The sequence below is a fragment of the Alteromonas sp. KUL17 genome (assembly GCF_006538305.1).
Classification (GTDB): Bacteria; Pseudomonadota; Gammaproteobacteria; order Enterobacterales; family Alteromonadaceae; genus Alteromonas; species Alteromonas macleodii.
Window position 1 is genome coordinate 1 of record NZ_BJKJ01000012.1, and the last position, 57,671, is coordinate 57,671.

Below are 57,671 nucleotides of genomic sequence, written 5' to 3' on the forward strand. Positions count from 1 at the left end.
GCCTATGAGCAGAATAAAAGCGTGAAAGAGCAGCGTCTAACAATACTGGTATTGCTGACGACGTTAGCGTCACTCGTAGCTATATTACTGGGTATGGTGCTCGTCTCATCGAATAAGCATCGGCGCTTCCAAGCTAATACCGAAACCAGAAGCGTGTTGTCATTCCATTACCTTGGACTCAGGGCTGTCGCTTGTCGAATACGATTTACTATGCGACAGTGGAAAGCTGCGCTCAAATGGTACAGCTCCATAGTTGACGCAGCCTGGGCCGGAGGCATATGAAATTAAATTCGTGGGGATCCCTCAGACTCTGACCCCATTGTTTTATTTGAGGTTGCGGAGGCCTTGGGTGAGGAGTCGGTCTAGTGCGTTGGCGAAGTTTTGTTTGTCACGTTGGGAGAAGGCTTTTGGACCGCCTGTGTGTTCGCCGCTTGAGCGCATGGTTTCCATGAAATCCCGCATGCCCAGTATCTGCTTAATAGACGACTTATCGTATTCTTCACCACGATTATTTAATGCTAGCGCATTTTTTGCCAGTACATCAGCGGCCAATGGAATGTCATTGGTAATCACCAAGTCACCCGCTTCACACTTCTCTACTATATAATCGTCAGCGGCATCGAAGCCTGACGGCACTTGCGTTAAGGTTATGTGCTTGTCTGGTGGAACAGACATGGAATGGTTAGCCACCAAAGACAAAGGCAGCTTGGTACGTCTGGCTGCCTTAAAAAGAATGTCTTTGATCACTGCAGGGCACGCGTCGGCGTCAACCCATATATGCATGGTCGTATCTCGTAACTGTATCTATTTACGCTAGCATACCACCATCTACCACCACTGTCGTGCCGGTCGTGTAGGTTGAAGCGTCTGATACTAAGTACAATACCGTGCCCGCCATTTCATCTGGGTCAGCGACACGGCCTAGTGGAATAACTTTAAGCGCGTGCTTCAAGATTTGCTCGTTAGTTGTTAACGCTGACGCAAATTTAGTATCGGTTAAACCTGGCAATAATGCGTTTACGCGAATGTTCAAGCTACCGCACTCTTTCGCAAATGACTTAGTCATGCTGATGACCGCAGCTTTCGTAATAGAGTAAATACCCTGCATGTCGCCCGGTGTTACGCCATTTACCGATGCCGTGTTGAGAATGACGCCACCACTCTGCTCTTTCATCATTTTGCCAGCTTCAATCGACATGAAGAAGTAGCCACGAATATTGACGTCTACAGTTTTATTGTAGGCGCCAAGGTCTGTATCTAAGATATGCCCAAAGTAAGGATTGGCTGCCGCGTTGTTTACTAAAATATCCAGTTTTCCAAAATCGCGTTTAATGACATTAAATGCTTCTGTAATTTGCTCCATTTCACCCACATGACACGCTAGCGCTGTCGCCTTACCACCTGCGTCACGAATTGAAGAAGCCACGGCTTCACAGCCGTCAATTTTGCGGCTTGATACAATTACATGCGCGCCATACTGGGCAAGCAAACGGGCAATAGACTCACCGATACCGCGACTTGCACCTGTAACCAGTGCCACTTTTCCTGTTAAATCAAAAAGGTTCTTCATTGTCATATCCTTAATTCTTGCTGATAAAGTGCTGTGTGCTTAATTTCTCTTATTAACGCTTGTTGCGGTGCCTGCTCTAGGCCAACATACCACCGTCGAGTACTACTGACTGACCCGTCATGAATGACGACTCATCACTACACAACCAAGCAATGGCATTAGCAATCTCTTCTGGTTTACCCAAACGCTTCATTGGATTGGCGCCAATAAGCCCTTTTTGGCCTCTTTCATCCAATTTTGATAAAACGCCTTGCACCATAGGAGTATCTACAAAGCTTGGACAAACAGCGTTAATGCGAATGTTCGCCCTTGCGTATTCCACTGCCGCCGATTTAGTAAGCCCCACTACCCCATGTTTTGAAGCGCTGTAAGCACTAATCATAGGCGCAGACCGCAATCCAGCTACAGAGGCAATATTGATGATGTGACCATCGCCTGTCGTCGTCATATGCTTAAGGGCGTTTTTCATGCAATACCACACGCCAGCTAAGTTGACCTGAATATTCTTCATAAACATGGCGTCATCGACTTCAGTTAGCGGAGCTGGAAAATGGTCGATACCCGCGTTATTAATAATTACGTCAATCTTGTCATTATGAGAAAGCGCCGTGTCGAACATCGCTTTGACCTGAGCCGGTTCGGTAACATCCACCGCCACCGCATAGGCTTTGCCACCTGAGGCAACAATTTCTTCAGCCAATGTTTTGGCATTACCTTCGTTTAAGTCGGCAATGCCTACTGTTGCACCACGCGCACTCAATACGCGAGCCGATGCAGCGCCGATCCCCGAGCCTCCACCAGTAATAAGAATATGTTTACCTTCAACATTTGCAGCTACATTCATTAGCTGTACTCCAATTTCGTGAACAAGCGCAACGCTGTTAAATAAAAGTCACTGCGCATGCTCTTTGTTTTGAATGATTAAAAATAACTCGCTTTTACGTTGTTACACGTCGCCTCGCGTGAAGAAAGCACCTCAATATCGCGACTGACTAGCGGTAACTCCCAATTTAAGAAGTATTCAGCTGCTGATAACTTACCTTCATAAAAGTCAACGTCTTGCTCGCCAGCCCCATTCGCGAGTGCTTGTTCGGCAACATTTGCCTGGCGCAGCCAAATCCAGCTCACCACACAACTTGAAAAGATATTTAAAAAGCAGCTCGCGTTAGTTAGTAAAACAGGCTGTTTATCAGAGCGCAGGTCGGCCGCAGCTTGTTGTATTAAACCGCCAAGCTGGTCTAAGTATGGTTTTAATTTTGCAGCTAGCGCCTGTGCTCTGGGCGTTTCTGCGCGCTTCATATCGCTTGTTACACGAGAAAGCAGCACCTGAAGGCCTTTGCCGTCGTGCTGCCATAACTTTCTTCCCAGCAGGTCTAACGCCTGAATACCATTCGTGCCCTCATGAATTGGGTTTAAGCGGTTATCGCGCCAGCACTGCTCAACAGGATATTCACGGGTATAGCCCGCACCACCTAGAATTTGAATTGCCAAATCGTTGGCTTTAGGGCCAAACTCTGAAGGCCATGCTTTGAACACGGGTGTTAAAAGATCTAAAAGCTGAGAAAGTTCGGTACGTTTTTCGCTGTCAGTTTCCGTTTCCATCTCATCGATGAGCATGCTGCCGTACAAGCAGAGGGACATACCGCCTTCACAGTAGGCCTTTTGCGCTAGCAACATACGTCGCACGTCACCGTGATTGATAATAGGTGTAGGCTCGTCTTCTGGCGCAAGATTAGGCGCAGCGCGACCTTGGGTACGATCTTTTGCGTATTCTAGTGAGTAACGGTACCCGCGATACCCTATCATGGCAGCACCATAGCCCACGCCAATGCGTGCTTCGTTCATCATCATGAACATGTAGCGCAAACCCTGGTGCGGCTCGCCAATCAGGTAGCCGTGGCAGTCACCATTTTCGCCAAAAGTTAGTGCGGTTGAAGTTGTACCTCGGTAGCCCATTTTATGGATAAGACCAGCAAGGGTTACATCGTTGCGCACATCTGGATTGCCTTCAGCGTCGAGACGGTATTTAGGTACAGCAAATAAGGAAATGCCTTTTACACCAGCTGGACCACCTGGAATTTTCGCCAACACCAAATGTACGATGTTGTCAGAAAGCTCATGCTCACCACCTGAGATATAAATCTTGCTGCCTTTGATTCGGTACGTACCATCATCTTGCGGCCTTGCTGATGTACGAATATCAGCAAGTGACGAACCGGCATGGGGCTCGGTAAGTGCCATGGTTCCAGTGAAGTCACCCGCTAGCATTTTTGATAGAAACGCACCTTTGATATCTTCGGAGGCAAAGTGTTTAATGACATTGGCGGCCGCCGCAGTTAAGAAAGGGTAAGCGGTTGACGATGGGTTTGCCGCTAAAAAATAGCCCGCGCAGGCATTCATCACGGTAACAGGAAGCTGCATACCGCCATCTTCAAAATCGAAGTGACCCGCGATAAAGCCCGATTCTCTATAAGTATCGAAGGCCACTTTTACGTCGTCAATCATAGAGACTTTAGTGCCATCGAATGTAGGCTCGTTTTTATCAGCAACGGCATTATGAGGAAGAAATAACTCTTCTGCCATCTTCTCGGCCATATCAATAACAGCGTTGAAGGTTTCTACATTGTGCTCTTCGAAGCGAGCTTTTTCACATAAGGCTGCGGTGTTTAATACTTCGTACAGCTGAAATTGCATTTCACGGCGGGGAATAAGTTGATCGGCCATGGTGTCCTGTCCTCTACGAAAACTTGTTAACACATTGTGTCATATTCGTTATCGTGCCATCATTGTCATTAATGACACAATAATGGTCAATCACGCCAACAATCACTGAGTTTTATCTTATTTTATAACTCGAATTATTTTTATGAATGACACGAAGTTCACCGTTACCGTACTCGGCTTTAACCAAGCCTTGGCATCTGCCATTACAGGAGCCCTCGATGTATTTGCTTTCGCAGGTATTAGTTGGCAGCGAATACACAACTTACCAACCAACCCTCAGTTTAAAGTACAGTTGGCCAGTCACCATGGGCAGCCTATTCTTTGCTCTAATCAAGTTGTTCTGCAGCCCAATATCGCCATCGAAGAAGTCTCACATACTGATGTCTTGTTAATTCCCACCATTGGTGGTGATATTGATGAAGTGCTAGAAAGCACAGCGCCTCTGCTTGTACATTTAAGGCGTCTTCAGAAAATGGGGGCCGACATTGCGGCCAATTGCACCGGCACTTTCCTTTTGGCCCAATCCGAATTATTGGACAATAAAATTGCCACTACACATTGGGGTTATGCAGATAAATTTAAGACCATGTACCCTACCGTAAACTTACAACCCGAGAAGATGGTTACTGAAGACGATACGGTGTTTTGTGCAGGCGGCGGCATGGCGTGGATTGATTTATCTATCTTGTTGATAGAACGCTACTGTGGTCATCAGATTGCGAGCGATACGGCAAAATCCCACGTTTTGGATGTGTCCAGAACAAGCCAAACTATTTACGCCAGCAGTCGTCAGCGACGATTTCACTCAGACAAGGACATTAAAGCGGTGCAGTCTTTTTTGGAAAAGAACGTACAAAATAAATGTACGCTAAGCGAACTAGCGCTACGGCATAATATGACCGAACGCACACTTATACGCCGATTTAAAAACGCGTGTGATATTACGCCAGGTCAGTATTTACAGTCGCTGCGCATTGAGCACGCGAGAAAGCTCTTAGAAACCTTTAGTATGCCGTTAGAGAGCGTGATTAGCGCTGTAGGCTATGAAGACCTTAGCTCGTTCACTCGACTATTTAAAAAAACGACCGGTTTATCACCTTCTCAATACCGAGCGAAATTTAAGCGAGGCTAATTTGATTTAGATGGTTAGTAGACTACTTGCACCAAAAAATATCTCTCTATTAAGTTTGATGTTCCATGCCTGTGCACACAGGCTTTTTAGTTACATTCAATCTAACTAATATTGTGCATTTTCGATGAAAAACGCCTTGGTTTGCACAAATTTGAAGTTTTTATGTAAAAGTTTGTGTAAAATGCAGCGCCAAGCATAGATTGTTATTTTTTGTGCTAAAAACACTACAAAAGTATAAATTTAAAATCATCTTGGTGGAAACATGAGAACACACAAAATCGCCACACTAGCGTTAGCCGTTAGTGCTGCGTTCAGCTCTTCAGTTCTTGCACAAGAGGCCGCGACGACAGAAAAAAAAGAAGCCTCACTTGAACAAATTACTGTTACTGCGCAAAAGCGTACTCAGTCAATTCAGGAAGTTCCAATCTCAATCTCTACGCTAAGCGGCGAACAGTTTGAAAGCCTTTTCTCAGGCGGTGGTGACATTCTTGAGCTTGCTACACGTGTACCTGGTTTGTATGCGGAATCTTCTAATGGTCGTGTTGCTCCGCGTTTCTACATTCGCGGTCTCGGAAACACCGACTTCGACTTAGCAGCATCTCAGCCTGTTGCAATCATGATGGATGGCGTTGTTAAAGAAAACGTAATCCTAAAAAGCTTCCCTCTTTTTGACGTATCACAAGTTGAAGTACTTCGTGGTCCACAAGGCACACTTTTCGGTCGTAACACCACAGCGGGTATTGTGAAGTTTGATTCGAACAAACCCACTCAAGACTTCGAAGCTTTCACTGAAGTAAGCGTAGGCAACTTAGGTACATTTAACGCAGAAGCAGCAATCAGCGGTGGGCTTACCGACGAATTATCCGGTCGTTTCTCTTTACTTTCTCAAAACAGAGATAACTGGATCGATAATGGTTTCACTGGCGAATCTGACGCTCTAGGCGAATACGAAGAACTGGCTTGGAGAGGTCAACTATTGTGGGAGCCAACCAGCTTCGACATGACTGCATTGCTTTCTGTTCACGGCCGAGATCTTGACGGCACATCTACTATTTTTAGAGGCAATGCACTTACTACTGGCTCTAACGAGTTCAATCAAAACTACGATCGCGATAAAGTGTATTACGATGGTGGTGCTGGCAATCGTCAAAAATATACGAACGAAGGCCTTTCATTAACGCTAGATTTCTTCTTAAGCGGCGGAATGACGCTAACGTCAATTACGTCGTACGAGCAAGCTGACGGAAGCAGTCGTGGTGACATCGATGGTGGTGCTATTGTTCCTCAAGGAACCGCGGTGCCTGACGGTATCACCTCTGTTGACTACCTTGCAGATACAGACTTTGATGGTGTTGGTGATACGCCAGTAACATCGTTCCCTGGTTTTATTCCATTCGGCTCTGATACCACTGACTTCCTTGATGACCTTCAGCAGGTTACGCAAGAGATTCGACTCGCAAGCAGTGATAAAGGCGACTTTACTTGGCAAACAGGTATTTTCTTGTTTGAATCTGAGTTCGACGTAACTACAGACCCAGGTTTCACCATCGCTACAGTGACTCACGAGAGCTCACTGTGGGCGGTATTCGGCCAAGCTGAATACAAGTTTAACGACGAGACTACACTTGTAGCTGGTATCCGTTATACTGACGACGAGAAGAAGCTTTTTGACACTAACGGCACTGCGTCTGTACCGTTTGACCCAATCACGGTTGACGACCAACGCATTAGCGGTGATTTAAGCCTTAACCACAAACTGAACAGTGAAGTAAGCGTTTATGCTCGCTACGCGCACGGTTTCCGTGGCCCTTCAATTCAAGGCCGAGATGCAGCATTTGGCTCAGCACCATCTGTAGCTGAATCAGAGGTTATGGACTCTTTTGAAATTGGCTTTAAAGCCGATTTACTTGACGACACCCTACGCTTCAACGGTGCAGTTTACTATTACAGCATCGATGACATGCAATTTACTGCAATTGGTGGTGCTGACAATCTAACTCAGCTTATCAATGCTGATAGAGGCACTGGCAAAGGTTTTGAGTTTGACGTTAAGTGGCTTGCAACAGATAACATTTTGTTAACTGCTGGCTATAGCTTCAACGATACTGAAATAGATGATCCTAACTTGTTAGTAGCGCCTTGTGGTTCTGGTCAATGCACTGTGACTGATGAGCTTGTTGATGGTTTTGCTGCTGTTGATGGAAACCCATTCCCTCAAGCGCCAGAGCAAACTTTTGTATTTACAGCAAGGTATTCAATCCCAATGGGCGATTCAGGTGAGTTCTTCGCATTTACTGATTGGGCTTGGCAAGGTGAAACAAACATCTTCCTATACGACGCTGTTGAGTTCCAAACAGACGGTCAGTTTGAAGGTGGCCTTCGTTTAGGTTATGAAAACTTTGATCACGAATACACTGTGGCTTTGTTTGGTCGAAACATCACTGATGAGGAAAACCTTCGAGGAGCAATCGATTTTAACAACTTGACTGCGATCGATAACCAACCTCGCGTATTCGGTATCGAATTTAGAAAGAGCTTTTACTAAATTTTTATTGAGTTACTAATAAAACGTATTACATAACACAAAGCGGTAGCTGTATTTCAGCTACCGCTTTTTTTATCTGTTACGCCGCCATATGAATATCAGATGTAGGCATTTGCACAAGCTGCTGTAATTTCCTACACACCGTCACCCATCGCGCTACTTTCTGGTAGTAGACCTGCTCAATTAACTGCCCTTTTTCATTAAACAAAAAGCTCGCTAATTTCCCCTTATTACCCGGCATATAAAAGTGATGCACGGTAAATTGATGAGACAAAGGGGCATGTACCACCTTTTGATACATACAGAAAGGCAACCCATTTGCGCGCTCGTCGCCCCCAGTCAAGCGGCTACGGCGTTGAAACGTGTCTGATCCGAATTCTGCCATAATGCCGTGTTTTGAAATAAGCTGATCAACCGCTTTAATGCCTGTTTGCATAACTATCTCCTAAACGTTGCGCTTTTTAGCGAACCAAGATTAGACTCAAAATAAACCATACTGATATTTATACAGTATATGTTCATTTGTTTAAAATGCAAACAAAAAAGCCGCTTTTTAAAGCGGCTTCTATTTGATAGCAGTATATATGCGCTAGTTGAGAGCGGATTCCAAAAAGGCCCACTGGTCGGCATACCCTTCTATTTGCATCCATGTTGGCGTACCCGCACCGTGACCAGCTCGAGTTTCAACACGAAGCAGAACTGGGTTATCACAGCTTTGGTCAGCCTGTAGTTGGGCTGCAAATTTATAGCTGTGCCACGGCACAACACGGTCATCGTGATCACCGGTAGTAACTAATGTAGCTGGGTAGCACGTGCCCGGCTTAGTGTTGTGAAGTGGCGAATAAGCATAAAGCGCTTCAAATTCGTCTTTGTTTTCACTTAACCCATAATCAGAGGACCATGCTCGCGCATTTGCACTAGGTGTGTGATAGCGAAGCATATCTAACACGCCGACTGCAGGTAAGGCAGCAGAGAAGAGATCCGGGCGCTGTGTTAAGGTCGCACCAACAAGCAAACCGCCATTCGAGCCACCTTGGATACCCATTTTCTCAGGCGTGGTGTAGCCACTTTCAACCAAATACTCGCCCGCGGCGATAAAGTCATCAAATACGTTTTGCTTATCTAACTTAGTCCCAGCCTTGTGCCACTGTTGCCCATACTCACCACCACCACGTAAGTTAGCTATGGCCAGTACATTGCCCTGCTCTACCCATACCATGCGCGATACTGAATAGCGGGGCAGCAGTGAAATATTAAAACCACCATACCCGTACAGTAACGTTTTATTATTTCCATCTAGCTTCAAGCCTTTTTTATGCACGATAAACATGGGAACTTTTGTTCCATCTTTACTGGTGTAAAAAATTTGCTTTGTTTCGTAGTCATCATAATTAACACCTGTATCGATGGATTTAAATAATGATGACTCGCCGCTTTTTACGTCGTACGCAAATACTTGGCCAGGATTTGTGAATCCCGTAAGTTTATAGAACGTTGTATCGGCATTTTTGCTTCCGTAAAACCCGCTAACACTTCCAATATCATTAAACGCAATTTCATCTATTTTCTTGCCGTTTAAATCAAATACACTTACCTGCCCTTTTACATCTTTTAGATACTGAGCAAAAAGTTTTTCACCCAAAAGTGAAACGCTCGACAAGGTATCAGATGTACTTTCAATTACGGTTTTCGTTGCTTTAACGCCACCATCGAAATCAACCTTAATAACCTTACCTGTAGGGGCATTTGCTGTAGATGTGAAAAATAACTCGTCGTCATGCTCGCCAATTAGGTCGTAACGGCCATCCCATTTGTCGAAAACCGAAACGAGCTCACTGTCATCATTTACCAGCGATTTAGCATAAACACCATTCGCCTGATATCCCTCGAACACAGAAATGAGCAGTGTTTTGCCATCTTGAACAACCGAAGGATAAGGGTTCCATGTAGGTTTATTGTCAAACGCAAAAACCTTTTTGTCTTCACTTTGCACTGTACCTATTGCGTGAAAATAGATAGATACGGTTTGGCTATCATCATACTTACCAGCTTCATTTTGGGGGTAACGTGAATAGAAAAAGCCGCTTTCATCTGGCAACCACGCGATATTTGAAAACTTAATGCCTTTAATAGTGTCAGTTAAATCCGACTTCTTACTGGTGTCACGAACGTGAATAGTTTTCCAGTCAGTACCACCGTCAGAAAGCATGTAGGCCAAGAACGAGGCTTTGGGGCTTAGTTCAGTTGACGCCATAGACACTGTGCCATCTTCACTCAAAGTATTTGGGTCAATCAGTACTTCAGGCTCACCGTTAACGCCGTCAGCCATATAAAGCACATATTGGTTTTGCAAGCCGTCGTTATAAGAATAAAACAGCTTGCCGTTTACCATATATGGCGTTGAGTATTTTTCGTAGTCCCACAGCGCTGTTAGACGTTCTTTGTATCTTTCTCTAGAGGGCAATTCAGCCAGGTAAGGACGAGCAAGGGTGTTTTGAGACTCAACCCAAGCACTTACCTCTTCGCTCTTTTCTTCTTCTAGCCAGCGGTATGGGTCGCTCACTACAGTGCCATGATAGTTGTCTTGCTGAGTCACAGTTTTGGTTTCTGGATAGTCGGACACTTTTGGCATGCCGCCGCTTTGTGATTCACCTTGCACTGAACTAGTAGATTCGGTATACGAGCTTGTACACGCCAAGGTTAAACCTGCTGATGCCGCTACTATGGCAGCGTATATTAGATTTTTCTTCATTTTTATTCCTTAAACGAAAAATGCCGGTTTCAACCGGCATTTTCTATTTAGCTTTCTGTCGTAACTTGCGTATGTTTTCGACCTTTAAACACGCTTTTAAGGTCATTTAAAATAAGGTACAGCGCTGGGACAAGCAGCAAGGTGATCACCGTGGCGAACAAAATACCGAAGGCCAATGAAATAGCCATTGGGATCACAACTTGAGCCTGTAAACTGCGCTCAAAAACAATTGGCATAAGCCCCATAAACGTTGTTAGTGAGGTGAGGATAATTGCTCTGAAACGCTGAGTACCTGCGCTAATAGCAGCATCCATTAGCGACATGCCTTCTTTGCGCGCACGGTTAACGAAATCCACCATGATCAAGCTGTCGTTAACTACCACCCCAGACAACGCAATTATGCCGCAGATAGAAAGTACGCTTACCGCCATACCTAATACCAAATGCCCCACAATGGCGCCTACGATACCAAAAGGTATAACCGACATAATGATGAACGGCTGGCTGTACGATTTAAGCGGAATAGCAAGCAAGGTATAAATGGCAAAGAGTGCAAATAGAAGCCCCTGCATTAGGCTGATCATAGCGTCAGCCTGCTCTTTCGAGTTACCTTGAAGCTGGAAGTCCACCTTGGGATACCGCGCTAGTAGATCCGGCATCAGATTTTCAATCACATCATTGGTTACTTCTGACGGGTCAAGCAACGCTTTATCCACTGCACCAGTTACGGTTACCGAGCGTTTACCATCGACACGAATAATTGAATCAAAGCCCTGACCAACTGTAAATGTCGCCACCTGCTCAAATGGAATTTCTTGCCCATTTGGCGCGCGGATACGCATGTTTTCAAGGTGCTCTATAGAGCTACGTTCCGTTTTCGGATAACGCACCATCACTTTGATTTCTTCATCGTCACGCTGGATACGCTGAACTTCCGCACCATAGAAACCAAAGCGAACCTGCTGACCTAAATCACGCAAAGAAATACCTAGCGCATCAGCCTGAGGTTTCAGCGCGAGTTGAATTTCTTCGCTTCCGCCTGAGAAGGTGTCGTTAATGTCGGTAACACCTTCGTATTTATCCAACGCTTCTTTAAGTTCATCACTTATCGAACGAAGGGCCTTAATATCGCTTGAGCTAAATTCAAAGCTCAGGTCTGAACCACCACCAGGGCCACCCGGAGAGCTAATATTAAACGACTTAACACCTGGGATTTCTGGTAACTCTTGACGCCACATGTCTTGAATTTCAAAGTCTGTCAGCGTTCGCGTTTCACCTTTGGTGAGCTCTGCGAAAATCTCGCCCCCAAGATTGCCGTTATCAAAGGCAATGGCGTGCTTTATAACGTTTTCACCCGACTCTTCAGCTACTTTGTCGTCCATGCGGTGCATGGCCTCGCGAAGCGTAGTCAGTACATTATCACGCTGTTCAAGCGATGAGCCTGGCTCAAGCTCGAAACTTGCAATCATAAAATCGCTAGGAATATTCGGGAAAAATACAAAACGTACAATACCACCACCGAACAGGCCTACTGTGAGGATCAGCATAGCCATAAACACAGCAACCGTGGTGTAGCGATTTCGTACAGCTGTAGCCAAAAATGGCGCGTATTTATTGTTTATAAACGTCTTAATACCTTCGCTGAAGAAATCTCGGAACTTTTGAAATCTATTCGCCTTTTCAGGATCGTAAGGCTTAAGCTTCATGTGTACCAAGTGAGCCGGCAATATTAGTTTGGACTCAATGAGCGAGAAAATAAGGCATACGATAACCACCATACCGATGGTTTTCCAAATAATTCCAAACGGCCCAGATACCATCAGCATGGGCGAGAATGCTGCAATGGTTGTCAACACGCCAAATGTCGCTGGCATAGCGACCTTTTTGACGCCCGCTATCACGTTTTCAGCGCTATGGCCTTTTTTGTCTATTTCAGAATACGCCGATTCCCCCATGATAATGGCGTCGTCAACCACAATACCCAGCACAAGAATAAACGCGAACAGGCTAAGCATGTTGATAGACACGCCAACCATATCTAGCGGCATAACTAACAAGGTGCCAAGAAAACAAACCGGCAAGCCCACAATGACCCAAAACGCGAGCTTAATTTTTAAAAACAAAGAAAGTACCAAGAAAACCAGCAGCGCGCCGAAGAACATGTTTTCCAGCATCATGTTGAGTCGGTCAGCTAAGTAGAACGAACTGTCGCCCCACGTATCAGCTGTAATATGCGCCGGAAATTCCGATTTCTGACTCTCAATATAGGTATTAACTTGCTCAGAGATTTCTAATGCGTTTTGATCACCTACCGCACGCACTCGCAAACTAACAGCGGGTTTATCGTCGAATAGCGCATATTGGTTATTTTCAATAAAACCATCGTTGATATACGCCACATCACCTAATGTCACGCGCGTGCCGTTACCGTTTGTTACTAAAACAATCTGCGAGAAATCCCAGCCTGTATAGGCTTGCCCTTTTGTTCTAAGCAGAATATCGCCATTTTCAGTGCGAATTGAGCCGCCAGGTAAGTCGACGCTGGTTTGACTTAAACGAGCAACGACATCGGCGAATGTAAGGTTGTATTTTTGCAAATCAACTTCCGAAAGCTCAACGGAAATCTCATAGTCCCTTGCCCCAACAACTTGAACACTTGAAATACCAGGTAGGTTAGCAATGTCGTCGCGCAAATCTTTGGCAAACTCTTTTAACTCCCGTTCAGACGCTTCGCCGTAAACCGAGAGCCAAATTACGTCTTGTTGTATTTTTTGACGGTAAATAACGGGCTTTTCAGTGTCTGCGGGGAAGCTCGGAATAGCGTCGACTTGTACTTTTACTTCATCAAGTAAAGATTGAACATCATAGTCTTCTTCCACCTGAATACTTACCGTACCCATACCTTCAACTGCTGTGGAATTAAGCTGCTTAATACCCTCTAGGTCTTTAATTGACTCTTCAATTTTAAGCAGTACGCCCTCTTCTACTTCCTGAGGTGCGGCCCCTAAATACGGTACGCGAACGTTAATAACGTCTATCTCGAAATTGGGAAATACTTGCTTCTGAATACTGAAGGCACCAAATAATCCGCCAACTACAAGCAACCACATCAGAAGGTTTGCAGCTACGCTGTTACGCGCGAACCAGGCAATAAGCCCCTTATTGGTATCAATACGGCTCATTCGCTATCACCTTCCGTGGACGTGCTCTCTACTTTATCGTTATCTTCGCTAGCATCCGATTCAGCGGCATCAGATAGCACTGGCTCATCACCTGGTAGACGAACTTTCATGCCATTATACGGGTTTGGTACGGCACTTCTCACTACCAGGCTTCCATGCTCAATACCAGAACGAATAAACACTTCTTTAGCGGTAGTACGCGCAACCTCAACAGGCTTTATTTCAATCTCACGATTGTCGTTAACAGTCAGTACGGTATTGTCTAAACGTAAAATGCTACGAGGCAACACCACCAATTCTTCATTCTGACGAGACGTGATTTCTGCTTCTACAAACTGACCAAAACGAAGGGGGGCATTATGTGAAGATTTCAGATTGTAAGGATCTTGTACTTCTACAATGGCATATACTACTCGGCTGCCCGTATCTAAGATACCTTCTGAACGCACCAGTTTACCTTCCCAAGTACGTTTCACACCGCCCACAGAGGCCGTTAACGAAACCGGAGCGCCGTCATTGGATTGTCCTGCAATATTGATAAACATTAAGTCGCTGTCAGTAATAGGCAGCCTGACTTCTGCAGTATCGGTGGAGTAAACGGTACCAAGTACTGCGCCCGTCGATACAAACTGACCCAGGTCAATATTACGTTCAACCACAATGCCATTATAAGGGGCTGTAATTTGCGTTCTTGCCAAGTTGCGTTTTGCGCGCTCTAGTTTGGCTTCTGCAGCTTTAACGTTTGCTTGTTCTTTTGCCAGTTGCGGCTTACGTAAACCCAACTCAGGCGGTGCAACGCTACTTACCGATCGCCATTCTTGCTCTGCTACTTTGCCGCGAGCTATTTCTTCTTGAAGCGCTGCTTGCGCTTGAGCTAATTCAGCCTCTGCAAGCTTAAGATCCGTGCGATAATCATCTTGTTCAAGTGTTGCCAGCACATCCCCTTTTTTGAACGTACCGCCAGCTATAAATACATCAGACAAACTCACTACTTGGCCACTGACCTGCGCACTTAACGCAGTTTTATTTCGTGGAACAACGTTACCCTGAGATTTTACGATAAAGCTCACGGCCTCTGCTGTTGCTTCTTTCGCTTCAACCAAAAATGCAGGAATTTCCACGGGTACTTGCTCTGGTGGCTTACGTGATTTGATCATGATTGTCGCGGCGATAAACGCGACCAAAACTATGATTAGTGGAATGCCACTTTTCATCAAGATGGAGTTTTTCATTTACTATCCCTAGGAACGAAGGAAATCCACGCGAGTGAAACGGACGCAACGATGTATTGCACTTTCACATACCACCTGATAACCCACGAAAATCTATTATTATTGTTTCAACACTAGTGTACTGATTTGTGGTTATTGTGCCCACCTAAGATTGTTAAATTTTGTGTCTGTTAATTGTTTTTAAAATACACATAAAAATCAGCCGCCCTAATATAAAAAATTATCAAAAGAATACAAAGTAAGATTGATAATTATCAGATTTTCGTTGATTATTTAATCACTCATTGGTTATGAGTTAACCGGCGGTTGTTATTTGAGCTTAGTCTTTAATGCGAAGTAGCCTCGGGAATGATTTCGCTACGTTGAAGGGAAAACACATTATGAGTCTTAAGAAACAATACCTTAAATCAAAACCTCTGTGCAAAGTGACATTTCGACTAAATGCGGAAGCGGCGCAAGACGCCAAAGAAGCAGCGTTGTGTGGTGACTTTACTGACTGGAAATCACAGCCACTAACGATGAAGAAACTGAAAAGTGGAGACTTCACGTTAACGGTGGATTTAGAGAAGGATCACGAGTACCAGTTTCGCTATCTCATTGATGGTGAAAAATGGGAAAACGATTGGGAAGCAGATGCTTATATTCCCTCACCTGTGAGCATAGAAGACAACTCAGTGGTGCGCGTTTAAATTATTGTTCCATTAAAAAACATACCCGTAACTACTCTAGGTATTTTATAACGATTCCCTACAAAAAAGGCTGCGTATACGCAGCCTTTATCTTCATTTTGCTAAACCTTAAAATTCGATTTACAACGAATTTTCCAGCTCTGGAAGTACATCAAACAAGTCGCATACTAACCCGTAGTCTGCAACCTGGAAAATTGGCGCTTCCTCATCTTTGTTGATAGCAACAATGACTTTAGAGTCTTTCATACCTGCAAGGTGTTGAATAGCGCCCGAGATACCTACCGCGATATAAAGCTGAGGCGCAACAATTTTACCTGTTTGACCTACCTGCATATCATTCGGAACGAACCCAGCATCTACTGCGGCGCGTGATGCACCAATAGCAGCACCTAGCTTGTCAGCAATGCCCTCAAGAAGCTTGAAGTTGTCACCGTTTTGCATACCACGGCCACCTGAAATTACCACTTCTGCTGCAGTTAATTCAGGTCGCTCAGACTCAGTCAGCTCTGCCGATACGAAATCAGACTTATCACTGCCTTTTACAACGTCCACTGCTGCAACTTCTGCGCTGCCGCCTGTTGTTGCAGCATCAAATGATGCAGCTCGTACAGTAATGACCTTCTTCGCGTCAGATGATTGTACGGTAGCAATAGCGTTACCTGCGTAAATTGGGCGTACAAACGTGTCTTCACTCTCTACACCAATGATGTCAGAGATTTGCGCTACGTCTAATAAAGCCGCTACGCGAGGCATGAAGTTCTTACCTGTAGTGGTTGCAGCAGCAACAATGTGGCTGTAGTCAGCAGCAAGTTCTACTACTAGATCAGCCGTATTCTCAGCAAGCTGATGCTTGTAAGCAGCATTGTCAGCAACAAGTACTTTTGCAACACCATCAATTTGCGCCGCAGCTTCAGCTACTGCTTGGCAACCTTCACCTGCGACTAGCACGTGAATATCGCCACCCATTTTCTGCGCGGCATTCACAAGCTTATGCGTTTCAGTCTTTAAGCTTGCATTATCGTGTTCTGCATATACGAGTACGCTCATGAGATCACCTTTGCTTCATTTTTTAACTTGTCTACCAACTCAGCAACATCTGCCACTTTAATGCCACCCTCGCGCTGAGGCGGAGGCGTCACTTTTAGCACCTTAACGTTTGAGTCAAGTGAAACACCAAAATCCGCAGCCGCTTTAACGTCTAACGGTTTGCGTTTTGCTTTCATGATATTAGGAAGCGATGCATAGCGCGGCTCGTTCAAGCGAAGATCTGTAGTTACTACCGCTGGAAGCGAAAGTGCAACAGTTTGAAGACCGCCGTCAATTTCACGGGTTACATTTACTTTTTCGCCGTCAACAACGACTTCTGACGCAAAAGTCCCCTGCGGCATACCAGAAAGTGCTGCAAGCATCTGTCCCGTTTGGTTATTATCAGAGTCGATACTCTGCTTACCAAGAATAACAAGCTGTGGTTGCTCTTCTTCAACTACTTTAGATAACAGCTTCGCCACTTGAAGTGAATCAAGATTTTGGTCGGTATCGATTTGAATACCACGGTCAGCACCTAGGGCTAGTGCTGTACGTATTTGTTCTTGGCAGCTCTTATCACCAATTGAAACAACAACGATTTCAGTGGCCACACCTTTTTCTTTTAATCGAACGGCTTCTTCAACAGCAATTTCGCAAAAAGGGTTAATGGCCATTTTTGCGTTGGTAAGATCTACGCCAGACTCATCGGCCTTCACTCTTACCTTAACGTTGTAGTCGATCGCGCGTTTGACCGGTACGAGTATTTTCATATTTACCTCAATTGTTGAGTTCGTCGGTGTCTATTACGTTTCATTAATAATTAACTATTAATAATTAAAAACGTATTACTTCACCACGCTTTTTGAAACTTTAACAATGTGCTCTACGTTAAAAAAGAATCCGTGGAACGTACGTTTTTTAAAGGCTAGCCTTAAAACGCCGTTAACACCACGTTTACGAGCAGTTATAATACACTGCCAGTTAACGTTAACGTAAACTGCTTTGCAATGTACTTACTGTTGACGTAAACGTCAACCTGCATTACCTTGCAAAACGACAATTAATTTACATGTTTTTGACACAAAGCATTATTTGTTTCATCAATAGTGCATTATAAAAATACAAACATAAGGAGCCTCCCGTGGAACGAGAATCGATGGAGTTTGACGTAGTCATCGTCGGTGCCGGCCCAGCTGGATTATCAACGGCTTGTAAGCTTATGCAGCTTGCAAATGAAAAAGACCAAGAGCTAATGGTTTGTGTGGTCGAAAAAGGCTCCGAGGTAGGTGCACACATTCTTTCTGGTGCCGTTTTTGAGCCGCGCTCACTAAACGAACTTTTCCCTGATTGGAAAGAAAAAGGCGCACCTCTCAATACACCCGTAACTGAAGACCACATTTACCTACTTAATGATGAGACTTCAGCGAAAAAGTTACCAAACGCTATTACCCCGAAAACCATGCACAACGATGGCAACTATATTGTGTCTATGGGTAATGTGTGTCGCTGGTTGGCAGAACAAGCTGAACAACTAGGTGTTGAAGTATTCCCTGGCTTTGCGGCCTCTGAAGTTATTTACAATGAAGATGGCAGTGTTGGCGGTGTACTTACCGGCGACATGGGCGTGGGTGAAAACGGGGAACCTAAAGACGGCTACATGCCAGGTATGGAGCTACGCGCTAAATACACAGTGTTTGCAGAAGGCTGTCGCGGTCACTTAGGGAAAGACCTCATTTCGCACTTTAAGCTGGACGAAGACAGTTCACCGCAACATTATGCCATTGGCTTTAAAGAAATTTGGGATATAGACCCATCTAAGCACCAGCCAGGACTTGTGGTTCACAGTGCCGGCTGGCCACTTGACGATGCAACAGGCGGTAGCTATTTGTACCACGCTGAAGATAACCAAGTGTTCGTTGGGCTAATCGTAGACCTAAACTACGACAATCCATACCTAAGCCCGTTTGATGAATTTCAACGCTTAAAGCACCACCCCGTATTTAAACAGTACCTTGAAGGCGGTAAACGTGTCTCTTATGGCGCAAGAGCTATCGCTAAAGGTGGGTTTAACTCGTTGCCTAAAATGACCTTCCCAGGTGGTTTACTCGTCGGCTGTGAAGCCGGAACGCTAAACTTTGCCAAAATTAAAGGTAATCACACGGCCATGAAGTCGGGCATGCTTGCAGCAGAGAGTATTTTTGAAGCCATTTCAGAAAATGCTGAGGCACCAGTAAAAGAGTTAACAAGCTTTACAGAGAAATTTAAATCATCGTGGCTATACGACGAATTGTTCCGCTCTCGTAACTTTGGCCCCGCTATCCACAAACTCGGAAATTTCTGGGGTGGCGCATTTAACACGCTAGAGCAAAATATCTTTAATGGTAATTTGTTTTTCACCATGAAAGACGAACATAAAGACTACGCACAGCTTAAAGAAGCGAAAGATGCAAAAGAGATTTCATATCCTAAGCCAGATGGCGTGTTAAGCTTTGATAAATTGTCTTCTGTATTTCTATCTAATACAAATCACGAAGAAGACCAGCCTTGCCACTTAAAATTAAAAGATCCGTCTATTCCTTTGCAGGTTAATTTACCTAAATTTGCAGAGCCAGCACAGCGTTACTGCCCTGCCGGGGTATATGAAGTAATTGAAGAAGAAGGTGAAAAACGTTTCCAAATTAATGCACAAAACTGTGTTCACTGTAAAACCTGTGACATAAAAGACCCAAGTCAAAATATTAAATGGGTAGTTCCGGAAGGTGCCGGCGGTCCAAATTACCCTAACATGTAATTTAAAGTATTAATTTGCTATTTAACGGATATTTTTAAAAAGCGAGCTTGGCTCGCTTTTTTTTTGTGCTACTTTTATTTATTATCCAATAGAAATTAAGTACAACGTATTAAGGTTAATTAATGAGCGATTTTTTAGATATTTTAACCCATGGAAGACGTTTACAAGGTGCTGTTAAGGAATTAAGCATTGAAGAACTTGAACAAGTTCAAGAAAAACTTAGCGGTATAATTGAGAAAAGAAAGAAAATTAGTAGAACAAGAAAAGCTTGAGAAAGAAAAATTAGAGAAGCTCGCTGCTATTAAAAAGCAAATGGAAGAAGCGGGTTTAAATGTTGAAGATCTACAGGCATTAAATGTAGAAAAAACAAAAAGGTTGGCAAAAAACGTCCGGTTAAATACAAGCTTGTTGATAGCAAGGGTGAAGAACACCTTTGGACAGGTATAGGACGCATGCCTCGCGTTTATAAAGAAGCGCTAGATAGCGGTAAGTCACTCGACGATTACGCCATTAATTAATTGAAATTGTGAATTAAACAAGGCCTGTTTTTACAGGCCTTATTTTGTTTGAACAGCATGTTCAGAAACGGATAAGTATATTGTGAAGTTGAACTACAAACTTTCGGAATGCGCTTCTACCTCTCCCTGGCTGATTCTCATTCATGGACTATTTGGAAATGCCGATAATTTAGCCAGCATTAAGCGCCACTTTGAGTCTAATTACAATGTGATCAGCATTGACCTGCCTGACCACGGTGAATCCCCGTGGACATCTTCATTTTCTGTCGACGATGCTGCAAATGGGGTGTTCGAGATTATGCAATCGCTTAATATTAGAGAAAGCGCGGTTTTAGGCCACTCATTAGGCGGCAAAGTAGCCATGAGATTAGCCTTAAACCACGGCGACGTTGTTTCTCACCTCATTGTCGCCGATATTGCACCAGTATCTTACGACCATAGCCACCAATCCGTATTTGATGGGCTCAAGGCCGTTCCTTTAAATGCAATTCAAAGTAGAAAAGATGCTGAAAAAGAAATGGTTAAACATGTGAAAGAGCCAGGCGTTCGACAATTCTTATTGAAGAGCCTATATCAAGATGAAAATGGCGATTGGAAATGGCGTTTTAATGTCGATGGATTAATTGCCAGTTATTCTCACATTATTGATTGGGAACAAACAAATCAAACATTTGATGGCGTAACCTTATTCATCAAGGGCAGTGAGTCTGATTATATTACGCCAGCCTATCGCGATGAAATAACGCGTTATTTCCCCAAGGCTAAAGCACATGTAATAGAAGGTACTGGCCACTGGTTACATGCAGAAAAGCCAGCGGTCTTTAACGCCGTTGTAGAAAGAACGCTCAATAAATCGTCTTAAAGAAGGATTTTCATCATCATTTAAGATGAGAATGACTATTATTACCTATTTTTGAACGTTTTAGGCTCTTACAGGCGTATATACTGTGATATAGTTGCGCCAGATTTTTTTAAGTAACAACACTATGCTTGCAGAAAATTACGAACTCATTGAGTCCATCATGCTGTATGGCGGCTTATCTATCCTTTTTGGATTGATGGGTTTTGCTGTACACGATGTACTGCGTAAGAACAATGTGCCACTTATTGGACGAGTGGTAACGTACGGTGTGCTAGGTTTAGGCGCATTAGGGTTTCTTGCGAAGGGCATTATTGAATGGTTTTGGCTAAGCACAGGCGTTTAATTAGTAACGATTAATAGAGGTTAGATATGGCAAGCGTTGGCCTATTTTTCGGAAGTGACACGGGTAATACCGAACATGTTGCGAAAATGATCCAGAAGGAATTGGGTAAACAGCTAATTGATGTTAAAGACATTGCCAAGAGCAGTAAAGAAGACATCGCTGAATTTGATTTGCTTATCTTTGGTATCCCTACGTGGTACTACGGTGAAGCGCAATGCGATTGGGATGATTTCTTTCCTGAACTAGAGCAAATTGACTTCAACGACAAGCTAGTTGCTATTTTTGGTTGTGGAGACCAGGAAGACTATGCAGAGTACTTCCTAGACGCGATGGGCATGGTACGTGACATCGTTGAAGCCAAAGGTGCGATTTTAGTAGGTCAATGGTCAACTGAAGGCTACGACTTTGAAGCGTCTAAAGGCATGGCTGACGACAATCACTTTGTTGGCTTGGGTATTGACGAAGACCGTCAACCAGAACTAACTGACTCGCGCGTTAAAGCGTGGTGTAAGCAAATTCACGATGAACTTTGCTTGGCCGAACTTGCTTAAGCACAACTGCGAAAAAGAATACAAAAAACCGCTCTGATGAGCGGTTTTTTTTAATATTTAATCAGCAGCGCCTGCTGTCAGTTACGCTAATTCAGCGATTACAGGTGAAACCGCTCTACTGCTTTTCTCAAGCTCTCAGTTTGCGCGTCCAACAACATTGTCGACTCGTTCGACTGGCGCGTGCTTTGCGCACTGGAGTCGGCTAGTGCAACTATGCGGTTCAAACTTTTCGCAACATCACCAAGTAAAACATCTTGTTGTTCGGTATCGGCCACAATGTGTTCGTTAATATCGCTTAACCGCTCAATGATTTCTCTAATACTCTCTACTTGTTGAGATACTTGCTGGGTAATTTCCACCCCTTCTTGCGCTTGTTCGCGCCCTGCATTAATCGCTTTTACTGCCTGCGCAGCATCTTTTTGTAAGTTCCCAATCATCTGCTCAATTTCTTCCGTAGAGTCATGGGTGCGGTTAGCTAGCGTTCGCACTTCATCCGCAACAACCGCAAAGCCTCTACCTTGTTCACCAGCTCTTGCAGCTTCAATGGCTGCATTCAATGCTAACAAGTTGGTTTGCTCTGCAATCGTTTTAATCACGTCTAAGATACTGCCAATATTGCGAGAGTTGTCGTCCAAACGATTAATGATCTGCGCCGAAGACTCCGCCTGTTTGGCTTGATTACCCACCTGCTGACTGCTTTTTTGTACCAATTGACCAATGTCTGTACTTTGCTTTGTTATATCGCGTAGGGCGTCCATTGCTTCATTAATTTGGGCGAGGTTGCTGCGGCTTTTTTCCTGTACGTGTTTTGTATTCGTAGACGTTACCGTTACTTGCTCACGTTGCTTGTCTACCTCAGATAAGCTCTTATTACCCAGCTCTACGCTTTCTTTTGTAATGTCTATAAGGCGTTTTTCTTGCTCTAATATATTGCCCACTAGCTCTCGTAAACTATCGGTTAGGCTGTTCACTTTTGCGGAAAGGGCAGAAAACTCGTCATTGCCCTCTTGAGGCAATTTGGTGCTTAAATCCCCTTTACTTAGCTGACTTAAGCCTTTATTGATACGGCCAAGGGGCTTGGAAATACTACGGGTTACAATAACCGCTAAAAATATTGCAGCAACCAAGCCCAGTGCCGCGACAATGATATTGCGCACAAGGTTGGCCTGAACAGATTCAAGAATGGCGTTCTGCCCATCAAGAGATTGCTTCTGGACAGCGTCAAACAAAGTATTAATGTCGGCAAGTGCGGTTTCTAACGCTTCTTTTGCTTCCTTCTGAGCTTTCGCCGCTTTGTCTACTTCAGAAAGTTTTTGTCGCTGCAAAGCAATTAATCCATTTGTGCCGTTTACCGCTTCCATCAGTAAACCATACTGTTCGTTAAAAGAAGCTATCGTACCGCCATCATCTACCCCTGTGGCCAAGCGATTTACATAGTCTTTATCTACCTGCAAATTACTCAATTGGTATTCTAAATCTTCAATAATATTGGCACTTTGCGTAGCGTTATCGGTTTCAGCCAGTTCAATGAATGAATCATTCATTGTGAGCAATTTATTGTCTATTGCAGTGCCCGCACCAATTAGCGTTTCAATGCTGGGGTTATTTCCCTCTAAATAGGAAAGATCTAGCATTAACGCACTAGCCTCATCAGCCGTCATTAAGACTTTTTCAAGCTGTGCAGCAAGAGCCTTCTCGATATTCATTCGCTCGTTGATAGCGGTATACATGTCGTTACTACTATTAACGTAGGCTAGACTAACGTCGACAGCGTTACTGGCTACCGCGTTATTTGGCATAAGTGAGTTTAAACGAGACAAGTCGTCAGAGAATGCGGAAGATAAAGTATCAAACGTCTCTTTGTTTGCGACCAGCTCTTCTCTATTTTCGACATGATATCCGTTGGCAGTAATCACTGATAAAGATAGGATCTCAGTCTTTACTTTTACCATGCTGGTCTGAACTGGCATCTTTTGCTCTACAACGTCTTGTGCAGAATCTTTTATTCCGCTAAGACCAAAATAGGAAAGAATACTGGTAAGTAATAATAAGCAGCCGAATAAGCCAAAGCCTAACGTGATTTTATTTATAATTGTTAACTGCATGGGCACTTCCACCAAAAAAACCATGCCAAAAAATAAAAAGGGTTGTATCGCCTTTTTAAGTTTAGTTTAACAGGATGTTAATTCAATGCATCAAAAGTTTTATTTATTTTGCACATTTGTTAGATAAATCTTACACTTACAATCTGGTCAGGCCAGACACCATGCGGGCTGTATCGAAGTAACAATTTTTATCGCACCAGTGCAATGGATAAATTTTCAGCGAGAAAACAAAGTTTCCACGGTTTTGCTTTTAAATTGTTTCAACTTACCTATAATAACCACCAAATACTTATTCACTCGTTCTTAGTAGGTTGTAATGGATCAAAATAAAGAATTGAAAAAAGCAGGGCTAAAAGTCACTCTGCCTCGCCTTAAAATTTTACAAATTCTGCAAGAGCCAGAAAACCAACACATCAGCGCTGAAGACGTTTACAAAATCCTTATCGAACAGGGTGAAGAAATTGGTCTTGCTACCGTGTACCGCGTGTTAAACCAATTTGATGATGCAGGCATTCTTAATCGCCACCATTTCGAAGGTGGAAAATCTGTATTTGAAATCAGTCACAAAGATCACCACGACCACCTTGTGTGTTTGAAGTGTGGCAAGGTCATTGAGTTTGAAGATGACATTATCGAAGAACGCCAAGAGATGATTGCAAAGCAACACAAGATGAAGCTAACGCATCACAGCCTTTACTTATACGGTGAGTGTACAGACGGTAACTGCGACAACTTACCTGAATAAGTAACAGTTTTATTCTAGCAAAAGGCCCGCTTTAAGCGGGCCTTTTTTCGTTACGCTTTAAACTTATATGCGTGGTAAGCCTTAATTGCTTTCTCCCACACGTCACCCACTTCCCCTGTGCCAATAGGTTTTCCGTCTACTTCAACTACCGGGGCAACTTCTTTGCTTGAAGAGGTTAACCATACTTCATCTGCCTCCAGCAACTCATCTTTGCTAAACCAAGTTTCTGTAACAACCAGGCCTGCCTGTTTAAATGCTTCAATTGCAATGGCGCGAGTAATACCGGGAAGAAGTTCATGGTTTAAGGGGGGCGTAGATATACATCCGTCTTTCACCATAAACACGTTGCATGAACTTGCCTCGGTTATCATACCTTCGCTGTTGTACAAAATAGTTTCGTTAACGCCTGCGTCAACACCTGCTTGATAGTGCATTACATTGCCTAACAAGGATGTGGATTTGATATGGCAGCGTTGCCACCTTTTATCCTGTTGAAGCGCAACTTTGAAAGGCCTTGCTTCAGATTTTTCTGTGGGCTGTGGTGGCGCTATTTCAAAAGCAAACCCGAATACCGTAGATGCTATATTCTTAGGGTATGCATGAAAACGTTTTGTATCGGTGCCACGGCTTACGTGGAAATAAACACCAATGTTTCCGCTTTCTATAAATGCTTTGTTTTTTTCGACCAAGCTGGTCAAAATGTCTTGCCATTCTTCTGCTGAATAAGGGTTAGCGATTTCAATAGCTTTAAGGCCTTGCGCCATACGCGAAGTGTGCCCCTTGAAGCCTACTGCGCTACCAGAATACGTTGGAATGACTTCATAAATACCATCACCAAAAAGGAAGCCTCTGTCCATCGGAGAAATTTTAGCCTCAGAAAGAGGCAAATACTCACCGTTTAAAAACGCAATCGTCACAATATTTCTCCTTGTAGTCGGCGACGCCTACTTGTCATCAGTAGCCAGTCTGCCCTTGCTTCTTCTTCATGTTGAAAAACAAAATTCACTTTTTCGCCTGGCACGGCTTGGGCCAAGCGACTTATATCACAGGGGCTTACACAGCCAAGTTTTGGATAACCCCCTAATGTTTGTCTGTCGCGCATCATTACAATAGGCTGCCCGTCGCCGGGAACTTGAATTGCACCTAAATGAATTGCCTCTGAGCGCATGTTTTCTATATCGGCTGTAACTGATTCACCGGTCAACCTAAAGCCCATGCGATCGATAGCCGATGAAACCGTATAGCTGCTTGTTTCAAACGTGCGTAAAGCAACAGCGCTAAAACTCGAAAACTGATACCCGGGAATAACCCGAATAGACTCTAAAAAACCATAGTTGTCTATGTGCTGCCGCGAGAGAGTGCGCATTCTAGCGGTGCTTTTAATTCTGCTGTTAGCTGAAATGTCGATGCAATCGCCATCTTTTAACGCGCATCCCTTACCATCCAACCCACCAAGTTGTTCGCGTACTACCGTACATGCACTCCCTACCGCTTTTGGCACATGCCAATTTCCACCTATTGCCAAATAGGCTTTGCTACCAAGTAGAGCGCTGCCAAACGTAATAGTTGCACCTGCCGGTACATGTTGGCTCTGGTATGTTGCTTTAACGTTTCCATCTACATCGAGTGAGGGCTCCCTGCCAGTTACCGCAATAATACAATCTTCATCAACCCGTAATCGCATTTCACCAATCGCTTCGAAGCATGGCGTACCGTCTAAATTGAAGGCTAGAAAATTGGCCCAATCATAGGCGTTACTATCCATAGGGCCTGATTCACAAAATCCATCCCGTTGTCGCCCTACCCGTCCGTTATCTATGATAAGGCTAAACAATCCTTTACTGAGTACTTCAATTCTCATCGCTCAACCTGCAATCCTGCTCTATATTCCTGTTCAGTAACTGAAACAAACCTAACCACATCACCTGCTTTTAACCGCGCTTCACTTTGCTCATTTTTATGAATGAGCATGTCGAATGCCGTAAGCCCCAATAAATTCCATCCTCCAGGTGATTCACTGGGGTAAACAGCAGTTTGCCTGTCAGCGATTGCAACCGCACCTTTAGGTACGCGTTTGCGCGGTGTGCCTAGTCGCGCACATTTGAGCGCTTCTGGTATATCACCCATATAGGCAAAGCCCGGAGAAAAACCCACTGCGTATACTTTATAAGTCGTGCTAGTGTGCAATTCGATAATCTCTTCAATAGACAGTGACGTTTTCTTACTCACTACACTTAAATCACTTGCATTAGGCGCACCGTACCAAACAGGAATTTCAATCATGGCGCTACTTTCATTCTCTTTTGCTTGCAAAGAGAATGATTGCAGGCTCATGTCTTCAGCGCTTAAATTACTTATGGCACGGTATACACCGTGGCTATCAATTAATGCCATATCAAAAATAATCAACAGGCTGTCATAGGAAGGCACACACTCACGCAGCCAAGCCCACGAATCGCTTCCCTTTTTGCTATCTATCGCTGCCAGCATGTGATGACAGGCATTATTCGCGTCGTCCAGGTTTGCGCCATCAAAGTACAGAATAATGGCGTCTGCACTTGCTGTAACTATTCGCTTAATGCGACCGAAAGCTTGCATCTACTGTCCTTGTTATTTAAACGGCTGTCAGTGCTTGGTTCTGAGTACTTAGTTTTAGATATACCACTCTCAGCACAACAATGGGTAACAGCCTCTTGTATTGTTCTTGTAAAATGTGTTTTTTATGAGGCAGGTTTATAGAAATGTTCTGATTTTCTTTGCAATATTCACCGCCCCTTTAGTATCACCATGTACACACAGAGAATCCGCTTCTATTGCAAGTGTTGCTCCCGAAGCAGTCGTTACTGTTCCCGATGATATAAGTTGTTTAGCTTGAAGCAATGCGTCGCTCTCGCTTAACACGGCACCTTCGGTCAAGCGAGATTGCAGTAAACCTTCGTCGGTATAACGCCTGTCTGAAAACGCTTCAAAATACAACGGCAGCCCCCACTCTTGAGCAGCGTCTTTAAGCGCTACATTGTGCGACGTAGCCTGTACCATTAACGCAAGGGGCGAATCTGAAGACTGCATATTTATTTCCGCTATGCTTTGCATGACTGTGCGCATGACAGCTGTATCTTTCATCATATCGTTGTAAAGCGCACCATGAGGTTTCACATAGCTCACTTTAGCTCCGCAAATTTTTGCCATTCCACTTAACGCGCTTACTTGATATTGAATCATAGCGCTAAGTTCATCGGCGGCAATCGCCATACTTCTGCGGCCAAATCCCTGTAGGTCTGGATAGGCGGGATGGGCACCAATGACCACGTCATGTTGTTTAGCTGACAGAATAGCCTGCTTCATCACTAATGGATCACCCGCATGAAAACCACATGCAATGTTGGCCTGATCAATTTCTGCCATAATGGCCGATTCCACCGGCATTGACCACGCGCCGAAACTTTCACCTAAATCGCAATTTAACTTCATAATGGTTTAGCTCTTACCCTCATTCCAGTATCATGTTACCTGTTCTTTTTAAAAAGTCAGTGCTGATGATAAATATTGGAAAAATTAATACATTACGCGTGGTAGCCCAATACCCTTTTGGCTACGCTTTAGCGCCACTTGTCGAAAACAACGACGAAAACGACAGCGTAATAAAAATAGATGATGCTGAAGAGCTACAAACTGTTACGCTTGCGATTGACGAAGTAGAAACTTCGCTTACCGAAGGCCAGCAGGTAGACGTATTTGTAGCCACAGATCAGCGCGGCGATCTCTACGCCACCATGAAGAAACCTTTGATTCAAGTTGGTGAAACTAAGGTACTTAAAGCAGTATCTGCCACTAACTTTGGTGCATTTTTCGACTGGGGTTTAGACAACGACCTTTTAATGCCCAACGACTACCAGGCCCAACCTGTTAATCCAGGTATGTACTATGTTGTTCACGCCTTTTTTGATGATAAAACCCAGCGTATTTTAGGTGCTACCAAGCTCCACTATTTTCTAAAGGAAAGTAGCGCCTATCTCAACGAGGGCGACACAGTGCAATGCTTGGTTTATGCCAAAACTGATTTAGGTTTTAAGGTCGTTATCAATGAAAAAAGCTTAGGTCTTATTTTCCATAGCGATGCCTTTAAGCCACTTAAAGTCGGGCAAGCTACTGAAGGGGTAATTAAAACAATTCGAGACGACGGCAAAGTGGACGTAGCCCTTCAGCGCGTAGACAAAGGAGGCCGTGATGCACTTCAACAAGCCATTTTGGACGACTTAGAAGCTCACGGCGGCATTTCTACGCTAACAGATAAGAGTGCGCCAGAAGCCATTTACTCTCATTTCAACGTGAGTAAAGCCGCGTATAAAAAAGCGTTAGGGGCGTTATATAAGCAAAAGAAAATCACGCTTAGCCCAGATGCAGTTCGCCTTAACAAATAAACGCACATGTCACAGCTGTATTGAAGCGCTAAACTGGCCTGTCTTGCAGCTTCCTTTTTATTTTTATGACATTAGGACAAACAATGAAAGCACGTGTTTCTTGGGATCAAGATTTAACTTTTACAGGAACTACAGACAGCGGTTACAAAACGGTGATGGACGGCAGCGGTAAGGCCGTATCTCCAATGGAGTCAGTGCTGTTGGCAGTTGGTGCATGTTCAAGTATTGACGTTGTAGATATTCTTAAAAAAGGGCGCTTTAACATTGAAGCCTGTAACTGTGAATTAGAAGCTGAACGCGCTGAAGAGCCGCCTCGTGTATTTACTAAAATTCACGCGCATTACACGGTGTCAGGTGAAGGCATTAGTGAAAAGGCCCTTGCTCGCGCTGTGCAGCTTTCTGCAGAAAAATACTGTTCCGTCATGCTAATGCTAACGGGTAATGTTGAGATCACTACAAGCTATACTTTGGTTTAATAAACTATAGTAGAACCAACCTCTTTTTAGCGATTCTCGCTAAGCATTAGTAGAAAAGGCCAACCGTTTGGGTTGGCTTTTTCGTTGAAACTGTTTGTTACACTCGTAAATTATTGAAATAATTAACAATTAACATTAGTTAACATCTTTGGCATATTAGCTGCTGTATATGGTCATTATTATATAACGACAATTACGTTAGGGTTATTGACCATGGAAACTACAACGCACAGCAACACCTCTTTGTCACCATCACATTCTTTATTACCGTTTTCGCCAACATCACTCAAATTACTTGTTGGAAGCGGTATTATTGCCCTCACTCTCTCGATGACAGCATGTTCTGATGCTGATGCCATTAACGACCAAGCCAACGCCACCGAAGTTGAAGAAACCGTTTTTGCTATTCCCGTTGAAACCCAAACCATTGTTACTGGCGACATTACGTCCACTTACGATACAACCGCTATTTTAGAAGCCCGTGAAGAAGCATTTGTGGTTGCGCGAGCATCTGGAATTATCGAAGAAATCTTCGTAGAAGAAGGTGATTATGTTGAAAAAGGCCAGGTACTGGCACAGCTTGATAAACGCCGCTATGAGCTGAACTTATCAAAAGCTTTGGCTGATTTAGCTGGTATTGAAAGCGAACTAGAAAAGGTCAACAAAGTCTATTCTAAAAAGCTTATCAGCGATGACACTTACGACAAGCTCACTTCGCAATTTGAATCAGCAAAAGCATCTGTACGCTTGGCTGAACTTGATTTGAAAGAAGCAACGATCACAGCCCCAATTGATGGATACATTGCGGAAAGGAATGCCAAAGTAGGCAACCTGACTGAATCGTTCCAACGGGAGAGAATGTTCCATATCGTTCAGCAACGTAATCTTCAAGGCATTGTGTATCTGCCTGAAAATGAGCTACCTAACGTAGTGATTGGACAAGGTGCAATGCTTACCGTGGCGGCTTTAGGCGACAGAAGTATCACCGCGAGTGTTGAACGTATAAGCCCGGTCATCGATGCGACCACAGGCACGTTCAAAGTAACCTTAAAAGTACCGAACGAAGACAACAAACTTAAAGCCGGCATGTTTACCGATGTGTCACTTGAGTACGCAACACATGCTAACGCCACGTTGTTGCCTCGTAGAGCGCTAGTTACCATCGATAATAATCATAGTGTATTCGTTGTCGACAACGGCAAAGTTAAAAAAGTTGATATTTCTACAGGTTTTGAAAACAACGAAGTCGTTGAAGTTATTAATGGTTTAAACGGTAATGAAGAAGTGGTTACCGCAGGCCACCAAAACTTGAAAGACAGCGCCCCTGTTGAAGTAGTTAACAGCTAATTCGGCCCAACAAGGAACTCACACAATGCGTATTGTAGATATTGCTGTAAAGCGCCCTGTTGCCGTTAGTATGTTCACTTTTGCCGTATTGCTATTTGGTATGGTGTCGTTAGGCAGACTGTCGGTTAACCTACTGCCTGACTTATCTTACCCTACTCTCACCATTCGTACTGACTACGACGGTGCAGCGCCAGGCGAAGTCGAACAACTGGTTTCAAAGCCCATTGAAGAAGCCATTGGCGTAGTAAAAGGCGTACGTAAAGTCACGTCCACATCGCGTGCAGGCCAGTCTGACGTAGTGCTTTCATTTGCATGGGGTACTGATATGGATTTCGCGAGCTTAGAAGTGCGCGAGAAACTTGATGTATTACAACTTCCCCTTGATATAGAAAAACCAAGACTCCTTCGTTTTAACCCAAGTCTAGACCCGGTAATTAAACTGGGGCTGACGGCACAAAGCGATACGTCAGGTTTAAGCGTAGCGCAAATGAAGCGATTACGTTTATATGCCGAACAGCAGGTAAAACGAGCTTTAGAGTCGGTAGAAGGTGTGGCAGCCGTGCGCGTTGGCGGTGGTTTAGAAAACGAGATACACATTCTTATCGACCAGCAGAAAGCCAGTCAGCTGTCTATTCCTATTACCCGTATTATTGACCGGGTAAGTGCTGAAAACATTAACGCGGCGGGCGGTCGAATTGATAACGCAGCCCAGGCGTTTTTGGTCAGAACCCTCAATCAGTTTGAAACGCTTAGCGATATAGAAAACCTGTTTATTGGTCGTTTTGAAGGCAAAAACATCCAGCTTAAAGATATTGCCACGGTAGAAAGTGCGTATAAAGACCGTGATGTGGTAACGCGCTTTAACGGCAATGAAGGCATTGAAATTGCCATTTATAAAGAAGGCGATGCTAATGCGGTTAACGTTGCGCAAAAAGTGGCTAACCGGTTAAATGAGGTCAACAACAACCTGCCTTCTAACTACACGCTTAGCGAAATTTACGATCAAAGTGTGTTCATCAAGCAAGCCATAGACAACGTGAAGTCAGCGGCAGTGATGGGCGGTATTTTAGCCATGTTAGTGCTGTACCTTTTTCTTAAAGACTTCTGGGCTACCGTTATTATCTCGGTTTCTATTCCGGTATCAGTAATTGCTACCTTTAATCTAATGTATGCCAACGACATAAGCTTAAACATGATGAGCTTAGGTGGTATCGCGCTGGCTGTTGGATTATTAGTAGATAACAGCATTGTTGTGCTTGAAAATATCGATCGCCATAAAAAATTAAAAGTGGCTGGGAGTGATAACGCTATAGCTAATGAAAAAACGACGGCAGAAGCCACAGACACTGAGGCATCTGCCGCCAGTGAAGGCACAAAAGAAGTCTCTGGCGCAATTGTGGCTTCGACACTGACCACTATGGCCGTGTTTGTGCCGCTAATATTTGTAGAAGGTATTGCAGGTCAGCTGTTTAAAGATCAAGCGTTAACCGTGTCGTTCGCTTTGGCAGCATCGCTTGTTGTTGCGCTCACACTTATCCCTGCGATGGCACATAAGAAGAAAAAGCAACAGCTAGACCACGAAGATGTGTTTACTACACCAGCGCCTACCCCTCCTACGTCGACGTTTGGCAAAGTTATGTATTACGTTACCCTGCCAGTTCGTTGGGTATTCAGACTTATCTTTGTATTTTTACCTGCAGCTTTGGTCACCTTGGTGATTGGCGCTTGGCATATCGTCAGCAAATTACTGAGCGTTGCCTTTAAACCACTTATCTGGGTATTTAACAAAGGGTTTGACCTTCTCGCTTCTGCTTATGAAAAACTGCTGCGCGTAAGTCTTAAAGCCAAAGCGCTGGTGTTAGCTACTGCCTTTATTCTTGCTGCTGGCGCGATAATGCTTGTACCAAAACTAGGTATGGAACTTATTCCTACCCTGTCACAAGGAGAATTTTCGGTAGAAGTTACCCTCCCTGCGGGCTCGCCACTAGCGCGTACCGACGCTATTATCAGCGAGCTTGCTGCGGTTGCAGTAAATAACAATGATGGCGGCGAAACCAAGGTGCTTCGCACCTATGCCATGTCTGGTACGGGTAGCCTTATAAGCGCCGCGCCTAATCAGGGTGGCGATCATTGGGGCCGCTTAAACATTGTCATGCAGCCTTCGGCGACAGCTGCCGATATGGACGCGGTAAAGCGTGCCCTTCGTGATTACCTAGCCTTTAAACCTCAGGTTCAGGCAACGTTTTCAGAGCCTGAGCTTTTTAGCTTTGCATCGCCTATTCAAATTGAAATTGCGGGTTACGACCTTAATCAACTACAACAGTATGGCGACGCCATTGCGACCAAACTAGCCAGTTTTAATAATTTTGCAGACGTAACGACCAGCATTCGTGACGGAAACCCAGAGCTTAAAATAGCCTTCCATCACGCCAAACTTGCTCGCCTTGAGCTTGATGCATCAACCGTTTCTCAGCTTATTGCGGCCAAAGTAGGTGGCCGTGTCGCTACACAGTATAGTGTTGAAGACAGAAAGGTAGATGTGCTAGTAAGAACCCAAGAAAACCAGCGAGATGACATCGCCAGCGTGCGCGCCATTGTTGTTAATCCAGGCTCTGCGCAACCTATTCCATTAAGTGCAGTTGCAGACGTGTACATGAGTGTAGGTCCTAGCGAAATCACCCGCGTTGGACAGCAGCGTGTAGCGCTGGTATCTGCAAATTTAGCCAAGGGTAAGCTTGATGAAGCAGTTGCCGTTGCTAATAAAGTCATTGATGAAACCCAACTTCCTCTATCTTTAAGTGCAACAGTAACTGGACAAAGTGAAGACATGCAAAGCAGCTTCCGTTCGCTACAGTTTGCCCTAGCACTTGCCGTGTTTATGGTGTATTTGGTTATGGCGTCTCAGTTTGAGTCGCTGCTGCACCCTCTGCTTATTTTATTCGCAGTGCCGCTAGCTGGCGCGGGTTCTGTGTATGGATTGTGGCTTACCAATACGCCGCTAAACGTGGTGGTATTTATCGGTTTGATTATGCTGTGCGGTATTGTAGTAAACAACGCTATTGTATTAGTTGACCGTATAAATCAGTTACGCCGTCAAGGAGTAGATAAAGACACCGCTATTCTAGATGCTGCAAAGACCCGCCTGCGCCCTATTGTGATGACCACACTTACTACGGTACTAGGTTTATTGCCTATGGCGTTTGGTTTTGGTGAAGGTGCTGAAATTCGCACGCCAATGGCCATCACTGTTATTTACGGCCTTCTGTTTGCAAGCTTGCTCACCCTCATTTTACTGCCAGTGCTTTACAGCCTGTTCGACGTGAAGAAAAACGTTGCGCAGAAAACGTCTGTTAACACTAATGCGGGCTTTAGTGACGAAGGAGCGATGTCGAAAGGAGGTGTACTATGAGTACACCTTCTCACAACGCTAATAACAGTTCTGAACCCCATACTGAAAAGCGCCAAATAGGTGAACCGAATCAACGCGAGACAGATATAGCTTCACAGCCGCACCTTTCAAAAATTGCAGGTATAGGCGCCTCGCTTGCACGCTTTGCGTTAAATAAGCCCGTTACCATCGGAATGCTGTTTTTGTCTATGTTGCTGTTCGGTATTGTATCTGGCCGCTTATTACCCCTTGAAAAGTTCCCTGGGATTGATATTCCAGAAATGGTAGTGCAGATCCCCTACCCTGATGCAACGCCTGTTGAGATTGAAACCATGATCACCCGTCCGGTTGAAGAAGCTGTTGCTACCATGTCGGGGATAAAGCGATTAAGGGCACGGTCGTACGACAACATGGCTGAGGTCATAGTAGAGTTCGATTGGGATGAAAACCTTAAAGCCAAAAGTATTGAAGCGCGGGAGAAGATTGACGCTATTCGCCACGAACTTCCTGACGATATAGAGCGGATCATGGTGTATAAATTTAACACCAACGATATGCCTATATTTCAGCTTCGCGTATCGAGCGACCGCGACTTATCAAATGCCTACGACTTGCTAGAACGCAACCTTAAGCGTCCGCTAGAGCGAGTTCCGGGTGTATCGAAAGTTGAGCTATACGGCACCATGAAGCGTCAAATTACTATTCGCTTAGATCCTAAGAAAATGGCGGCCTACCAAATAGACGGTACACGCTTAGAGCAGCAGCTTCTAAACGCAAACTTCTCGCTAACCGCGGGCTACATGTACAATAACGGTGAAAAAATTCTGGTTAACCCAGCTGGCGAATTTACCGATGTAAACGATTTTAAAAATATGTGGGTTACTCGCAGCGTTCGCTTGTCTGATATTGCCAGCGTGACTTACGAGCTCCCTCAACGCAACGAAGGACGTCATTTAGATCGCACCTTTGCGGTAGGCTTTAACGTATTTCGCGAATCGGGCAGCAATCTTGTAGAAGTTTCCGACGCGGTAATGAAAGTTATCGAAAAAGCCAAGGAAGACCCTGAGTTTACAGGCATTAGTTTATTTGTAATGGACGACACCGCGAAAAGCGTAACTTCGTCGCTGAGCGATTTGCTAAACGCTGGCCTTTTAGGTGCGTTACTTTCAGTTATTGTGCTGTACTTATTCTTGCGCCAGCTTACCACCACCTTAATCGTGGTGCTTTCTGTACCATTCTCAATTTGTATTACCTTAGGTGTGATGTATCTATTAGGTTATACACTCAACATCTTATCGTTAATGGGCCTCATGCTAGCGGTAGGTATGCTGGTAGACAACGCCGTGGTGATCACTGAAAGCGTATTTCAAGAACGCCAACAAGAGGGAGACATTAAGCGAGCCACCCAGATTGGTGTAAACAAAGTCAGTCTTGCAGTCATTGCCGGAACTGCAACCACGGCAATAGTGTTTTTACCTAATATTATTGGGGTAAAAATAGACGTGACTATTTTCCTAGAGCACGTTGCTGTGGCTATCTGTATATCTCTGTTCGCGTCGCTTTTCATTGCTAAAACACTTATTCCCTTGCTGACAACTAAGGTAAAGATCCCTGTTGTAAAAACGCCTAAAACACCGTCCTACATAAAAGGCTATGGTCGTGCGCTTAACTGGATGTTGAAACACCAGGGCGTAACTTGTGTTATTGCTCTGCTTATTCTCGCGTCGACCTTTGTGCCTATGCAGGTGGTTACGTCTGACGATGAGGGTAACGACAACCAAGAGCGTATTTGGCTTAATTACCATGTGACGCAAAACTTCACTCTAGAAGAAGTGGAAAAAACAGTCGATAAAATGGAAGCATATCTTTATGAAAACCAAGAACGCTTTCATATTAAGCAGGTGTATACCTATTTTACTGCCGGCCATGCGGTAAGTGGTATCACGCTTAATGATGAATTGCCCGTAAGTGTAGGAAAAATCAAGGAGGATATTCGTGAAAACATGCCTTCATTTGTGCGTGCTCGCCCCTCTTTCCAGTGGGATAGCGGCAACGGTGGTGGCGTTAGAGTAACGCTGTTGGGGGAATCTTCAGAAACCTTGCTCACTATTTCAGAGCAAATCATTCCTATTCTTTCCACCATAGATGGGTTGGAAGATGTAAAAGCCGACACGGGATCTACCCGTGATGAGGTTCAAATACGCATAGACAGAGAGAAAGCAAACCGCTTTGGCATACAAGTAAACGATGTGGCTAAACTTATCTCTACGGCACTACGCGGCAGTAATTTACGTACATTCCGCTATGGTGACGCCGGAGAAGTGGCGGTGCAGCTTAAGTTTGGCAGCGATATTCAAGCCTCGCTAAGCGAACTTAAGAACATCAATATTGGGTTTACGCAGGGTCAATCGGTAACGCTGAACATGATTGCAGATTTCACTGTGGTGCCACAGCTTTCGCAAATTAACCGCAACTATCGTCAAACAGCGCTAGCTATTGGTGCAAATCTAGAGGGTGAAACCACCACCGAACAAGCTCGTGAACGCATAGAAAAAGCATTAGCTAATATCGAATTGCCGACAGGCTATAAGTGGACGCTAGACGGTAGCTTCTCTCGCCAGGATGAAGCCAATGCCGTAATGCAAATGAATATGCTATTAGCGCTTTGCATGATATACGTTGTGATGGCCGCGCTGTTTGAATCGCTAATTCTTCCAACATCTGTAATTACGTCACTACTGTTTTCCTTTACAGGTGTTTTTTGGGCATTCATGGTTACAGGCACATCTATGTCTATCATGGGGATGATTGGCATGCTGATTCTGATGGGTATTGTGGTTAACAATGGCATCGTATTGGTAGACAGAATTAATCAGCTCATCAATGAAGGTCTGTCGCTGTATGACGCAGTAATTGAAGGGTGTATGACACGTATCAGGCCTATTCTGATGACAGTAGCCACTACAGTTCTAGGGCTTATTCCACTTGCGATGGGGAGTACTCGAATTGGCGGCGACGGCCCTCCCTACTCGCCAATGGCCATTGCAATCATTGGTGGGCTGGTGTTCTCAACACTAACCAGCTTGTTCTTAGTACCACTTGCTTACGTGTTGCTACTAAAGCTTAGGTTTAAAACCCAACGTTTGTTTAAAACCAGTAAAGCGCGTGTAGCCACGTATATTAAAATCGCTAATTAAGGCGCATTTTAAAGCAAAAAGTAAGACAAAAAGCGGGTCTAGTTTTCACCATTTACGTCAACGTGATTGACGATGAGTGCAAGCTAGCCCGCTTTTTCTGGATTTATCGTAACCGCAATCAACGCCTTAGCTACGCGACGTTAAGTATTCGTGTACCGCATCTGCGTGACGCTCTTCAGAAAACTTGATAAGGCTGCTTCCATTACATGTTAGGCCTTCTTCAGACGTTACCATGCGCAATACTTCACGTTGGCTAGCGCCAATACGACCCACGTTACGTGAAAGGCTAGAACGAAGAACTCTTACATCATCGTTGATTATTGCTTTACAAAAACCTGCAAACTGGGTTTCACCAACGAAGCGAATGTCTTTTTGTGGTGCTGCGGCAGTTGCGTTAACGCTAAATGCTACGGTTGCAGTTACAGCTAGCACTTTTACCGCGTTGGCTAGTTTCGATTTAACTGGTTTCATGTTTAATTCCTCAATGTGTAGATAAAGGCTTTAATCAAGTTTGTGGCAAACTCTTAGTTTTTGGTTGAACAAAGCTGAACAATCAACAATTCGCTCAACGCCATTTATTTATGCATCAAGAATCAAAACTTTTCTGTTGAATGATTGTGTAATGGGGGTAAATGTGTGGTAAATCAGTTTGTTACACCATTGTTACTAGGCTAAATCACTGTTTTATCGAGTTTAATTTAGATTACATATTACTAATATATCTAGCGATGGAACTTGTAGGAAGAAAGAAATATAAGACTTAAGTATAAAAAGGCCCCTTTTGGGGCCTTAAAACTGTAATTTTAACAAAATATATAATGATAAAGCGCATCTGATGTACAGAAAACCTCACCATTTCCGTAATTAAATTACAGAAAGCGTGAGCGATTACTCATATTTGCGTTCGCGCTTAGTTTCAATGGCATCAATATAAGCATGCCATGACGCGTAGCCGATTATAGGCATTAACACGATAAAACCAATAAACCCGGTTACGTAACCAATCGCAACGGTGGTAAAGATGATCGCCCCCCAAATAAGCATGGGCACCTTATTAAGCCATACTGCGTTAACGCTGGTTAATACGGCGGTAGCAAGGTCAACTTTGCGTTCCATCAAAATTGGTTGGGTAAACGCCGTAATGAAAAGCATAGCCAATGTAAAACCCGCACCAACAATTGTGCCTAGCGCTAAAAACGGTAACAAGCTTTCTAAGTCGTTTTCTATGTAAGGCGGATAAAGCGCGTGGATTAGCGATGCAACACGCAACCAGAATATCATCATCACCATAAGCAGTATGGCAAAGCCCCACTCGTTAAATGCATTTCGGCGCATTGCGCGTAAAGAGTGGCGTAGCGTGGGCTTGTGGCCTTTTTCCATTTCCCAGCTCACATCATAAAGACCAGCAGCCAGAAATGGACCTACCAACATAAAGCAAACAATGGCGGGTAAAATAACTAAGTGCCAACCTGTCATTTCAACCAAGTACATAATGAACCACGGAATAACCGCGAAAAGAACGCCATAAAACAATGTGAGACCTGGTGCGCGCATAGCGTCTCGTAATGCCAATGACAACCATTTTATAGGGTCGCCAACGTCTAATTCTTTACAGGGAATAACGCGTGCTATACCACTTTGCGTGATTGCATTCTCTGGTGTTTCTTTGAAATGGTGCGACATATTCTTATCACCTCTGCTTGTTAGCCTGTTTGTTACTAACGCGTTTTTTATACACGCCTTACTACTACGATAGGCGCTGAATGAAAAGTTCACAAGCTATTAACATAAATTTTATACTTAAGTGACAAGCGGATCATTCATCTCGTTATGTGGTCAATAAATAGCCACTTGGTGAAAAAAGTAGTGCTTAAAGCAGAAATACTGCAAAAAGGCCATCGCATATGGCTTTGTATTGCGATAATCTCAAGGTATGTAAATCAACCAGATAGACCATGAAAACTGTATCTCGCTCACATAAATTAGATAACGTTTGTTACGACATTAGAGGCCCAATCGCTGCGCAAGCACGCAAAATGGAAGACGAAGGACACCGCATATTAAAGCTGAATATCGGTAACCCTGCCCCATTTGGATTTGAAGCCCCTGACGATATCGTAAAAGACGTTATTCATAACCTGCCTACGTCTCAAGGATATTCAGACTCGACAGGAATTTATGCTGCCCGTGTGGCCGTGATGCAGTACTACCAGCAGCGCAACATTAAAGACATCCGTGTAGATGACGTTTATATTGGTAACGGCGTATCTGAGTTAATTATGATGGCAATGCAGGCGCTACTTAATCATGGCGATGAAGTGCTTATTCCAAGCCCTGACTACCCGCTTTGGACAGCAGCAGTTAGCCTCTCGTCAGGTTCACCCGTTCATTATCGCTGCGACGAGCAAGCAGGCTGGTTCCCAGATATTGACGACATAAAAAGTAAAATCACCAGTAAAACTCGCGCGATCGTACTGATCAACCCTAACAACCCAACCGGCGCAGTTTACGACAAAGCCCTGTTGCAAGAAGTAGTTGAAGTCGCCCGCGAACACGGACTTGTTGTATTTAGCGACGAGATTTACGACAAAATTCTTTACGATGAAGCAAAGCACACCAGTATTGCTTCACTGGCTGACGATGTGTTTTTTGTTACCTTTGGCGGCTTGAGCAAAAACTACCGTGTGGCGGGCTTTCGTTCAGGTTGGCTAGTTGTCAGCGGCAATAAGCGATTAGCGTCTGACTATATTGAAGGGCTTAATATTCTGTCTTCCATGCGGATGTGCGCTAACGTACCGTGTCAAAGTGCTATTCAAACTGCGTTAGGCGGCTATCAAAGCATTGACGACTTGGTGAAAGAAAACGGGCGTCTTCGCATTCAGCGCGACGTGACTACAGATATGCTAAACGGCATTGACGGTATTTCGTGCGTTAAACCTAAAGGTGCCATGTATTGTTTCGCTAAAGTGGATGAGAAGAAATTTAACATTCAAAACGACGAACAAATGGTGCTGGACTTATTAAGCTCTGAAAAAATTCTGCTGGTACATGGTCGCGCGTTTAACCTTACTGAAGGCACGTATTTCCGATTAGTATTTTTACCGCACAGCGATGTATTGGTGCCTGCTCTGCATCGTATTGGCAACTTCTTTAGAACGTATAAGCAAGGGGCGTAATGTGTCTGATAAAAGTCACTTTTTTGCGCACCTGGCGCGCTTAAAGCTTATTAATCGCTGGCCGCTAATGCACAACGTGCGCACAGAAAATGTGCAGGAGCACAGTTTGCAGGTGGCCATGGTTGCCCACGCACTTGCTTTAATAAAAAATAAGTTTTTTGGCGGCACACTAAACCCTGATCGTATTGCTACCATGGCAATATTTCACGACGTGTCGGAGGTACTCACCGGAGACCTCCCTACCCCAGTGAAATATTTTAACCCTGCGATTAAAGAAGAATATAAAAAGATCGAAAAAATTGCAGAGAACAAGCTAATTGAAATGGCACCAGAGGCATTTCGAGAAGACTATGCGGCGCTTATTGATCATCACTACCATAGTGAAGAAGAAGCTTTTATTGTGAAAGCAGCAGACGTACTTTGCGCTTACCTAAAAACGCTTGAAGAATTAGCTGCTGGTAACCAAGAGTTTAAGCTGGCTAAGAAACGATTAGATAAAACCCTTAAAGAATATCATTCTGAAGAGGTGGACTACTTCTTAACGCGTTACGTACCAAGCTTTTCTTTAAGTCTTGATGAAATTACGCAAGACGATATGTGAGCGAGGCGATTAACAGCGCTTAAATCACTATACTGACGAAAAGAAGTAGCATACACAGCAAGGCAGCGAGGTTTTTTTGGCAACAAGCGATTGGGAATTAGCATTACACGAGCGTCGTTTACCCCGTAGCGAAACAAGAGACGGCGATCATCGCAATCCATATCAACGTGATAAAGCGCGCGTTCTTCACAGCGCTGCCTTTCGTAGATTGCAGGCAAAAACCCAGGTGCTCGGTGTGGGGCTGAGCGACTTCTATCGCACTCGACTAACCCACTCTCTAGAAGCCGCCCAAATTGGCACCGGTATTACTGCCCAACTTTGGGTGAAATTTCCAGATATTGCCTCGACGTTAGCGCTTGATCCTACGTTAATCGAAACCCTCTGCTTGGCTCACGATATTGGTCATCCCCCATTCGGCCATGGTGGTGAAATTGCGCTTAATTACATGATGCACCAATACGGCGGGTTTGAAGGAAACGGACAAACTTTTAGGATCATCACTCAGCTAGAGCCCTATACCGCCGAACACGGCATGAATTTATGCAGAAGAAGCGTGTTAGGCTTGGTTAAATATCCGAATTTTATCGATGCCCTTCATAGTAAAGGACCTACGCCCGAGCGCCCTGTTTCACTTCGTCAGGTGAAGGCCCACGACTGGCATCCGCCAAAAGGTCTGTTTCGCTGCGATGAGCCCCTGTTCGACTGGCTACTTGCGCCATTTAGCAATGAAGATAAAGATGCGTTTATGCAGTTTACTGCAAAACCGAATACCCACAGTAAAACGCAATTCAAGTCGTTCGACTGCTCAATTATGGAGCTGTCTGACGATATCGCCTATGGCATTCACGACTTAGAAGATGCCATTGTAATGGATATGGTCGACATGCATCACTTTGTCGAAGATGTAACAACGCCTCTAAAAGCGCTAGATGTACCGTGGCTGTCAGACAATATAGAAGTGCTAACCAATAAGCTATTTAGCGCTGCACATCACGAAAGAAAAAATGCCATAGGCGCGCTGGTAAATAGCTTTATTACAGCTATTGAAATAAAAGGCGTTGAGGATTTCGCTCACCCGTTACTGGCGTTCAACGCCGTAATGCCTGAACATTTTGCACAAGCCTTGGAGCTTTTCAAACGCTTTGTGTTTAACAAAGTAATACGCCGCCCCGATGTGCAGCTTCTTGAATACAAAGGACAGCTGGTGGTTATGGAGCTTTTTGAAGCCTTTGCATCAGATCCTGACCGCTTACTTCCCGAAAACACCCAAGTTCGCTGGCGTAAGGCCTGTGAGAGCGGCAATGGTATGCGCGTTCTCGCTGACTATATATCGGGTATGACCGATGAATTCGCATCTCGCCTATACAGTAATATCTTTTCACCTAAACAAGGCGGTATTCAAGATAGTCTGCATATGTAGATTGTTTTGTTTTTCCAAATTAATTGAAATGAAAAGACCGTACTCTCGGTCTTTTTTATTATGTTGAACTTACTCGTTACATTAACGTAGCTAAATGTACTGGGCAAAGTGACGACCATTTCTCATAGTCTTATCATAATTTAGGTGACGTAATGCCAAAACCATTTAAACCCTCAGTAAAATTAACTGATAACGACGTAACCAATGAAGGCGTTTATATGAATCGCCGTTCATTGCTCAAATCTATGGGCTTTGTGGGAGCGTCTACGCTGTTGGCGAAGTCGGCAGGCGCTGCCGGTTGGTTTTGGGAAGATGAAGAAGAGAAGGCAGCGTTTAAGGGAAAGGCGCTGGAGTTTAGTCAGCCCCCTAAGTTTCAAATAACGGAAACCCGAACGCCTGAAGATAAAGTGACCAGCTACAACAACTTCTATGAGTTTGGCACGTCTAAAGATGCACCAGCCAAAAATGCGACTGAATTTCAAACTAATCCATGGACGTTAAAAGTTGACGGGATGGTTAAAAACCCCATTGAGCTTGATCACGATGCCTTAACAAAGCGTTTTCCCCTTGAAGAACGCATTTACCGCTTGCGCTGTGTGGAAGCATGGTCGATGGTGGTGCCTTGGATTGGGTTTGAGTTAGGGGCGTTGTTAAAACAAGCCGAGCCATTAATGTCAGCCAAATATGTAGCATTTGAAACTTTACATGACCCTGAGCAAATGCCCGGTCAACGAAGCCGCTTTACCGGTGGTGGTATTGATTACCCTTATGTAGAGGGTTTGCGTCTTGACGAAGCCATGCACCCGTTAACGCTCATGTCGGTTGGTCTTTACGGGAAGACCTTGCCACCTCAAAACGGCGCGCCTATCAGGCTTGTTGTACCGTGGAAGTATGGTTTTAAGAGCATTAAGTCTATTGTGAGAATTCGCCTTACCGACAAGAAGCCGCCTACCACATGGAATCGACTGGCTGCCAACGAGTATGGCTTTTACGCCAATGTGAATCCAAACGTGTCGCACCCAAGGTGGAGCCAAGCCAGCGAGCGCAGAATAACCACAGGTGGGCTACTCGCCAGAAATCGCATCGACACCCAAATGTTCAACGGTTACAGCGAAGTCGCGCCGCTATACAAAGATATGGACTTATCCCGTTATTACTAGTTGGTACGTTTTATAGGGCGACGAGTAAATAGCTAGCCCTTCTAACCAATATCTCATGACCGAAGCTATTAAACATTATTATTAAGTTGTTCATTTAATGCCGTTAAGAAAAAAACCATTTCGACTCTCTGTTTGGCAACGCCGCAGCCTAAAAGGTCTTATTCACCTTTTCGCATTGGGCTATATCGCCTGGTTGTTTTTTGCAGGGGTAACCGATCAGCTTGGTCCAGACCCTGTAAACACGCTCATCAATGAGACTGGAACCTGGGCAATTCACTTTCTTTTACTAACGCTTACTCTTAGCCCACTTGCTAAATGGCTACCAAGCCCAGAACCGATGCAATTCAGACGTATGATTGGCGTATACACCTTTGTGTACGCCTTTGCACACCTGCTCACTTACATTGTGTTTGAACTCCAGCTTGATATGGCACTAGTGGCTAGCGAGATAGTAAACAGGCCTTACATCATTGTTGGCATGGCAGCGTTACTTCTTCTTTTAGCTCTCACTGCTACATCGTTTAAGCGTATCCAGCGCAACATGGGAAAAAAGTGGCAGAAGCTTCATAACAGCATTTACTTGATCCTGCCTCTTGCACTACTTCATTTCAGCTGGTCGCAGAAGACGTTTTGGCAAGAGCCCATTTGGTATTGGATGGTTGGACTAATATTGATGAGCCCAAGAATGAAGCAGTGGTATGTGACGTATCAGAAGAAAAGCCAAAAGAAGTCGAGAGACAAAAACGCAGTGGCGTGAGAAAACTAAAGTCGAAAACCTTTTAAACAAGCACGTACAGCAACGCAGCATAACGCGCTGTTTTGCTAAGCGTTACCGCGAGAATAAAAAACCAAAACGGGCTTCTAAGTACACCTGCTACTAAAGTAATAGGGTCGCCAATAATAGGTACCCAGCATAAAAACAAGCTCCACTTCCCCCACTTTGTAAAGGTGTAACTTGCACGGTTAAACGCCGCTTCGCTCACTTTTAACTTATCGGTCGCAATTTCTTTTCCGAACTTGAAGCCCAACGCATAATTAACCACCGAGCCGAGTACATTTCCTAACGAAGCAACAACAAGCAACAACACCCAGTTCAACCCACTACTGTATAAAGCACTAAGCACGATTTCAGAACTAAAAGGCAATATAGTGGCTGCCAAAAATGCCGATAAGAACATCCCCAAGTAGCCTAAATGTATTAATGCGCTCAACGCTCCTCCAGCTTTATACAGTAGTTTTCTATGTAAAATTGGCGCGCATCTTACCTTAATCGGAGTATGAATACTTCCTTCAGAATTCGATAGCACAAAAAAACCATTATCTTTTATGTAGTTACTGAGAAAACACCAATTTGTGTGAAAAAAGTACAACTAAATACTTGCCAAAGTCCTCCTTTGAGAATACTGTATACACATACACACTGTATAAGCAGCCAGTATCAATCAATAACAATATTCCTGAAGTTCGATTTATGAACTTAAGGGCAAATGCATAAAAGGTTTTACTATGAACACATCTTCAGTTTCACGATTCAATGCTTTACGCGCTTCGGTTTCAAATGTTGTTCAACTACCTTTGCCGATAGAAGGGTTTCCTAGCGAAAAACAAGGTAATGGAAAAGGAAATAATGACAAAGGTTGGAATTATCTGCTTTCAAATACGGTGTCGTTTTCGAAAACTGTAGATCACGCTATCCGTATTCAAAAACCTGAAAAAGAAAAATGCCTGAATGGATCAGTAAGCTGATTACAGGAGGCCAGTGTAAAACACTGTATGTGGAAAACATTGATTTAGACCTTCAACCAACCGACAGTGAAATGATCAGAAAGCTGTGTGAGCTTTATTCTGTCAGCCTAGTGAATGTACGTGTTAACAGTATTAATGACGAACAAAACGTAGCATTAGGTCCTTGGTAATACAAAGCCTGTTTATGCTTACATTTTACGTTTGCCTGAGTAGCGGTGCGTAATCAAAGCTTAAATATTTATTTTCATACAGCTCTTTGGCGTGGAATCTCTGACATGTACCCTTTGGCATGGACCGCCAAGGAATCTTTGAATATCGGCAACATTTACGTTTAAAAAAGTTGGGGCTCACGCAACTTATACTTATACTGTAGCGCTTTGTTTTACTCTTAAACTGCGAGTTGTCTTATGCGCTGTTACTGTTGCTCATCAAAATCCTTCGACGAATGCTGCGAGCCTTTTATTAAGGGTGATAAACACCCTAGTTCTGCAGAGCAACTTATGCGCTCCCGTTTTTCAGCCTACGCTACAGCGCATTATCAATATATTCTTGAAACCTACACCAAAGAAAAGCAGCAGGGTCTTTCTGTAGAGGATTTGGCGCAAAGCGCACAAGGTGCGACATGGTTCGCACTTAAAGTACACCCCACTCTAGCGGCTAGCTCCGTAGATAACTCCGTAGATAGCTTGGTAGGTAACTCGGTCAGTAGTACTGAAGATAGTTCGATAGACTGTTCTGTACATGCTGACGCTAAAGTCGAAGCGCAAACCAACGCCGAGCCAATCTCTAAGACTAATTTAAAGCCCATCTCCAAACCCATCTCCAAACCCATCTCCAAACCCATCACCAAACCCAATAATGCCATTGTTGAATTCACTGCTTACTATTTTGAGAATAAAAGCATGTATCAGCTTCACGAAACGTCTAATTTTAGTGTTGAAGACGGTAAGTGGCGTTATCACGACGGCGTATTACACGACGACTGCGGCAAAATTAAATACGGGAGAAACCTACCTTGTGTTTGCGGTAGCAACAAAAAATTCAAACAGTGCTGCGCAACTAAGAGCCGCTAACCCAATTGCAATAACTAACTGTACTCCCTTCCCTGCGCATCTTGATTGTTCACCTTTCCTTTAATTTAAAATTAAAGGTGAATTGAATACGTATGCATGATGCTCATTATTTGTAAACATAATGTAAGCATTACTTTCATCTTTTATCTCGCTCCCACATAAAATAGGACACACTATGAAGATGAAGAAACATGCGGCAGGCGTTCTAATAGGCGCAGCACTGAGTACATTAAGTTATCAAAGCTATGCCGACGTTATACTACACGCATTTAACTGGACCTACGACGACGTAGCCGCAAAAGCCCAGGAAATTGCGGATCTTGGTTACACCAAAGTACTTGTTTCGCCTGCTTATAAATCGACAGGTGACCAGTGGTGGGCGCGATATCAACCACAGGACTATCGAGTTATTGATAACCCACTTGGTGACACTGCTGACTTTCAAGCGATGGTTAATGCATTAAATGCCAAAGGTGTAGAGACCTATGCGGATATTGTCTTTAATCATATGGCGAACGAAGCATGGAAACGTTCAGACTTAAACTACCCCGGAAGTGAAGTACTACAGCAATACTCATCAAATCAGGGATACTACAATGGCATCACATTATTTGGTGATATAAGTAGCGGCCTTTTTGGCGGTGGTGACTTCCACGGTACGTATGATCAAGGTGGTCCTAAGTGCATTAGTAACTACAGCGACGTGGGCGATGTTCAGTACAATAGATTATGCGGCGCCGCGCCAGATCCTGGCTTGCCCGACCTAGACCCCAATAATTGGGTAGTAGCGCAGCAAAAAGCGTATCTTCAGGCGTTAAAAGACATGGGTGTAACCGGTTTCCGCGTTGATGCTGCAAAGCACATGACCAACTACCATATCAACGCGGTGTTCGACAGCAATATAAAAAACGGCGTGCATGTTTTCGGAGAAATAATTACCACGGGCGGTGCAGGCTCTAGTGAGTATGATAACTTCCTTGCACCTTATTTATCAGCAACAGGTCACTCGGCCTACGACTTCCCGCTTTTCGCGCAAATACGTAGTGCATTTAGCTTCGGTGGTTCGATGAATGCCTTGGTTGACCCAGGTGCGTACGGTCAGGCTTTATCAGGCGACAAGGCCATCACATTTAGTATTACCCACGACATCCCGCTAAACGACGGCTTCCGCTACCAGTTACTTGACCCTACCGACGAACATTTGGCAAATGCCTATGTACTAGGCCGTGACGGTGGTGTTCCATTACTGTACTCAGATAACAATGAAAGTGGTGATAATCGTTGGGTAGATTTGTACAAGCGTGATGACATCAAGGGTATGGTTAAATTCCATAACGGAGTTCAGGGCAGTGGCATGCAAGTGGTAAGTCATAATGACTGCGTTATTTTCTTCAAGCGTGACCATCAAGGCGTTGTGGGTATTAATAAATGCGCAGACGGCCAAGATATATGGGTAGATACATCTACGGACAATTTGTGGTGGTATAGAAATTACCGCGATACATTAAGTAATGATGTGCAATATATTACAACTCAGTGGCACAAGTTCTATGTACCAGGAAGAAGCGCCCGAATGTGGCTTATGGAATAACCCACTGTTAACAAGAAAAGCCTGAACATCGATTGTTCAGGCTTTATTGTTAAGTTACCCACGTGTCAGGCTTGTAGGATCAGGGCACAAGCACCATCTTACCTTTCACTTCCCGGTTCATTACCTTGGCCATGGCTTTCGTTGCTTGTTCTAAGGGTAATGCTTCATCTACGACCACCTTCACCTTACCTTGCACATACCAAGTTAAAAGCTCTTGCATGTTTTCCGCAAAGCCTTTTGGATCGTGCTGAGTAAACGAGCCCCAAAATACGCCCATAACCGAATAGCCTTTTACCAGCGCTAAATTAACCGGGAATTTCGGGATCTCACCGCCAGCAAAGCCAACCACAAGTAAACGACCTTCCCATGCCATACTGCGGCTGCAAGCGTGGAATGTGTCACCGCCAACGCATTCATAAACTACATCGACACCTTTGCCGCCTGTGACTTCTTTCAGCGTTTCTTTGAGATCTTTTTCTTTGTAGTTAATTAAAACGTCTGCGCCATACTCTTTAGCAAGCGCCAGCTTTTCTTCTGTTGAGCAAACTGCAATCACTTTAGCGCCCATAATCTTGCCTATTTGCACTGCTGCTAAGCCAGTACCACCAGCCGCACCAGTTACTACCAGTGTTTCGCCAGGCTGCAGTTTTGCGCGCTGCTTTAATGCGTGATGTGCTGTGGCATGCGCAGTTACAAGAGCAGCCCCTTCATTAACATGGATGGGATCAGGTAATGGCATAACATGCGTGGCAGGGATCAGCGCTTTTTCTGCGTAACCACCTAAGTTAGACAACGCAATAACTCGTTGCCCTTCTTTTAAATGGCTTACGCCCTCACCTACTTCAGATATGGTGCCTGCCACTTCATTGCCAGGAATAAACGGGAAGTCTGGCTGCATTTGATACAGACCTTGCACCAATAGTCCGTCTGGAAAGTTCACCCCTGCGGCTTCAACATTTACGACTACATGCCCTTTTTTACTTCTGGGTCTGCAACGTCTTTAAATTGAAGTTCTTCAAGTGGTCCAAAAGATTCGCATACAATTGCTTTCATACTGTCTCCAGTTGCTTTGTTCGACGAGCACGCTATTGATAGCATGACATGTCATTAAATACGTTATATGGCGTTTATTCGCTTTGGTGAATGGTTTGGTTCGCAATTTGCGCCAGAGGTCTCACCATTGCGCCTAATTGCATAGCCTTCTCGCTTGACGCATTGCCATCGTGTGCGCGTTTTACCACGCCTTGTAAAATAGCGGCTAAACGGAAAAACTAAATGCGAGGTAAAACGTCCAGTTGCTAATGCTATCAATACCTCTTCGCTCGCAATACGCATTGATATATTCTTGTTCACTTGGAATGCCTAACTGCTCTCTGTCTAAACCACCTAACCCAGCTGCGTGCGCAATGTCAGAGGGAAGGCGCAACTGCATACATTGGTAAGCCAAATCGGCATACGGGTGCCCCAACGTTGATAATTCCCAATCAAGCACCGCGACTACTCTTGGGTTTTTAGGGTTAGACATATCAAACATCATATTGTCTAAACGAAAATCGCCATGGACCAACGAGACTTGACCATCATCTTTTGGCAGGTTGGTCTCAAGATACTGAATGAGACTTTCAATTTCTTCAACATGCTCAAGTTCAGATGCACGATACTGTTTTGTCCACCTGCTTAGCTGACGTTCAAAGTAGCTGCCAGGCCTTCCATAATCGCGTAAGCCTGCGCTTTCAATATCTACACTGTGAAGCGCTGCAAGCACCCGGTTCATTTCATCATACATGGCAGCGCGAGTAGCAGAATATGCTATTTCAGGCAGTGCGCTATTCCAGAAAATGTCACCTTCAACATAGGCCATAATGTAAAACATGCTACCGATTATGCTGGTATCTTCACATAAATGGTACGCTTTGGGCACAGGCACTTCTGAGCCCTGCAACGCGTTGATAACGCGAAATTCTCGGTCAACCGCATGGGCCGACTTCAGTAACTTGCCCGGCGGTTGTCGGCGTAATACATAAACGCCATTATCCGTAGTAAGCTTAAACGTCGGGTTCGATTGCCCACCTGCAAATTTCTCAGCGCTTTTGACGTGCCCAATACTCGGGCACGCAGAAGATAAATACGAATTCAGCACTGCTAAATCTATGACATGTGGGGCTTTCGCATTGTCTTTAGACACATTCACTCCTTACCCGTAATTTTTTGTATTGTTTATTTACAACACTGACTTATTCAGCGACTGCTTTTTCAGCAATAAGATTACGACCTAACTGCATCATGTGAACCTGATCAGGGCCATCTGCCAGCTTGATAGTACGCGCATAAGCGTACATGGCAGACAATACGAAATCTTGGCTTGTACCTGCAGCGCCGTGCATCTGAATGGCTTGGTCGATAACCTTACAGGCCATAGTAGGTGCAACTATTTTGATAGCAGCGATAAGGTCGCGCGATACTTTGTTGCCATAGCGATCCATCTTATCAGCCGCTTTCAACGTAAGCAGACGCGCCTGTTCAATATCACAGTGCATCTGCGCAATGCTCTCTCTAACCGATTGCTGTTTTGACAACGGTTTGCCAAACGCCACTCGGCTTTCAACTCGTTCACAGGCCATATCGAGCGCGCGCTGTGCACAGCCAATAAGACGCATACAGTGGTGAATACGGCCCGGGCCTAAGCGCCCTTGTGCGATTTCAAAACCACGCCCTTCACCAAGCAGTAAGTTTTCTGCCGGTACACGCACGTCTTCAAACAAGACCTCAGCGTGGCCTACAGGCTCATCGTAATAGCCCATTGCAGCCATTGGGCGAACAATAGTTACACCTTTGGTGTCCATAGGAACCAAGATTTGAGACTGCTGCTGGTGACGAGGCGCATCGAAATCAGTTTTACCCATTACCACCATAATTTTACAGTTTTCATTCATGGCACCGCTGGTGTACCACTTGCGGCCGTTAATAACGTATTCATCGCCATCGCGCTTAATGGAAGTTTCGATGTTAGTCGCGTCACTTGATGCCACTGCAGGCTCTGTCATAGCAAAGGCTGAGCGTATTTCCCCGTTTAAGAGAGGCTCTAACCACTGCTTTTTCTGACTCTCGTTACCGTATTTCGCCAGCACTTCCATATTGCCAGTATCTGGCGCACTACAGTTGAAGATTTCAGAGCTAAACAAAACTCTGCCCATTTCTTCACAAAGTGGTGCATACTCTGCGTTAGTTAAGCCCGCGCCATATGGCCTATATTCTTCAGGTAAAAATAGATTCCAAAGACCCGCTTCTTTTGCACGCTTTTTCAATGTATGCATCATTTCAGGCGTTTTCCAACGACCTTCGCCATTGTTGGCAGAGCCATTTTCTACGGCGTGAATGTATTCCTTTTCAATTGGATACACTTCTTCTTTCATAAACGCTTTTAGTTTTTCTAAAAGTGCTTGGGTCTTTTCATTATATTCAAAGTTCATAACTGCCCCATTTAGCTGTAGGTAATGGCGTGTAACCTGTCAATCACATCCAGGTGAGGTACGCTGTTGAAGTTATTAAGGTGAACGCCTCGCGCATTGGCAAAGCATTGAGAAAAACTGGCATTTCGGATCTGTAAATTCATATTCACAACGGTGGCCGCATCGTAGCCAAGAATGTGTTTGAGCATCATGGCAATTGCACCGCCAGAACTCACAACGAGAACACGCTTCGCATCTATACTTTGAAGGTGCGTGAGCATACTGTGAACTCTGTCTTCGAACTGACCCCATGTTTCATCAAGGAGTTCATGCGCCAATTCGTCTTGCGACCAGGCAAGCATTGCTTTTTTTAGCAATCGGTAATATTCAGAAGGCGAAGCACCTTCAGGTACTTTTGCTTCTGGGTAGCGTGTTAAATAGGCGGTAGCCACTGCCTGAAAGTTGAATTCATTCAGTGCGCTATTCACTGTAACTTCAGGTAGCGTATAGTCTTCAGTAGCAATACCCGAGGCAATACCTTCTCTGGTTTCGTGATGCCTAACCATGTCGCCAGAGAAAACTGCATCAAATTCAACATTGCGATGCTTGAAATAGTCACCAAGCCAAATGGCCTGTTGCCCACCCAGTTCACTAAGTTTGTCATAGTTCGCTTTGCCAAAAGACGCTTGACCATGTCGCACTAAATAGATGTCTGTCATACCGCTGCCTGATGTTATTAATATGTTAACTTTCAACCAACATACTAAGGAAAACAGCGATATAAGTTTAATTGATATTTTGAATGAGTATGCATCATGTGAAACTATTCACTGTCAAACATCTGTTCACTTTTCGAACGTTGTGAACAAAATTTGACATGATAGCTTCAAATGCGTGCAATATATGTTCATTAGATTGTATAGTGAAAAAACACTACACGACGTCATAGGGAAGTTGGCGTATTTAGGATGTAAAGGACTGTACGCATTTGGACGCGACCTTGTCGTGATTAATTTTGTTTAAAGCCCACCGCTTTTGAAAATAAAAAGAACCAAAATGAAGTCACTTACACACGCTTTGTCTTCTACCCATCCATGTACAGTTGTTGCAACATCTACTTCCCCAAATGCCACAACACGCAACTTCTTCAACACGCCGTTTATCGCAGCGATTTTTTCATCTTCATTTGTCCTAGCTCCCCATACTTACGCCAATGACAATGCTGAATTGACTCAGCACAACAAAAAGGCGCTGGAACACATTGTTGTACAGGCGCAAAAGACCAGTCAAAACTTGCAAGATGTGCCCGTTGCGGTCACTGCGCTTTCAGGTCAAGACCTAGTTGAAACAGTTAGCCGAGATGTGTTTGACCTGCAAAACTACGTACCTGCTTTTGGCGCGTTTCAAAATCAAAGCGTAACAAATTCAGGGTTTTCAATACGCGGCATTGGCACGTCTTCACAAAACTTCGGCTTCGAGTCTTCGGTGGGTTTATACGTAGATGGTGTATACCGTGCAAGACAAAACGCGTTAATTAACGACTTAGTTGATATTGAATCTATTGAAGTGTTGCGTGGGCCACAGGGCACACTATTCGGAAAGAATACTGCCGCTGGCGCAATGACATTAACTACGGTCGCACCTTCACACGACGAACGTAATGGCTTTGCTGAGGCTATTATTGGCAATGATAACTTGGTTCGTTTAAGCGCTGGCTCGTCGTTTTCGCTTATCGACGATGTACTCGCCATGCGAGTATCTGGCTTTAGTTCGCGCAGTGACGGTTTCATTACCGACGAGCGCAGCGGACAAACCCTAAATAACCGTAACCGGTCTGCGGTAAAAGCGCAGCTACTTTACACACCAACAGAAAACGTTAGTGTAAGATTAATTGCCGATTACGGCGAGCTAGACGAACGGTGCTGCGGCGCACTAACTTTTCAAAACAACATTCAAGCTAATGACATAGCGGGTAAATTCGGCACTGATGCACTGCTGCTACAACCTCCATTCAACGCCACCATCTACGGGCGCGAAGATTTTTATAATTATAAGACATCCTTGTCGCAGGCTCCCCTTTCAAAAATGGAAGACAAAGGACTATCAGTTCAGGTAGATGTGGCTTTAAACAATGCATGGGATTTAGTGAGCATAAGCGCGTACCGCGCGTTTGACAGCTTAGATACGGTAGATACCGACTTTTCTGATGCGGACCTTCTTACTGCCACTAACGATGCCAGGCAGCAGTCGTTTTCTCAAGAAGTTAGATTGCATTACACCAGTGAAGATATGCGCGGTTTAATAGGTGTTTACTATTACAGCCAAAACTTAGACCTAACCTTTGATACTACCACGCAAGATGATTTTAGTGCGTTCTTTAATGCCGCTGCATCCGATTTGCTGCCTTTGGCTAACGCCATCAACGAGCTATCTGCAGTTACATCGGGCTTTATTGCGCCTGCTGCAGCATCCGCGCCGTCCGGTACTGCTTTCGAACACAGCGCCAATCAAGAGCAGGACAGCATTGCTTTATTTTCTCAGCTGGATTGGCTGTTAAACAGTGATTTCACCTTAACAACTGGCTTACGCTATACCCGCGAAGAAAAGTCGATTGTCGGAACCTACAATGAGCAAGGGCCTGGTATTGACGGACTAAGTCAAAACCCAGCGCAATGGCCTGATGCAGGTCGTGCTATAGTTGGGTTACAAAACATCGCTGCTGCGTTAGCGGCGGGACAAGCCCCTACAGCACAATCCCTTAACGCTATCGCACCATTTCAACAAGCGGGCTGGGGATATTTTTTCTTGGGATCTGCAGCGGTTATGCCGCGCCCTGACTTAAACGAAAAGCTTGATGATTCACAGTTAACCGGCACGGTAAAACTGGCTTATCAGCCTAATGACAACACGCTAACGTACGCAAGCTTTGCCACAGGGTACAAAGCAGGCGGCACGAATACCGACAGAATTTTACCTTCGCTTAGCCCGCTTTTTGATGCTGAAAAATCGCGAAGTGCCGAAATAGGTATTAAACACGACTTTGAAGAATACGGCGTGCGCGTAAATGCTGCGGCGCACTATACACAAATTAGCGACTTTCAGGCGACGACCTTTACCGGAACGGGGTTCAACCTGCAAAATGCGGGCGATATAATAGTGAAAGGCGTAGAGCTTGAAGCTACATGGCTAATGACAGAAAGCACCGAATTACATGCTGTTGCGTCGCGCACATTGGCGAACTTTGATGAGTTTAAACGCGGTACGTGTTGGGTAGCGTACACGTGGCACACGGGCATTGACGATCCGGGCCGTGTGGAGCCTAACGACCCGTTCTGTTCAAGAGACGGAGACCGCGTAGGCTTCGAACCTCAAAACTCACTATCTCTTATGCTGAATCACTATTTCGAAGTTGGGAATTATCCTGCCTCCGCCAGTATTGACTACCAATACACGGGCGACGTATTTCTTGATGATGCGAACGATCCGTACAAATACGCTGACGACTTTTCATTATTTAACGTTCGCGTAAGTTTCACTATCCCACAATGGGATAGCGAAATTATTGCGTGGTCGCGCAACGTTTTCGATGAAGAGTACGTTGCACGAAGTGGCTTTGATGTACCCGTACAAACCGGAAAGATCATGGCCTACCCAGGCGCGCCTAGAAGCTTTGGCGTTACCTTCAGAAAGTCTTTCTAACGCTTTAAATGCGTAGGTTTGGTATGAAACACCGCATGGCACTGAGCAATAACAGACAGTGCTATATGCTCTGGTAGCTCACCACCAATGTCGAAACCAGCGGGGCTTGCAAAATACTGAGTAAAGTTGGTATCGCCAAGCCCGGCTAAATCCATAATTTCCTGCTTACGGTGCAGTGGCCCGAGCATTGCCGTATAGGTTAACGATTGCTTGCTAAGCACCTGCAGCGCCTTTGCATCAATTTCTCGATGATGGGACATAAGCACCGCCGCTTGAATGTTATGTTCGCCCATGTGAAGACGTAAGCCTTCAGTAGACGGATCTTCAATCAAGTAATTTACCTCGGGAAAGTGTTCAAGTCTTGCTTGTGCAGGCCTTGGATCCCAAAGACTTACTAAATAGCCCTGCAAACTAGCAAGCTTAGTCATAAAGGTAGCGTCGTACCCACCTCCAACAACAAGTAGGTGGATAGGCGGCAGCATCAAAACCGACAACATGCGCTTGCCATCAACGGTGTCTAGCACAGCTTTTCTAGGTTTAGCAGAATGGTCTTCCAATTCCGTGCAATCACCTAAAGTACCGTCTACCGCGCAGCGCCACTCACACGCTTTTCCGTTTGATAAGCTTTTGCTAACCACATCCAACGATAAATACTGGTTACTCTCGTTAACTGGTACGAGTGCTAAGTGCACCACACCGCCGCATCCAACACCAAGTTTAAACGCGATGTCTTCTTCATCTTCATCGTCGTAAACCGCGGTACGACTAACGCCGTCGGTCATTACTCGCTGGGCTTTTTTAACGATGTCACTTTCTAAACAGCCGCCGCTTAATATACCTAGCTGATGCCCTGCATCACTAAACAACATCATGGCGCCTGCTTTTCGATAGCATGAGCCTTCGGTTTTAAAAATGAAACCTAGCACCCATTTGTGCTTGTTTTTAAGTGGAAGCCACTGGGCCAACAAATGGTTAACGTGATTACTCATAACTACCTCTACACCCGTTTAACTTGCTTATTGCTGTGATGCCGCTTGGGAAATAAATGCAGCCAATGTTGCTGGCTCTTGTGCCCCGGCTACGCCCTGATTACCAATGACAAAAGTAGGTACACTCTGAATACCACGCTGCATCCAAATAGTTTCTTCCTCACGCACTGCTTGCGCGTATTTTTCACTTTTAATTACTGCTTCAGCTTCGGTTTTGTCGAGGCCCACAGACTCGGCCAATTCTACTAGCACACCAAGATCGTTCACGTCTTTACCATCAGTGAAGTAAGCGTTAAACAAGCTAAGCTTCATTTCTTCTTCAAGGCCGTTTTGTGCTGCAAAGTGAATAAGCTGATGGGCTTTAAAAGTATTCTGCATACGGGAGTCGTCAGTGAAATTAAATGCAAAACCCAACTCTTTACCCGCTTGTACAAGTCGTGCTCGGTTCTCCACGCTTTGCTGCTCACTAATGCCGTATTTTTCCATTATATGCTCGCGAAGGTTTTGCCCGTCTTCTGGCATATTGGGGTTTAGCTCGAAGGGGTGAAACTTAATATCTACTTCAATGTTATCAAGGGTTTTAATGGCTTCTTGCAAACGCTGGTACCCAACAATACACCATGGACATACTACGTCAGAAACCATATTAACTGTTACACTCTGCATACCGTTCGCACTTTGTACACCTTGCTCATTTGCTGCCATGATAGGCCTCGCTTTTTTTGAATTCATGAAGATATAAGGGCTTAGATAAGGTTACAAAAAGAAACTTCAACCCCACACTGCGATTATTTCGTCGCAGTTACATCAGTTTTTGCTGTGACTTTTTTTGTCGTGCCCATTGTGGTCCTGTAAAGCGTGGAAAGTTTTTCAAGGGCTGAGTGTGCCCATATTTCATAGCCTTTCGTGGAGGGATGAAAGCCATCTTCTGCCATCAAACCACTTTGCTGAATATCCGTCATAGTTCCGCCCACATTAAGTGCACTAACATATAATATGTCTGCGTTAGCCCGGGCTGTTACGCTATCAGCCAAAGCTTGGTTTAGTAACCACGCGCGGTAACCTAATAGTGCACGCAAAGGTTGCGGAAGCGCTGGAAAGCAATGAATTGGCGGTAGCGCAGTAAATAATATTGTTTCGCACTCAAATTTATCTGACAGTAGCGTACTCA

The 57,671-nt window shown here is 44.5% G+C and carries 46 protein-coding genes and 4 pseudogenes (1 of these 50 running past the window's edge); 25 read left to right on the plus strand and 25 right to left on the minus strand.

Annotated elements, in window-relative coordinates:
• Window positions 1–282 (plus strand): annotated as a pseudogene (locus KUL49_RS20915) (transposase); the annotation flags it as partial.
• 42 nt (window positions 283–324) lie between these two features.
• Here the strand turns inward: KUL49_RS20915 and KUL49_RS11770 are convergent.
• From KUL49_RS11770 to KUL49_RS11785, 4 genes are all read right to left on the minus strand, one after another.
• Entirely contained in the window at window positions 325–783 is a 459-nt protein-coding gene (locus KUL49_RS11770; protein WP_014949724.1) for a YaiI/YqxD family protein, read from the minus strand.
• Window positions 784–808: 25 nt separating this feature from the next.
• Window positions 809–1,570 (minus strand): SDR family oxidoreductase, encoded by a 762-nt coding sequence (locus KUL49_RS11775; RefSeq protein WP_131137395.1) that lies wholly within the window; start codon window positions 1,568–1,570, stop codon window positions 809–811.
• A gap of 76 nt (window positions 1,571–1,646) precedes the next feature.
• Complete coding sequence (locus tag KUL49_RS11780) at window positions 1,647–2,414, minus strand: SDR family NAD(P)-dependent oxidoreductase (RefSeq protein ID WP_131137396.1); 768 nt, start codon at window positions 2,412–2,414, stop codon at window positions 1,647–1,649.
• A 77-nt stretch (window positions 2,415–2,491) separates the two neighbouring features.
• The gene (locus KUL49_RS11785) at window positions 2,492–4,294 is read right to left on the minus strand and encodes an acyl-CoA dehydrogenase (protein WP_131137397.1); all 1,803 of its coding nucleotides are present in this window, start codon (window positions 4,292–4,294) and stop codon (window positions 2,492–2,494) included.
• 142 nt (window positions 4,295–4,436) lie between these two features.
• Here KUL49_RS11785 and KUL49_RS11790 point away from each other — a divergent pair, with 142 nt between their 5' ends.
• Both KUL49_RS11790 and KUL49_RS11795 read left to right on the plus strand, forming a co-directional pair.
• Window positions 4,437–5,426, plus strand: a complete 990-nt coding sequence (locus KUL49_RS11790) for a GlxA family transcriptional regulator (RefSeq protein ID WP_131137398.1) — start codon at window positions 4,437–4,439, stop codon at window positions 5,424–5,426.
• 262 nt (window positions 5,427–5,688) lie between these two features.
• Window positions 5,689–7,971: a TonB-dependent receptor gene (locus tag KUL49_RS11795; RefSeq protein ID WP_131137399.1), complete on the plus strand. Its 2,283-nt coding sequence runs from the start codon at window positions 5,689–5,691 to the stop codon at window positions 7,969–7,971.
• A gap of 79 nt (window positions 7,972–8,050) precedes the next feature.
• On the opposite strand, the gene KUL49_RS11800 is transcribed toward KUL49_RS11795, so the two are convergent.
• The 4 genes from KUL49_RS11800 to KUL49_RS11815 form a co-directional block, all read right to left on the minus strand.
• Entirely contained in the window at window positions 8,051–8,407 is a 357-nt protein-coding gene (locus KUL49_RS11800) for a hypothetical protein (RefSeq protein WP_131137400.1), read from the minus strand.
• A gap of 153 nt (window positions 8,408–8,560) precedes the next feature.
• Window positions 8,561–10,723: a prolyl oligopeptidase family protein gene (locus KUL49_RS11805; RefSeq protein WP_131137401.1), complete on the minus strand. Its 2,163-nt coding sequence runs from the start codon at window positions 10,721–10,723 to the stop codon at window positions 8,561–8,563.
• A gap of 47 nt (window positions 10,724–10,770) precedes the next feature.
• Window positions 10,771–13,905, minus strand: a complete 3,135-nt coding sequence (locus tag KUL49_RS11810) for an efflux RND transporter permease subunit (protein ID WP_131137402.1) — start codon at window positions 13,903–13,905, stop codon at window positions 10,771–10,773.
• Complete coding sequence (locus tag KUL49_RS11815) at window positions 13,902–15,137, minus strand: efflux RND transporter periplasmic adaptor subunit (protein WP_131137403.1); 1,236 nt, start codon at window positions 15,135–15,137, stop codon at window positions 13,902–13,904. The genes KUL49_RS11810 and KUL49_RS11815 overlap by 4 nt, the downstream gene beginning before the upstream one ends.
• Before the next feature lie 380 nt (window positions 15,138–15,517).
• On the opposite strand from KUL49_RS11815, the gene KUL49_RS11820 reads away from it, so the two are divergent.
• Entirely contained in the window at window positions 15,518–15,826 is a 309-nt protein-coding gene (locus tag KUL49_RS11820; protein WP_014949733.1) for an isoamylase early set domain-containing protein, read from the plus strand.
• A gap of 120 nt (window positions 15,827–15,946) precedes the next feature.
• On the opposite strand, the gene KUL49_RS11825 is transcribed toward KUL49_RS11820, so the two are convergent.
• Together KUL49_RS11825 and KUL49_RS11830 are read right to left on the minus strand one after the other, a co-directional pair.
• Window positions 15,947–16,873, minus strand: a complete 927-nt coding sequence (locus KUL49_RS11825) for an electron transfer flavoprotein subunit alpha/FixB family protein (RefSeq protein WP_131137404.1) — start codon at window positions 16,871–16,873, stop codon at window positions 15,947–15,949.
• The gene (locus KUL49_RS11830) at window positions 16,870–17,622 is read right to left on the minus strand and encodes an electron transfer flavoprotein subunit beta/FixA family protein (RefSeq protein WP_131137405.1); all 753 of its coding nucleotides are present in this window, start codon (window positions 17,620–17,622) and stop codon (window positions 16,870–16,872) included. The genes KUL49_RS11825 and KUL49_RS11830 overlap by 4 nt, the downstream gene beginning before the upstream one ends.
• Before the next feature lie 371 nt (window positions 17,623–17,993).
• Here KUL49_RS11830 and KUL49_RS11835 point away from each other — a divergent pair, with 371 nt between their 5' ends.
• The 5 genes and pseudogenes from KUL49_RS11835 to fldA all read left to right on the plus strand — a co-directional run bounded on the left by KUL49_RS11835 (window position 17,994) and on the right by fldA (window position 21,917).
• Window positions 17,994–19,643, plus strand: a complete 1,650-nt coding sequence (locus tag KUL49_RS11835) for an electron transfer flavoprotein-ubiquinone oxidoreductase (RefSeq protein WP_014976739.1) — start codon at window positions 17,994–17,996, stop codon at window positions 19,641–19,643.
• A gap of 122 nt (window positions 19,644–19,765) precedes the next feature.
• Window positions 19,766–20,161, plus strand: a pseudogene (locus KUL49_RS11840) (H-NS family nucleoid-associated regulatory protein).
• Between the two features lie 82 nt (window positions 20,162–20,243).
• Window positions 20,244–21,023: an alpha/beta fold hydrolase gene (locus tag KUL49_RS11845; protein WP_131137406.1), complete on the plus strand. Its 780-nt coding sequence runs from the start codon at window positions 20,244–20,246 to the stop codon at window positions 21,021–21,023.
• A gap of 124 nt (window positions 21,024–21,147) precedes the next feature.
• Window positions 21,148–21,366, plus strand: a complete 219-nt coding sequence (locus KUL49_RS11850; protein WP_131137407.1) for a DUF2788 domain-containing protein — start codon at window positions 21,148–21,150, stop codon at window positions 21,364–21,366.
• Between the two features lie 26 nt (window positions 21,367–21,392).
• Window positions 21,393–21,917 carry a flavodoxin FldA gene (gene fldA, locus KUL49_RS11855; protein WP_014949739.1) on the plus strand — a complete coding sequence of 175 codons (525 nt, stop codon included), beginning with the start codon at window positions 21,393–21,395 and terminating at the stop codon, window positions 21,915–21,917.
• Window positions 21,918–22,015: 98 nt separating this feature from the next.
• On the opposite strand, the gene KUL49_RS11860 is transcribed toward fldA, so the two are convergent.
• Complete coding sequence (locus tag KUL49_RS11860; protein WP_131137408.1) at window positions 22,016–24,022, minus strand: methyl-accepting chemotaxis protein; 2,007 nt, start codon at window positions 24,020–24,022, stop codon at window positions 22,016–22,018.
• A gap of 316 nt (window positions 24,023–24,338) precedes the next feature.
• Here KUL49_RS11860 and fur point away from each other — a divergent pair, with 316 nt between their 5' ends.
• Entirely contained in the window at window positions 24,339–24,767 is a 429-nt protein-coding gene (gene fur, locus KUL49_RS11865; RefSeq protein WP_014949741.1) for a ferric iron uptake transcriptional regulator, read from the plus strand.
• A 50-nt stretch (window positions 24,768–24,817) separates the two neighbouring features.
• Here fur and KUL49_RS11870 read toward each other — a convergent pair whose 3' ends face one another.
• The 4 genes from KUL49_RS11870 to KUL49_RS11885 form a co-directional block, all read right to left on the minus strand.
• The gene (locus tag KUL49_RS11870; protein ID WP_131137409.1) at window positions 24,818–25,684 is read right to left on the minus strand and encodes a D-amino acid aminotransferase; all 867 of its coding nucleotides are present in this window, start codon (window positions 25,682–25,684) and stop codon (window positions 24,818–24,820) included.
• Window positions 25,681–26,628 carry a biotin-dependent carboxyltransferase family protein gene (locus KUL49_RS11875; protein ID WP_039225493.1) on the minus strand — a complete coding sequence of 316 codons (948 nt, stop codon included), beginning with the start codon at window positions 26,626–26,628 and terminating at the stop codon, window positions 25,681–25,683. The genes KUL49_RS11870 and KUL49_RS11875 overlap by 4 nt, the downstream gene beginning before the upstream one ends.
• Window positions 26,625–27,365 (minus strand): 5-oxoprolinase subunit PxpB, encoded by a 741-nt coding sequence (pxpB, locus tag KUL49_RS11880; protein WP_131137410.1) that lies wholly within the window; start codon window positions 27,363–27,365, stop codon window positions 26,625–26,627. The genes KUL49_RS11875 and pxpB overlap by 4 nt, the downstream gene beginning before the upstream one ends.
• A gap of 135 nt (window positions 27,366–27,500) precedes the next feature.
• Window positions 27,501–28,238, minus strand: a complete 738-nt coding sequence (locus KUL49_RS11885; protein ID WP_131137411.1) for a 5-oxoprolinase subunit PxpA — start codon at window positions 28,236–28,238, stop codon at window positions 27,501–27,503.
• Window positions 28,239–28,303: 65 nt separating this feature from the next.
• Between KUL49_RS11885 and KUL49_RS11890 the strand changes: the two genes are divergently transcribed.
• The 5 genes from KUL49_RS11890 to KUL49_RS11910 all read left to right on the plus strand — a co-directional run bounded on the left by KUL49_RS11890 (window position 28,304) and on the right by KUL49_RS11910 (window position 37,596).
• Window positions 28,304–29,188: a S1 RNA-binding domain-containing protein gene (locus KUL49_RS11890; RefSeq protein WP_131137412.1), complete on the plus strand. Its 885-nt coding sequence runs from the start codon at window positions 28,304–28,306 to the stop codon at window positions 29,186–29,188.
• Between the two features lie 83 nt (window positions 29,189–29,271).
• Window positions 29,272–29,664 carry an OsmC family protein gene (locus KUL49_RS11895; RefSeq protein WP_014949747.1) on the plus strand — a complete coding sequence of 131 codons (393 nt, stop codon included), beginning with the start codon at window positions 29,272–29,274 and terminating at the stop codon, window positions 29,662–29,664.
• A gap of 213 nt (window positions 29,665–29,877) precedes the next feature.
• The gene (locus KUL49_RS11900) at window positions 29,878–31,011 is read left to right on the plus strand and encodes an efflux RND transporter periplasmic adaptor subunit (protein WP_014979512.1); all 1,134 of its coding nucleotides are present in this window, start codon (window positions 29,878–29,880) and stop codon (window positions 31,009–31,011) included.
• A 25-nt stretch (window positions 31,012–31,036) separates the two neighbouring features.
• On the plus strand, window positions 31,037–34,420 hold the full coding sequence (locus KUL49_RS11905) for an efflux RND transporter permease subunit (RefSeq protein ID WP_131137413.1): 3,384 nt from the start codon (window positions 31,037–31,039) through the stop codon (window positions 34,418–34,420).
• Window positions 34,417–37,596, plus strand: a complete 3,180-nt coding sequence (locus tag KUL49_RS11910) for an efflux RND transporter permease subunit (protein ID WP_131137414.1) — start codon at window positions 34,417–34,419, stop codon at window positions 37,594–37,596. Before KUL49_RS11905 ends, KUL49_RS11910 begins: the two co-directional genes overlap by 4 nt.
• Before the next feature lie 126 nt (window positions 37,597–37,722).
• Here KUL49_RS11910 and KUL49_RS11915 read toward each other — a convergent pair whose 3' ends face one another.
• Together KUL49_RS11915 and KUL49_RS11920 are read right to left on the minus strand one after the other, a co-directional pair.
• The gene (locus KUL49_RS11915; RefSeq protein WP_131137415.1) at window positions 37,723–38,067 is read right to left on the minus strand and encodes a DUF3718 domain-containing protein; all 345 of its coding nucleotides are present in this window, start codon (window positions 38,065–38,067) and stop codon (window positions 37,723–37,725) included.
• Between the two features lie 417 nt (window positions 38,068–38,484).
• Window positions 38,485–39,279 (minus strand): DUF2189 domain-containing protein, encoded by a 795-nt coding sequence (locus KUL49_RS11920; protein ID WP_014949751.1) that lies wholly within the window; start codon window positions 39,277–39,279, stop codon window positions 38,485–38,487.
• 272 nt (window positions 39,280–39,551) lie between these two features.
• Between KUL49_RS11920 and KUL49_RS11925 the strand changes: the two genes are divergently transcribed.
• The 5 genes from KUL49_RS11925 (at window position 39,552) to KUL49_RS11945 (ending at window position 44,710) form a co-directional block, all read left to right on the plus strand.
• Window positions 39,552–40,772 carry a pyridoxal phosphate-dependent aminotransferase gene (locus tag KUL49_RS11925; RefSeq protein WP_014998627.1) on the plus strand — a complete coding sequence of 407 codons (1,221 nt, stop codon included), beginning with the start codon at window positions 39,552–39,554 and terminating at the stop codon, window positions 40,770–40,772.
• A 1-nt stretch (window position 40,773) separates the two neighbouring features.
• The gene (yfbR, locus tag KUL49_RS11930; RefSeq protein ID WP_012519109.1) at window positions 40,774–41,373 is read left to right on the plus strand and encodes a 5'-deoxynucleotidase; all 600 of its coding nucleotides are present in this window, start codon (window positions 40,774–40,776) and stop codon (window positions 41,371–41,373) included.
• Between the two features lie 76 nt (window positions 41,374–41,449).
• Entirely contained in the window at window positions 41,450–42,793 is a 1,344-nt protein-coding gene (locus KUL49_RS11935) for an anti-phage deoxyguanosine triphosphatase (protein WP_131137416.1), read from the plus strand.
• Between the two features lie 152 nt (window positions 42,794–42,945).
• Complete coding sequence (gene msrP, locus KUL49_RS11940) at window positions 42,946–43,953, plus strand: protein-methionine-sulfoxide reductase catalytic subunit MsrP (protein WP_131137417.1); 1,008 nt, start codon at window positions 42,946–42,948, stop codon at window positions 43,951–43,953.
• Between the two features lie 97 nt (window positions 43,954–44,050).
• Window positions 44,051–44,710, plus strand: a complete 660-nt coding sequence (locus KUL49_RS11945) for a sulfite oxidase heme-binding subunit YedZ (protein WP_131137418.1) — start codon at window positions 44,051–44,053, stop codon at window positions 44,708–44,710.
• A gap of 22 nt (window positions 44,711–44,732) precedes the next feature.
• Here the strand turns inward: KUL49_RS11945 and KUL49_RS11950 are convergent, their stop codons facing one another.
• Window positions 44,733–45,131, minus strand: coding sequence for a YqaA family protein (locus tag KUL49_RS11950; RefSeq protein WP_039225474.1), 399 nt, complete (start codon window positions 45,129–45,131; stop codon window positions 44,733–44,735).
• Window positions 45,132–45,459: 328 nt separating this feature from the next.
• Between KUL49_RS11950 and KUL49_RS21165 the strand changes: the two genes are divergently transcribed.
• The 4 genes from KUL49_RS21165 (at window position 45,460) to KUL49_RS11965 (ending at window position 48,363) form a co-directional block, all read left to right on the plus strand.
• The gene (locus tag KUL49_RS21165; protein WP_242633815.1) at window positions 45,460–45,699 is read left to right on the plus strand and encodes a hypothetical protein; all 240 of its coding nucleotides are present in this window, start codon (window positions 45,460–45,462) and stop codon (window positions 45,697–45,699) included.
• On the plus strand, window positions 45,675–45,869 hold the full coding sequence (locus KUL49_RS21170) for a hypothetical protein (protein ID WP_242633816.1): 195 nt from the start codon (window positions 45,675–45,677) through the stop codon (window positions 45,867–45,869). The genes KUL49_RS21165 and KUL49_RS21170 overlap by 25 nt, the downstream gene beginning before the upstream one ends.
• A gap of 237 nt (window positions 45,870–46,106) precedes the next feature.
• Complete coding sequence (locus KUL49_RS11960) at window positions 46,107–46,772, plus strand: YchJ family protein (RefSeq protein WP_131137419.1); 666 nt, start codon at window positions 46,107–46,109, stop codon at window positions 46,770–46,772.
• A gap of 175 nt (window positions 46,773–46,947) precedes the next feature.
• Window positions 46,948–48,363 (plus strand): alpha-amylase family protein, encoded by a 1,416-nt coding sequence (locus tag KUL49_RS11965; RefSeq protein ID WP_131137420.1) that lies wholly within the window; start codon window positions 46,948–46,950, stop codon window positions 48,361–48,363.
• Window positions 48,364–48,442: 79 nt separating this feature from the next.
• Here KUL49_RS11965 and KUL49_RS11970 read toward each other — a convergent pair.
• The 4 genes and pseudogenes from KUL49_RS11970 to KUL49_RS11985 all read right to left on the minus strand — a co-directional run bounded on the left by KUL49_RS11970 (window position 48,443) and on the right by KUL49_RS11985 (window position 52,531).
• Window positions 48,443–49,416: pseudogene (locus KUL49_RS11970) on the minus strand (NADPH:quinone oxidoreductase family protein).
• Window positions 49,417–49,490: 74 nt separating this feature from the next.
• Window positions 49,491–50,548, minus strand: a pseudogene (locus KUL49_RS11975) (phosphotransferase family protein).
• Between the two features lie 49 nt (window positions 50,549–50,597).
• Entirely contained in the window at window positions 50,598–51,833 is a 1,236-nt protein-coding gene (locus KUL49_RS11980; RefSeq protein ID WP_131137421.1) for an acyl-CoA dehydrogenase family protein, read from the minus strand.
• A gap of 11 nt (window positions 51,834–51,844) precedes the next feature.
• Window positions 51,845–52,531, minus strand: coding sequence for a histidine phosphatase family protein (locus tag KUL49_RS11985; protein WP_131137422.1), 687 nt, complete (start codon window positions 52,529–52,531; stop codon window positions 51,845–51,847).
• Window positions 52,532–52,868: 337 nt separating this feature from the next.
• Here KUL49_RS11985 and KUL49_RS11990 point away from each other — a divergent pair, with 337 nt between their 5' ends.
• Complete coding sequence (locus tag KUL49_RS11990; protein ID WP_131137423.1) at window positions 52,869–55,511, plus strand: TonB-dependent receptor; 2,643 nt, start codon at window positions 52,869–52,871, stop codon at window positions 55,509–55,511.
• On the opposite strand, the gene KUL49_RS11995 is transcribed toward KUL49_RS11990, so the two are convergent.
• From KUL49_RS11995 to KUL49_RS12005, 3 genes are all read right to left on the minus strand, one after another.
• The gene (locus tag KUL49_RS11995) at window positions 55,508–56,500 is read right to left on the minus strand and encodes an XdhC family protein (protein ID WP_131137424.1); all 993 of its coding nucleotides are present in this window, start codon (window positions 56,498–56,500) and stop codon (window positions 55,508–55,510) included. The genes KUL49_RS11990 and KUL49_RS11995 overlap by 4 nt on opposite strands.
• A gap of 27 nt (window positions 56,501–56,527) precedes the next feature.
• On the minus strand, window positions 56,528–57,205 hold the full coding sequence (locus tag KUL49_RS12000) for a DsbA family oxidoreductase (protein ID WP_131137425.1): 678 nt from the start codon (window positions 57,203–57,205) through the stop codon (window positions 56,528–56,530).
• An 83-nt stretch (window positions 57,206–57,288) separates the two neighbouring features.
• A protein-coding gene (locus KUL49_RS12005) for an SGNH/GDSL hydrolase family protein (RefSeq protein ID WP_131137426.1) crosses the window boundary here: on the minus strand, window positions 57,289–57,671 show its 3' portion. Its footprint extends 433 nt past the window's final position; only the last 383 of its 816 coding nucleotides appear in the window; its start codon lies off the right edge, out of view — the gene reads right to left on this strand; its stop codon occupies window positions 57,289–57,291.

Coding starts and splice junctions, on each gene's coding strand:
- KUL49_RS11770 (WP_014949724.1), bottom strand. CDS start 783: ATGCATATATGGGTTGACGCCGACGCGTGCCCTGCAGTGATCAAAGAC.
- KUL49_RS11775 (WP_131137395.1), bottom strand. CDS start 1,570: ATGAAGAACCTTTTTGATTTAACAGGAAAAGTGGCACTGGTTACAGGT.
- KUL49_RS11780 (WP_131137396.1), bottom strand. CDS start 2,414: ATGAATGTAGCTGCAAATGTTGAAGGTAAACATATTCTTATTACTGGT.
- KUL49_RS11785 (WP_131137397.1), bottom strand. CDS start 4,294: ATGGCCGATCAACTTATTCCCCGCCGTGAAATGCAATTTCAGCTGTAC.
- KUL49_RS11790 (WP_131137398.1), top strand. CDS start 4,437: ATGAATGACACGAAGTTCACCGTTACCGTACTCGGCTTTAACCAAGCC.
- KUL49_RS11795 (WP_131137399.1), top strand. CDS start 5,689: ATGAGAACACACAAAATCGCCACACTAGCGTTAGCCGTTAGTGCTGCG.
- KUL49_RS11800 (WP_131137400.1), bottom strand. CDS start 8,407: ATGCAAACAGGCATTAAAGCGGTTGATCAGCTTATTTCAAAACACGGC.
- KUL49_RS11805 (WP_131137401.1), bottom strand. CDS start 10,723: ATGAAGAAAAATCTAATATACGCTGCCATAGTAGCGGCATCAGCAGGT.
- KUL49_RS11810 (WP_131137402.1), bottom strand. CDS start 13,905: ATGAGCCGTATTGATACCAATAAGGGGCTTATTGCCTGGTTCGCGCGT.
- KUL49_RS11815 (WP_131137403.1), bottom strand. CDS start 15,137: ATGAAAAACTCCATCTTGATGAAAAGTGGCATTCCACTAATCATAGTT.
- KUL49_RS11820 (WP_014949733.1), top strand. CDS start 15,518: ATGAGTCTTAAGAAACAATACCTTAAATCAAAACCTCTGTGCAAAGTG.
- KUL49_RS11825 (WP_131137404.1), bottom strand. CDS start 16,873: ATGAGCGTACTCGTATATGCAGAACACGATAATGCAAGCTTAAAGACT.
- KUL49_RS11830 (WP_131137405.1), bottom strand. CDS start 17,622: ATGAAAATACTCGTACCGGTCAAACGCGCGATCGACTACAACGTTAAG.
- KUL49_RS11850 (WP_131137407.1), top strand. CDS start 21,148: ATGCTTGCAGAAAATTACGAACTCATTGAGTCCATCATGCTGTATGGC.
- fldA (WP_014949739.1), top strand. CDS start 21,393: ATGGCAAGCGTTGGCCTATTTTTCGGAAGTGACACGGGTAATACCGAA.
- KUL49_RS11860 (WP_131137408.1), bottom strand. CDS start 24,022: ATGCAGTTAACAATTATAAATAAAATCACGTTAGGCTTTGGCTTATTC.
- fur (WP_014949741.1), top strand. CDS start 24,339: ATGGATCAAAATAAAGAATTGAAAAAAGCAGGGCTAAAAGTCACTCTG.
- KUL49_RS11875 (WP_039225493.1), bottom strand. CDS start 26,628: ATGAGAATTGAAGTACTCAGTAAAGGATTGTTTAGCCTTATCATAGAT.
- pxpB (WP_131137410.1), bottom strand. CDS start 27,365: ATGCAAGCTTTCGGTCGCATTAAGCGAATAGTTACAGCAAGTGCAGAC.
- KUL49_RS11885 (WP_131137411.1), bottom strand. CDS start 28,238: ATGAAGTTAAATTGCGATTTAGGTGAAAGTTTCGGCGCGTGGTCAATG.
- KUL49_RS11890 (WP_131137412.1), top strand. CDS start 28,304: ATGATAAATATTGGAAAAATTAATACATTACGCGTGGTAGCCCAATAC.
- KUL49_RS11895 (WP_014949747.1), top strand. CDS start 29,272: ATGAAAGCACGTGTTTCTTGGGATCAAGATTTAACTTTTACAGGAACT.
- KUL49_RS11900 (WP_014979512.1), top strand. CDS start 29,878: ATGGAAACTACAACGCACAGCAACACCTCTTTGTCACCATCACATTCT.
- KUL49_RS11905 (WP_131137413.1), top strand. CDS start 31,037: ATGCGTATTGTAGATATTGCTGTAAAGCGCCCTGTTGCCGTTAGTATG.
- KUL49_RS11910 (WP_131137414.1), top strand. CDS start 34,417: ATGAGTACACCTTCTCACAACGCTAATAACAGTTCTGAACCCCATACT.
- KUL49_RS11915 (WP_131137415.1), bottom strand. CDS start 38,067: ATGAAACCAGTTAAATCGAAACTAGCCAACGCGGTAAAAGTGCTAGCT.
- KUL49_RS11920 (WP_014949751.1), bottom strand. CDS start 39,279: ATGTCGCACCATTTCAAAGAAACACCAGAGAATGCAATCACGCAAAGT.
- KUL49_RS11925 (WP_014998627.1), top strand. CDS start 39,552: ATGAAAACTGTATCTCGCTCACATAAATTAGATAACGTTTGTTACGAC.
- msrP (WP_131137417.1), top strand. CDS start 42,946: ATGCCAAAACCATTTAAACCCTCAGTAAAATTAACTGATAACGACGTA.
- KUL49_RS11945 (WP_131137418.1), top strand. CDS start 44,051: ATGCCGTTAAGAAAAAAACCATTTCGACTCTCTGTTTGGCAACGCCGC.
- KUL49_RS11950 (WP_039225474.1), bottom strand. CDS start 45,131: ATGTTCTTATCGGCATTTTTGGCAGCCACTATATTGCCTTTTAGTTCT.
- KUL49_RS21165 (WP_242633815.1), top strand. CDS start 45,460: ATGAACACATCTTCAGTTTCACGATTCAATGCTTTACGCGCTTCGGTT.
- KUL49_RS21170 (WP_242633816.1), top strand. CDS start 45,675: ATGCCTGAATGGATCAGTAAGCTGATTACAGGAGGCCAGTGTAAAACA.
- KUL49_RS11960 (WP_131137419.1), top strand. CDS start 46,107: ATGCGCTGTTACTGTTGCTCATCAAAATCCTTCGACGAATGCTGCGAG.
- KUL49_RS11965 (WP_131137420.1), top strand. CDS start 46,948: ATGAAGATGAAGAAACATGCGGCAGGCGTTCTAATAGGCGCAGCACTG.
- KUL49_RS11980 (WP_131137421.1), bottom strand. CDS start 51,833: ATGAACTTTGAATATAATGAAAAGACCCAAGCACTTTTAGAAAAACTA.
- KUL49_RS11985 (WP_131137422.1), bottom strand. CDS start 52,531: ATGACAGACATCTATTTAGTGCGACATGGTCAAGCGTCTTTTGGCAAA.
- KUL49_RS11990 (WP_131137423.1), top strand. CDS start 52,869: ATGAAGTCACTTACACACGCTTTGTCTTCTACCCATCCATGTACAGTT.
- KUL49_RS11995 (WP_131137424.1), bottom strand. CDS start 56,500: ATGAGTAATCACGTTAACCATTTGTTGGCCCAGTGGCTTCCACTTAAA.
- KUL49_RS12000 (WP_131137425.1), bottom strand. CDS start 57,205: ATGGCAGCAAATGAGCAAGGTGTACAAAGTGCGAACGGTATGCAGAGT.